The sequence below is a fragment of the Phycicoccus ginsengisoli genome, assembly GCF_054779295.1.
Genome location: NZ_BAAGYN010000002.1, coordinates 226,451 through 281,596, shown reverse-complemented (window position 1 = coordinate 281,596; position 55,146 = coordinate 226,451). Strand labels below are relative to the sequence as shown.

At 71.9% G+C, this 55,146-nt stretch carries 52 protein-coding genes, 3 tRNA genes and 2 pseudogenes (2 of these 57 only partly in view); 15 read left to right on the top strand and 42 right to left on the bottom strand.

What is annotated here, in order from left to right:
• The 4 genes in view from ACYVDO_RS03950 to ACYVDO_RS03935 are tightly spaced (at most 20 nt apart) and all read right to left on the bottom strand, a layout consistent with a single transcriptional unit that may run on beyond the window.
• Positions 1 to 675, bottom strand: the 5' portion of a protein-coding gene (locus ACYVDO_RS03950) for an ABC transporter substrate-binding protein (RefSeq protein WP_460932942.1). It extends 636 nt beyond the left edge of the window; only the first 675 of its 1,311 coding nucleotides appear in the window; it begins with the start codon at positions 673 to 675; the stop codon falls past the left edge of the window.
• Positions 672 to 2,123: a hypothetical protein gene (locus ACYVDO_RS03945; RefSeq protein ID WP_460932940.1), complete on the bottom strand. Its 1,452-nt coding sequence runs from the start codon at positions 2,121 to 2,123 to the stop codon at positions 672 to 674. Before ACYVDO_RS03945 ends, ACYVDO_RS03950 begins: the two co-directional genes overlap by 4 nt.
• On the bottom strand, positions 2,120 to 3,004 hold the full coding sequence (locus tag ACYVDO_RS03940) for an aldolase (protein ID WP_460932938.1): 885 nt from the start codon (positions 3,002 to 3,004) through the stop codon (positions 2,120 to 2,122). The genes ACYVDO_RS03945 and ACYVDO_RS03940 overlap by 4 nt, the downstream gene beginning before the upstream one ends.
• 20 nt (positions 3,005 to 3,024) lie before the next feature.
• Positions 3,025 to 3,948: a carbohydrate kinase family protein gene (locus tag ACYVDO_RS03935; RefSeq protein ID WP_460932936.1), complete on the bottom strand. Its 924-nt coding sequence runs from the start codon at positions 3,946 to 3,948 to the stop codon at positions 3,025 to 3,027.
• Positions 3,949 to 4,136: 188 nt separating this feature from the next.
• Between ACYVDO_RS03935 and ACYVDO_RS03930 the strand changes: the two genes are divergently transcribed.
• Complete coding sequence (locus ACYVDO_RS03930) at positions 4,137 to 4,925, top strand: DeoR/GlpR family DNA-binding transcription regulator (RefSeq protein ID WP_460932934.1); 789 nt, start codon at positions 4,137 to 4,139, stop codon at positions 4,923 to 4,925.
• Positions 4,926 to 5,013: 88 nt separating this feature from the next.
• Here the strand turns inward: ACYVDO_RS03930 and ACYVDO_RS03925 are convergent, their stop codons facing one another.
• Positions 5,014 to 6,975 carry a hypothetical protein gene (locus ACYVDO_RS03925; RefSeq protein ID WP_460932932.1) on the bottom strand — a complete coding sequence of 654 codons (1,962 nt, stop codon included), beginning with the start codon at positions 6,973 to 6,975 and terminating at the stop codon, positions 5,014 to 5,016.
• A gap of 183 nt (positions 6,976 to 7,158) precedes the next feature.
• Complete coding sequence (locus tag ACYVDO_RS03920) at positions 7,159 to 8,640, bottom strand: AAA family ATPase (RefSeq protein ID WP_460932930.1); 1,482 nt, start codon at positions 8,638 to 8,640, stop codon at positions 7,159 to 7,161.
• Positions 8,641 to 8,768: 128 nt separating this feature from the next.
• Here ACYVDO_RS03920 and ACYVDO_RS03915 point away from each other — a divergent pair.
• Together ACYVDO_RS03915 and ACYVDO_RS03910 are read left to right on the top strand one after the other, a co-directional pair.
• Positions 8,769 to 10,189, top strand: a pseudogene (locus ACYVDO_RS03915) (amidase).
• Between the two features lie 172 nt (positions 10,190 to 10,361).
• On the top strand, positions 10,362 to 10,613 hold the full coding sequence (locus ACYVDO_RS03910; RefSeq protein ID WP_460932928.1) for a hypothetical protein: 252 nt from the start codon (positions 10,362 to 10,364) through the stop codon (positions 10,611 to 10,613).
• Positions 10,614 to 10,708: 95 nt separating this feature from the next.
• Here the strand turns inward: ACYVDO_RS03910 and ACYVDO_RS03905 are convergent, their stop codons facing one another.
• Genes ACYVDO_RS03905 through ACYVDO_RS03895 form a run of 3 tightly spaced genes read right to left on the bottom strand, consistent with a single transcriptional unit; the run spans position 10,709 to position 13,426 of the window.
• The gene (locus ACYVDO_RS03905; protein ID WP_460932926.1) at positions 10,709 to 11,329 is read right to left on the bottom strand and encodes a GerMN domain-containing protein; all 621 of its coding nucleotides are present in this window, start codon (positions 11,327 to 11,329) and stop codon (positions 10,709 to 10,711) included.
• Positions 11,326 to 12,717, bottom strand: a complete 1,392-nt coding sequence (locus ACYVDO_RS03900; protein ID WP_460932924.1) for a sensor histidine kinase — start codon at positions 12,715 to 12,717, stop codon at positions 11,326 to 11,328. Before ACYVDO_RS03900 ends, ACYVDO_RS03905 begins: the two co-directional genes overlap by 4 nt.
• A 1-nt stretch (position 12,718) precedes the next feature.
• Entirely contained in the window at positions 12,719 to 13,426 is a 708-nt protein-coding gene (locus tag ACYVDO_RS03895; RefSeq protein WP_460932922.1) for a winged helix-turn-helix domain-containing protein, read from the bottom strand.
• 140 nt (positions 13,427 to 13,566) lie between these two features.
• Here ACYVDO_RS03895 and ACYVDO_RS03890 point away from each other — a divergent pair, with 140 nt between their 5' ends.
• Genes ACYVDO_RS03890 through ACYVDO_RS03880 form a run of 3 tightly spaced genes read left to right on the top strand, consistent with a single transcriptional unit; the run spans position 13,567 to position 14,557 of the window.
• The gene (locus tag ACYVDO_RS03890) at positions 13,567 to 13,875 is read left to right on the top strand and encodes an STAS domain-containing protein (RefSeq protein ID WP_460932920.1); all 309 of its coding nucleotides are present in this window, start codon (positions 13,567 to 13,569) and stop codon (positions 13,873 to 13,875) included.
• A complete protein-coding gene (locus tag ACYVDO_RS03885; RefSeq protein ID WP_460932918.1) occupies positions 13,872 to 14,387 on the top strand; it encodes a hypothetical protein in 516 nt (171 codons plus the stop codon). The genes ACYVDO_RS03890 and ACYVDO_RS03885 overlap by 4 nt, the downstream gene beginning before the upstream one ends.
• A complete protein-coding gene (locus tag ACYVDO_RS03880) occupies positions 14,384 to 14,557 on the top strand; it encodes a hypothetical protein (RefSeq protein WP_460932916.1) in 174 nt (57 codons plus the stop codon). The genes ACYVDO_RS03885 and ACYVDO_RS03880 overlap by 4 nt, the downstream gene beginning before the upstream one ends.
• Before the next feature lie 77 nt (positions 14,558 to 14,634).
• On the opposite strand, the gene ACYVDO_RS03875 is transcribed toward ACYVDO_RS03880, so the two are convergent.
• Positions 14,635 to 16,617, bottom strand: a complete 1,983-nt coding sequence (locus tag ACYVDO_RS03875) for an ABC1 kinase family protein (RefSeq protein WP_460932914.1) — start codon at positions 16,615 to 16,617, stop codon at positions 14,635 to 14,637.
• A 141-nt stretch (positions 16,618 to 16,758) separates the two neighbouring features.
• Here ACYVDO_RS03875 and ACYVDO_RS03870 point away from each other — a divergent pair, with 141 nt between their 5' ends.
• Positions 16,759 to 17,532: a trimeric intracellular cation channel family protein gene (locus tag ACYVDO_RS03870; RefSeq protein ID WP_460932912.1), complete on the top strand. Its 774-nt coding sequence runs from the start codon at positions 16,759 to 16,761 to the stop codon at positions 17,530 to 17,532.
• 58 nt (positions 17,533 to 17,590) lie between these two features.
• Positions 17,591 to 18,850 carry an amidohydrolase gene (locus ACYVDO_RS03865; protein ID WP_460932910.1) on the top strand — a complete coding sequence of 420 codons (1,260 nt, stop codon included), beginning with the start codon at positions 17,591 to 17,593 and terminating at the stop codon, positions 18,848 to 18,850.
• A 36-nt stretch (positions 18,851 to 18,886) separates the two neighbouring features.
• Here ACYVDO_RS03865 and ACYVDO_RS03860 read toward each other — a convergent pair whose 3' ends face one another.
• From ACYVDO_RS03860 to ACYVDO_RS03850, 3 genes are all read right to left on the bottom strand, one after another.
• The gene (locus ACYVDO_RS03860) at positions 18,887 to 20,479 is read right to left on the bottom strand and encodes a helix-turn-helix transcriptional regulator (RefSeq protein ID WP_460932908.1); all 1,593 of its coding nucleotides are present in this window, start codon (positions 20,477 to 20,479) and stop codon (positions 18,887 to 18,889) included.
• A gap of 38 nt (positions 20,480 to 20,517) precedes the next feature.
• Complete coding sequence (locus ACYVDO_RS03855) at positions 20,518 to 20,742, bottom strand: tautomerase family protein (RefSeq protein WP_460932906.1); 225 nt, start codon at positions 20,740 to 20,742, stop codon at positions 20,518 to 20,520.
• A gap of 240 nt (positions 20,743 to 20,982) precedes the next feature.
• Complete coding sequence (locus tag ACYVDO_RS03850) at positions 20,983 to 21,525, bottom strand: MarR family winged helix-turn-helix transcriptional regulator (protein WP_460932904.1); 543 nt, start codon at positions 21,523 to 21,525, stop codon at positions 20,983 to 20,985.
• A 98-nt stretch (positions 21,526 to 21,623) separates the two neighbouring features.
• Here ACYVDO_RS03850 and ACYVDO_RS03845 point away from each other — a divergent pair, with 98 nt between their 5' ends.
• The 3 genes from ACYVDO_RS03845 to ACYVDO_RS03835 are packed head-to-tail and all read left to right on the top strand — an operon-like array spanning position 21,624 to position 23,931.
• Complete coding sequence (locus ACYVDO_RS03845; RefSeq protein ID WP_460932902.1) at positions 21,624 to 22,196, top strand: NADPH-dependent F420 reductase; 573 nt, start codon at positions 21,624 to 21,626, stop codon at positions 22,194 to 22,196.
• 56 nt (positions 22,197 to 22,252) lie between these two features.
• Positions 22,253 to 22,762, top strand: a complete 510-nt coding sequence (locus ACYVDO_RS03840) for a VOC family protein (protein ID WP_460932901.1) — start codon at positions 22,253 to 22,255, stop codon at positions 22,760 to 22,762.
• Complete coding sequence (locus ACYVDO_RS03835; RefSeq protein WP_460932900.1) at positions 22,759 to 23,931, top strand: luciferase domain-containing protein; 1,173 nt, start codon at positions 22,759 to 22,761, stop codon at positions 23,929 to 23,931. Before ACYVDO_RS03840 ends, ACYVDO_RS03835 begins: the two co-directional genes overlap by 4 nt.
• Before the next feature lie 451 nt (positions 23,932 to 24,382).
• Here ACYVDO_RS03835 and ACYVDO_RS03830 read toward each other — a convergent pair whose 3' ends face one another.
• Entirely contained in the window at positions 24,383 to 25,105 is a 723-nt protein-coding gene (locus ACYVDO_RS03830; RefSeq protein ID WP_460932899.1) for a DUF72 domain-containing protein, read from the bottom strand.
• A 190-nt stretch (positions 25,106 to 25,295) separates the two neighbouring features.
• On the opposite strand from ACYVDO_RS03830, the pseudogene uvrA reads away from it, so the two are divergent.
• Positions 25,296 to 27,770: pseudogene (uvrA, locus tag ACYVDO_RS03825) on the top strand (excinuclease ABC subunit UvrA).
• A gap of 581 nt (positions 27,771 to 28,351) precedes the next feature.
• On the opposite strand, the gene ACYVDO_RS03820 reads toward uvrA, so the two are convergent.
• The 21 genes from ACYVDO_RS03820 to ACYVDO_RS03720 all read right to left on the bottom strand — a co-directional run bounded on the left by ACYVDO_RS03820 (position 28,352) and on the right by ACYVDO_RS03720 (position 45,761).
• Positions 28,352 to 28,744 (bottom strand): MBL fold metallo-hydrolase, encoded by a 393-nt coding sequence (locus tag ACYVDO_RS03820; protein ID WP_460932898.1) that lies wholly within the window; start codon positions 28,742 to 28,744, stop codon positions 28,352 to 28,354.
• On the bottom strand, positions 28,717 to 29,427 hold the full coding sequence (locus tag ACYVDO_RS03815; RefSeq protein WP_460932897.1) for a nitroreductase/quinone reductase family protein: 711 nt from the start codon (positions 29,425 to 29,427) through the stop codon (positions 28,717 to 28,719). Before ACYVDO_RS03815 ends, ACYVDO_RS03820 begins: the two co-directional genes overlap by 28 nt.
• A 75-nt stretch (positions 29,428 to 29,502) precedes the next feature.
• Entirely contained in the window at positions 29,503 to 29,988 is a 486-nt protein-coding gene (locus ACYVDO_RS03810) for an SDR family oxidoreductase (protein ID WP_460933412.1), read from the bottom strand.
• Positions 29,989 to 30,020: 32 nt separating this feature from the next.
• Positions 30,021 to 31,811, bottom strand: a complete 1,791-nt coding sequence (locus ACYVDO_RS03805) for a hypothetical protein (protein ID WP_460932896.1) — start codon at positions 31,809 to 31,811, stop codon at positions 30,021 to 30,023.
• A gap of 1,014 nt (positions 31,812 to 32,825) precedes the next feature.
• On the bottom strand, positions 32,826 to 33,536 hold the full coding sequence (locus ACYVDO_RS03800; protein ID WP_460932895.1) for a GntR family transcriptional regulator: 711 nt from the start codon (positions 33,534 to 33,536) through the stop codon (positions 32,826 to 32,828).
• Positions 33,533 to 34,345, bottom strand: a complete 813-nt coding sequence (locus ACYVDO_RS03795) for an ABC transporter permease (RefSeq protein WP_460932894.1) — start codon at positions 34,343 to 34,345, stop codon at positions 33,533 to 33,535. The genes ACYVDO_RS03800 and ACYVDO_RS03795 overlap by 4 nt, the downstream gene beginning before the upstream one ends.
• The gene (locus ACYVDO_RS03790; RefSeq protein ID WP_460932893.1) at positions 34,342 to 35,112 is read right to left on the bottom strand and encodes an ABC transporter ATP-binding protein; all 771 of its coding nucleotides are present in this window, start codon (positions 35,110 to 35,112) and stop codon (positions 34,342 to 34,344) included. The genes ACYVDO_RS03795 and ACYVDO_RS03790 overlap by 4 nt, the downstream gene beginning before the upstream one ends.
• Before the next feature lie 5 nt (positions 35,113 to 35,117).
• Positions 35,118 to 36,137 (bottom strand): ABC transporter substrate-binding protein, encoded by a 1,020-nt coding sequence (locus ACYVDO_RS03785; protein ID WP_460932892.1) that lies wholly within the window; start codon positions 36,135 to 36,137, stop codon positions 35,118 to 35,120.
• Between the two features lie 22 nt (positions 36,138 to 36,159).
• Entirely contained in the window at positions 36,160 to 37,086 is a 927-nt protein-coding gene (locus ACYVDO_RS03780) for an amidohydrolase family protein (RefSeq protein WP_460932891.1), read from the bottom strand.
• Positions 37,087 to 37,986 (bottom strand): fumarylacetoacetate hydrolase family protein, encoded by a 900-nt coding sequence (locus tag ACYVDO_RS03775; protein WP_460932890.1) that lies wholly within the window; start codon positions 37,984 to 37,986, stop codon positions 37,087 to 37,089.
• A complete protein-coding gene (locus tag ACYVDO_RS03770) occupies positions 37,983 to 38,387 on the bottom strand; it encodes a RidA family protein (RefSeq protein ID WP_460932889.1) in 405 nt (134 codons plus the stop codon). Before ACYVDO_RS03770 ends, ACYVDO_RS03775 begins: the two co-directional genes overlap by 4 nt.
• 19 nt (positions 38,388 to 38,406) lie before the next feature.
• Positions 38,407 to 38,925 (bottom strand): cupin domain-containing protein, encoded by a 519-nt coding sequence (locus tag ACYVDO_RS03765; RefSeq protein WP_460932888.1) that lies wholly within the window; start codon positions 38,923 to 38,925, stop codon positions 38,407 to 38,409.
• Entirely contained in the window at positions 38,922 to 39,278 is a 357-nt protein-coding gene (locus ACYVDO_RS03760; protein WP_460932887.1) for a cupin domain-containing protein, read from the bottom strand. The genes ACYVDO_RS03765 and ACYVDO_RS03760 overlap by 4 nt, the downstream gene beginning before the upstream one ends.
• Complete coding sequence (locus ACYVDO_RS03755) at positions 39,275 to 40,867, bottom strand: FAD-dependent monooxygenase (RefSeq protein ID WP_460932886.1); 1,593 nt, start codon at positions 40,865 to 40,867, stop codon at positions 39,275 to 39,277. The genes ACYVDO_RS03760 and ACYVDO_RS03755 overlap by 4 nt, the downstream gene beginning before the upstream one ends.
• Positions 40,868 to 40,877: 10 nt before the next feature.
• Entirely contained in the window at positions 40,878 to 41,624 is a 747-nt protein-coding gene (locus tag ACYVDO_RS03750; RefSeq protein ID WP_460932885.1) for an SDR family NAD(P)-dependent oxidoreductase, read from the bottom strand.
• Positions 41,621 to 42,679, bottom strand: coding sequence for an Ldh family oxidoreductase (locus ACYVDO_RS03745; RefSeq protein ID WP_460932884.1), 1,059 nt, complete (start codon positions 42,677 to 42,679; stop codon positions 41,621 to 41,623). The genes ACYVDO_RS03750 and ACYVDO_RS03745 overlap by 4 nt, the downstream gene beginning before the upstream one ends.
• Before the next feature lie 157 nt (positions 42,680 to 42,836).
• The gene (locus ACYVDO_RS03740; RefSeq protein WP_460932883.1) at positions 42,837 to 43,523 is read right to left on the bottom strand and encodes a GntR family transcriptional regulator; all 687 of its coding nucleotides are present in this window, start codon (positions 43,521 to 43,523) and stop codon (positions 42,837 to 42,839) included.
• Positions 43,524 to 44,047: 524 nt separating this feature from the next.
• Positions 44,048 to 44,122: transfer RNA gene (locus ACYVDO_RS03735), tRNA-Val, on the bottom strand.
• A gap of 40 nt (positions 44,123 to 44,162) precedes the next feature.
• A tRNA-Cys gene (locus ACYVDO_RS03730) sits at positions 44,163 to 44,233 on the bottom strand.
• Positions 44,234 to 44,256: 23 nt separating this feature from the next.
• A tRNA-Gly gene (locus tag ACYVDO_RS03725) sits at positions 44,257 to 44,329 on the bottom strand.
• Between the two features lie 103 nt (positions 44,330 to 44,432).
• Positions 44,433 to 45,761: a YihY/virulence factor BrkB family protein gene (locus ACYVDO_RS03720; protein ID WP_460932882.1), complete on the bottom strand. Its 1,329-nt coding sequence runs from the start codon at positions 45,759 to 45,761 to the stop codon at positions 44,433 to 44,435.
• A gap of 33 nt (positions 45,762 to 45,794) precedes the next feature.
• Here ACYVDO_RS03720 and ACYVDO_RS03715 point away from each other — a divergent pair, with 33 nt between their 5' ends.
• Entirely contained in the window at positions 45,795 to 47,441 is a 1,647-nt protein-coding gene (locus ACYVDO_RS03715; protein ID WP_460932881.1) for an acyl-CoA dehydrogenase family protein, read from the top strand.
• 16 nt (positions 47,442 to 47,457) lie between these two features.
• Here ACYVDO_RS03715 and ACYVDO_RS03710 read toward each other — a convergent pair whose 3' ends face one another.
• From ACYVDO_RS03710 to zapE, 3 genes are all read right to left on the bottom strand, one after another.
• Positions 47,458 to 47,832 carry a VOC family protein gene (locus tag ACYVDO_RS03710; RefSeq protein WP_460932880.1) on the bottom strand — a complete coding sequence of 125 codons (375 nt, stop codon included), beginning with the start codon at positions 47,830 to 47,832 and terminating at the stop codon, positions 47,458 to 47,460.
• Positions 47,833 to 47,917: 85 nt separating this feature from the next.
• Positions 47,918 to 48,880, bottom strand: coding sequence for a polyphosphate kinase 2 family protein (locus ACYVDO_RS03705; RefSeq protein ID WP_460932879.1), 963 nt, complete (start codon positions 48,878 to 48,880; stop codon positions 47,918 to 47,920).
• A gap of 12 nt (positions 48,881 to 48,892) precedes the next feature.
• Entirely contained in the window at positions 48,893 to 49,936 is a 1,044-nt protein-coding gene (gene zapE / locus ACYVDO_RS03700) for a cell division protein ZapE (protein ID WP_460932878.1), read from the bottom strand.
• On the opposite strand from zapE, the gene ACYVDO_RS03695 reads away from it, so the two are divergent.
• Positions 49,935 to 50,663 (top strand): dihydrofolate reductase family protein, encoded by a 729-nt coding sequence (locus tag ACYVDO_RS03695; protein WP_460932877.1) that lies wholly within the window; start codon positions 49,935 to 49,937, stop codon positions 50,661 to 50,663. The two genes, zapE and ACYVDO_RS03695, sit on opposite strands and share 2 nt — an antisense overlap.
• Here the strand turns inward: ACYVDO_RS03695 and ACYVDO_RS03690 are convergent.
• Complete coding sequence (locus ACYVDO_RS03690; protein WP_460932876.1) at positions 50,660 to 51,823, bottom strand: alpha/beta hydrolase family protein; 1,164 nt, start codon at positions 51,821 to 51,823, stop codon at positions 50,660 to 50,662. The genes ACYVDO_RS03695 and ACYVDO_RS03690 overlap by 4 nt on opposite strands.
• Before the next feature lie 53 nt (positions 51,824 to 51,876).
• On the bottom strand, positions 51,877 to 54,057 hold the full coding sequence (locus ACYVDO_RS03685; protein ID WP_460932875.1) for an ATP-dependent DNA ligase: 2,181 nt from the start codon (positions 54,055 to 54,057) through the stop codon (positions 51,877 to 51,879).
• Between the two features lie 130 nt (positions 54,058 to 54,187).
• Here ACYVDO_RS03685 and msrB point away from each other — a divergent pair, with 130 nt between their 5' ends.
• The gene (msrB, locus tag ACYVDO_RS03680) at positions 54,188 to 54,613 is read left to right on the top strand and encodes a peptide-methionine (R)-S-oxide reductase MsrB (protein ID WP_460932874.1); all 426 of its coding nucleotides are present in this window, start codon (positions 54,188 to 54,190) and stop codon (positions 54,611 to 54,613) included.
• A gap of 14 nt (positions 54,614 to 54,627) precedes the next feature.
• On the opposite strand, the gene ACYVDO_RS03675 is transcribed toward msrB, so the two are convergent.
• Positions 54,628 to 55,062: a DUF1810 domain-containing protein gene (locus ACYVDO_RS03675; RefSeq protein ID WP_460932873.1), complete on the bottom strand. Its 435-nt coding sequence runs from the start codon at positions 55,060 to 55,062 to the stop codon at positions 54,628 to 54,630.
• Between the two features lie 62 nt (positions 55,063 to 55,124).
• A protein-coding gene (locus tag ACYVDO_RS03670) for a cytochrome c oxidase assembly protein (protein ID WP_460932872.1) crosses the window boundary here: on the bottom strand, positions 55,125 to 55,146 show its end. Its footprint extends 977 nt past the window's final position; the window shows 22 of its 999 coding nt (coding positions 978-999); its start codon lies off the right edge, out of view; its stop codon occupies positions 55,125 to 55,127.

Here is a 55,146-nt window from a genome sequence, read left to right as displayed (position 1 = left end):
GTTCATGACCATCGAGTTGAAGAGCTGACCCGCGTTGCCGGGGTCGCCGCCGGGCCAGGCGATGGGGGTGACGCCCTGGGACTTCAGCTTGTCGCACAGCGCGAGGAAGGAGTCCCAGTCCTTGGGCGGGGTGCCACCGTCCGCCTTGGACACGAGGTCCTGGTTGGTCACCGGCATGTTGAAGACGACCTGGTAGGGGAAGCCGAGCTGGGTGCCGTTGGACGTCCCGGCCTTGATCAGGTCGGGGCTGAAGTTCTTGGCCCACGACTGCCCCGAGAGATCGGTGTAGATCCCGGCCTTGGCCATGTCGACGAACTGGGCTCCGCGGAAGGCCGTGAAGACGTCACCGACGGAACCGCCACGGATGCGCTGCAGCGCGGAGGACTGGTAGTCGTTCGACGGGGAGATGTCCTGGCGCACGGTGACTCCGGAGTGCGCGGCCTGGAAGGAGGCGATCAGCTTGTCGAAGACCTGCTTGTCCTCGGCGCGCCAGTGCGCGAACGAGATGTCGCCGGTCGCCGACGCGCCGCCCTTGGGCGCGGTCGCCGACGAGCTCGACCCAGACGTGCTGCCCGGCCCGGCGCAGGCCGCCGCCGCGAGGCCGACGCCACCCAGCCCGAGCAGCTGCAGGACGGCGCGACGGTTGAGGTGCTCTGCCTTGACGGTGTTGCTCATGACTGCTCCTTGGTGGGGGTGGCGGAGAACTCGATGACGGGGATGCCGAGTAGGTCGGCGGCGGTGCGAAGGGCCGGCCGGACGTCCGTCCAGGCCAGGACCGTGTGGTGCGGGAAGCCGTGGCCCACCAGGGCTCCCACGAACTCGTCGGCGGGGGTGTCGAGCCGGACGGCGGCCGTGTTGCCCTGGAACCGGTTGGGCTCGGGGAGCGACTCCCCTGCCGCCACGAGGAGGCGCAGGCCTCCTGCCGGGTCCTCGGTGAGCCGCGCCATCACGACCGGGCCGGTCCGCAGCGGGAAGTCGCCGGCCACGCCGAGCTTGCGGTTGCAGTGGACCGACTGCGTGGCGTTCGAGGGGTCGGCCGCCAGCGACGTCGCCGCCGCGCCGCAGTGCCACAGGCGCACGACGTTGGCGTCGGCGTCGAGGTCGACGGTGTCGACGAGGTAGGTGGTCCCCGACCCGAGGGCCTCCAGCAGGGACATGGTCACCGCGCCGTACACGTCCCGCTCGCAGGCCGTCGGAGTGCCCGCGTCGGCCAGCCTCGACAGCGACGAGCAGGGACACGCCCCGAGCTCGGTGGGGAACTCGGGCCAGCAGCGGATCGCCATCGCGGACAGGTCCGCCTCGTCCCGCCAGCCCCGCATCGCGCTCGTGACACAGGCGGCGACCCCGGCCTGCGCCCGGTCGACGGGGGCGAGCGACGGCTGGGCGGCGAGAGCCGCGGCATACTCCTCGGCGCCGTCCTGCTCCGGCACGGCGGCGACCCGCGCGAACATGTCCTCGACGGTGACCTGCTCGACCGCGATGCCGAAGAGCTTGTCGAGGAGGTCGGGGTCGTACTGGCTCGGCGTGAAGCCCGGCGGCGCGTCGCCGACGAGCCCGAGGGTGCGGCCGCGGAGCGAGTCGAGCGCCTCGCGCACCGGCTCCGGGTCGCCCGCGCGCTCCCCCACGGTCGTCGGCAGGTCCGGCACGGACGGCAGCCGGCCGGACAGGGCCGCGCGCAGCGCCTCGCGCACGCCCGGCTCGGCCGGGTCGCCGTACACGAGGCGCGGGGTCCGGCCCGCGTGGACGACGAGGGCGTGGCCGAAGAGGTTGGCGCCGCACAGGCTGTTGAGCCACAGCCGGTCCCCGACCGGGCCCGGCTCGCGGAACGACCACAGGAGGACGGGGGTGTCCAGGTCGGCGTACAGGCGCAGCGCCGGGCTCGCGTCGGAGAAGGACGCGCACACGTTCACGACCAGGTCGGCGTCCGCCAGCGGCAGGGTCGCGGCACGGTCCAGGTCGTCCGGGGTCATCACGAGGTCCGTGGGGCCGGTGACCTCGGCGCCCAGCTCCTCGAGCAGGGCGCGGGCCTCGGCGGCCCGCTGCGCGGCGACGTCGACGGCGAAGGTGGGCCGGGCCGTGGGGATCATGACGACGCGGGGTCGGTCCGCGTGTGCCTGCGTCATCGCGTCACCAGCGAGTCGACGAGCTCGCCGAGCTGCTGCAGCCGTGGGACGGACACCTCGCGCAGGTCGCGTTCGACGTCGTCGCTGCCGATCACCGATGCCCACACGGCACGCCCCGCGAGGAAGCCGGAGGCGCCGGACTCGCACGCCAGCCGGACCGCGCGCGGGAAGAACTCGGCGGGGACGCCGGACGACAGCACCACCCACGGCGACGCGACGGCGTCGGTGATCTCGGCGCAGCGCCGGCGGGTCTCCCCCTCGTCGCCCTGCCCCTTGAGCGGCACCTCCGCCTTGTAGAGGTCGGCGCCCAGGCCACCGAGCTCGCGGGCCACGTCGACGACGCACTGGTCCCAGTCCCAGTCACGGCCGTCACGAGGGGCCTTGGCGACGGGCTCGATGATGCTCACCAGACCGGCGGAACGGCAGCGCTCGACGAACCGGCGGACCATGTCGACGCGCACCTGCGGGTCGGTGTCGGGTCGATGGATCACCAGCAGCTTCATGGCGACCGCGCCCTGCTCACGCACCGCCGCAGGGTCCACGGCCTCGTCGATGACGACGTCGGTGACGTACTCGCCGTTGCCTGCGATGAACTCGTCGGCGGCGGCGATGAGGCCGCAGCCGGGGTCCACGGCCCCCTCCTCGACGACGGCGTCGAAGGCGAACTGCTTGTCGACGAGGACGGCCGACGCGTACGGCGTCAGGATGCGGGTCGCCTCGACCTTGAAGCGCCTCAGCTGGTCGTCGCCCACGGGTCCGTCCTGGTGCTCGGCGAACATCCCCCGCATCGCCTCGCGCTGGTCGACGGCGAGCATGGCGAAGGCGCCGCTGGGGCGGGCGATGGACGACAGCGTGTATGCCGTCGGGGCGGGTTGGCTCACGGGGTGCTCCTTGGGAGGGGTCAGGCGGTGCGGGCGCGCAGCCGGGCGGTGACGTCGTCGTGGGTGGGGATGGCGGACCTGCCGTCGAGACCGAGGCAGGAGAGGGCAGCGACCTGGTTGGCGTACTCCAGGGCGTCGTCGAGGGACAGGTCGCGCACGTGGGCGGCGACCAGGGCGCCGTGGAAGACGTCGCCGGCGCCCAGGGTGCTGACCACGTCGACGGGTACGCCGGGGGCGTGGGCGGACGCCCCGCCGGCGTCGGAGGCGAAGGAGCCGCGGCTGCCGTCGGTCGCCACGACCCGGCGCGCGCCGTCCCGCAGTGCTGCCTCGAGCAGTGCCTCCGTCGTCGACCCCTCGCCGTAGGTCCGGCGCAGCGCCTCGACGGTGGGGACGTACAAGTCCACCCCCGCGGGCGTGAAGTCGGGGATGGGGTTGCCCGCGTCCACCGACACCCTGGGGCGCGCGGTGGCCGTGAGGTCGAGGAGCCGCGACACGGCGGACCACCCGACGTGGTCGGTGTGCACCCACTGCGCCCCGCGCACGAGCTCGGCGCCGCGGGCGAGGTCGACCCCGGGGCCGGGGCGGTTGCAGATCGCCCGCGTCCCACAAAGGGCGTCGACGACGATGACGCTCGCGGCCGACCGCGCCCCGGGCACGCGGGTGACGCCGGTGACGTCCACCCCTTCGGCGGCGAGGTCCTCGAGGATCCGCTGGCCGTCCTCGTCGTCTCCGAGGGTCCCCACGAACGCGGCGTCGATTCCCAGTCGGGCAGCGGCGACGGCCGCCGTGGCCGCCGGGCCCCCACCGGCGAAGACGAGGTCCTCGGCGACCACCCGCTCGTCGGGTCCCGGGTACCCGTTGACGAGGACGATCGAGTCCATGGTGGCCGCCCCGACGAAGACGACCGGCGGGGCCGTGGGGCCGGGGACTGCGGTGTGCGGCATGCCATCTCCTGGAGGCGGGACGTCCACGCTGACGTCGTGCTGCGGTTGTTGCTAGACTAACAATCAATGTTGGAAAGTCAACAGACGATGTGATCTATTCTTCACTCGAGGCACCATCGGTTCGCGCTGGTCTTCACAGAGAGCCCGGCGCGGTGCAGGTCGCCTCGCACGGGGAAGGGGTGTGTGGCATGGGCCAGGAGGCGATGCGCTACGACAGCGCACCCCAGCGACGGCGCGTGATCATGGAGCGGCTGCGCGAGAGCGGCTTCGTCCCGGTGACCAGCCTGACCCAGGACCTGGGCGTCTCGGACATGACGGTGCGCCGCGACCTGCGCAAGCTCGAGCAGCAGGGGTCGGTCCGGGTCGTCCACGGTGGGGTCAGCGCGCTGCACGGACCGATGCACGACCCGGCCTTCGTCAGCCGCTCCAGGAGGGGCGCGGCCGCGAAGAAGGCCATCGCCGAGACGGCACTCGGCCTGGTCGCCGACACCGACACCATCGCCATCGATGCCGGGACCACGACGTACGCCCTCGCCCAGGCCCTCTCCCACTCCTTCGGCGGCACCGTGGTCACGCACTCCGTCCCGGTGATCCAGCTGCTGCTCAACCGGGGCCGCGGCACCGTCGTCGGCCTCGGCGGCGAGCTGCTCCACGAGAGCCAGGCCTTCACCGGGCAGATGACCGTCGACGCGGCGCACGGGCTGCGCGTGTCGACACTGTTCCTGGGCGCGGCGGCCGTGGACGAGCGCGGCGTCTACGTCGCCACCGACCGGGAGCGGCCGACCAAGCTCGCCCTCATCGACGTCGCCGACCAGGTGGTGCTCCTGGCGGACCACACCAAGTTCGCCATGACGGCGCCGGTCCTGCTCTGCCCGCACGACCGGATCACCACGCTCGTCACGGACACCGATCCGGACCGGGCGACCGCCGACCACTTGCGCAGCACCGGGACCCGGATCGTCGTCGCCGGGCGTTGAGGCCCCGGTACCTGCCGCGTCCCGACGGGCGCCAACCCGGAGGCGTTTCGCGGACAGGCGCCGCCAGCGCCTCGCCGCGCAGCAGCCGTCAGCGCACCCAGCGGGTCGCGGACCACTGGCCGGAGGCCACCCGCGTGGTGCCGGGGCGCACGGCACGCACGTACCAGGTCCCCCGCGTGGCGAAGGTCAGCCTCGCCGACGCGGCGCCGCTGCTCGACACGACCGGCCTCGCCACGGTGGTCCAGGCACCCCCGGGACGGCGCACCTGCACGATCAGCCGGACGCCGGACTCGGCGGGGTCGGCGTCCCACCGCCAGGTGGTGGGGCTGCGGTGCCACACCGTCGACGGAGCCGACACCAGGCGCACCCGCGCGCGCACCCCCACCGCGGCAGAGCTGCTGGACGAGCCCGCCCACCCCCCGGCCCGCGCCGCGGTGACCGCCCGCCAGGAGCCCGAGCCGGTGGGGGTCGTGGTCCAGGACACCGAGCCCGTGGAGCTCGTGGTGCCGGTGGCCCGGGTCGACCACGCGGACGAGCCGCTGCGGCGGAACTGCAGGCTCACGAAGGCACCGGGGAGCGGTGCCCCGTCACGGGAGACGGTCGCCGTGAGCCGGACGGAGGAGCCGTAGGTGAGCGACGACCTCGACGAGGCCAGGCGGGTCGCGGACGCGGCCACGACGGTCAGCGCCCGGCTGGTGTCGCGCACCGCACCGAAGGAGTCGGTGGCGGTGACCCGGAGGGTCCACCTGCCCGTCTGGTCGAACGACGTCGGGACCCGCACGAGGCGCGACTGCGGGCACGACTGCGGGCAGTCGGCCGAGGTCAGCACCACCCGGCGGCCGGAGGGCGCCGTCGCCTCGAGCTGCCACGACCGGACCGTCGCGCCGGTCACCGCGGCGAGCCCGACGGTGACGTCGAGCGCCTGCCCCCGCACTGCCGACGACGGGCTGACCGTGACGGTGGGACCGGCGTTCAGAGTCACGTCGGTCTCCACCACGGAGGTGGCGCCCCGGTTGTCGAGCACCACCCACCCGACCCGGTGCGGCCCGTTGGGCAGGTCCACTGGCGGCAGCACGCGGGCCCAGGACATCGGGTGCTGCCACAGCTCGGATCCCGACGCCGCGGCCACGGTCCTCGCGTCGACCCGCAGCTGGTACGACACGGGCCAGGTGGTCGGCTTGCCCTCGGCGGCCGCGGTGACGGCGAGCTCGGTAGCGCCGGCGTGCACGAGCGGTGGTGGCAGGAAGGCCAGGCGCAGCCCGCGGTCGACGACGAAGGGGACCCGCACCGCCGGGCTGGCGGTCCCGTCGGCGTCGAGCGCGACGAGCCACCCGGTGAAGTACCCCTCCGGGTAGGCGGAGGTGTCGAGCCGGCCGGTCCAGTGCCCGTCGGCCCCACGCGCCAGGGCGACGGTGCCCGGACGGCCGGCCGACGCCGCCCACGGCACGGTGAGCTGGACCGACGTGACCTCGGGGCCGCCGGTGGTCGCGGTGTCGGCCCGGAGGTCCAGGGCCTGCCCCGCGGACAGGCCCATCACGTCGTCGACGGCTCCGGAAACCGGTGGCAGGTCCAGCACGGTCACGGCGGGCCGGTCGTTGTCGAGGGTGAGGGCCCGCGTGTCGGACCAGGTCAGGGACGAGCTCGCGGTGACGGAGGCGGTGAGCAGGACGGAGCCGTCCGGGTCGTACGTGGGCGCCCCGGCGTCGTCAGGGGGCGACCAGCCACCGGGGGGGACCACCACCGTGAGGTCGCACTCGACCGCGCAGGACGGCGTCGTGCCGGCGTCCAGCGACACGCTCGTGTGCGCACTGCCGATCTGGACGTCGAGCCGCGTGAGGGTCTCGGCGTCCGGGGCGACGAGGTGCACGTGGACGGGCACGTCACCGCGCACGGTCGACCCTGCGCCCGGACCGACGATGGTCACGACGGCATCCTGGGCCCAGGCGGGCGCTGCGGGCAGCGCAGCCGTCGCCGTCGCGACGACCGTCCCGAGGAGGACCATGGCGAGCGCCCGGCGCTGCGTGGCGCTGCGCGCCGGAGACCACCCCATCGACGACGTCCCCTGTCCCTGCTGTCGTGCGGTCGGCAGCGCCCACCGGCCCCGGACGCCGGTGCCGCACAGCGTAGTGGCGAGCCACCGGCTCGGTGACCGTTTTCGGCCAGCCGGGTTTCGCTCGACCGGGGTTCGGTCAGCCCCGTTCCGGTCGGACGGGTTGCGGTCGGCCGGGGCCGGTCAGCGGGGTTCCGATCGGCCGGGTTGCGGTCGACCGGGACCGGGCGCCTGCCCGTTGCCACCTCCCCTCCGGTCCGGGCTCGCGGGACGGGCGACGCCCAGCAGGCTCCGGGTCATGCTCTCGGCGTCCGCCAGCAGCTCGGTGAGGGCCTGCGCCAGGTGCGCGTCGGCGACCGGCGTCCCCGCCAGGGTGGCCCGCAGGACGGCCCGCCGGACCAGCTCCTTCGCGAACGACGCCGTGGTCCCCTCGGCCCTGGCGGCCGCGTCGGCGAGCGCCCCGTCGGAGAAGCGGTCACCGGCATACAGCCGGAGCAGCTCGAGGCGACCCACCTCGTCCGGCAACGGGACCTCGGCCGCCAGGTCGACACGCCCCGGGCGTTGGGCGAGGGCGCTCTCGAGCGCCTCCACCCGGTTCGTCGTGAGCAGGAAGGCGACGTCGGCGTCGGGGTCCAGCCCGTCGAGGGCGTCCATCACCTCGAACAGCAGCGGGGTCGGCCCGAACGACAGGCCCCGGTCCTCCGCGACGAGGTCGCAGTCCTCGAGGACGACCAGCGCCGGCTGGTGGGCGCGGGCCACCTTGGCCGCGCTGTGGATGTGCGCGAGCGCCCCGCCGGCCAGCAGCACGACCGTGGTCCCCGGGCACTGGCTCACGAGGTAGCGCACGGTGTGGGTCTTGCCGGTGCCGGGTGGGCCGTAGAGCAGGACGCCGCGCTTGAGGTGCTGGCCGTGGCCCCGCAGCTCCTCGCCGTGCCGGCCGATGCCGAGGACGTGGTCCTCGACCTTCGCCAGGCGCCCGGCCGGCAGGATCACATCCTGTCGCGTCAGGGTGGGCCTCGGCACGAAGGTGACGCCGCCCATCCCGCGCCCGAACGGGTCGACGGCGAGGGTGACGACCTTGCCGCGCAGGACGCTGCGCAGGTCCATGAGCGCGCGCACCCGGTCCAGGACGGCTCGCGACGTCCCCGCGTCGGCGGAGAGCAGCTCCAGGGCCGCATCCTCCCTGCCGAACTGGCGGTTGGCCCCCCACACCCGCACGGCGACGGGGCGGTCGTCGTACCGGAACAGCCACACGCCCGAGGCGACCACGTCTCGGGTGTCCTCCGGGGCAGGACCCGTGTCGAGGCGGACGTAGTCGACCTGGCCCACCGGCATGCCGCGGTGCCGGCCCCACCCCGTGTGCAGGAGGTCGGTCAGGGTCATGTGGTGCCGGGCGTCACCCCCACCGATGCCGACGACCTGGGCGTCCGCGTCCTCGCCGGCGAGCTCGGCCAGCGCCAGGTCGGCGTCCACGACGCGGTGCACGGGCACCGTCTCGGTCACGACCGACAGCTCGTCCGCCGGGGCCCCGAGGTGGCCCGACAGCACCTCCGTCAGGGTCTCCCCCGGCGGTCCGTCGCCCAGCTCGTCAAGCATCCGCCGGACCAGCCCGGTGAACGTCTCCATGAACTGCCGGACGTCGCCGCCCTCCCCCTGCTCCACCATGCCGGGACCCTACGCCCGGGGCAGGGCAGGCGTCCCGGGCCGGCGGGTCCTTCGGCCCTGCCCCCGCCCCTCCTCCGCCGGTGGCGTGGTGACGTCCCGCGTCCGGCCGAGCACCGAGGAGGTATGCCGTGACCACCACCGAGAGCCTGCCCACGGACCTGTGGCGTCTGGGGGCGACGAGTCTGGCGGCGGCGATCCGCTCGCGCCAGGTCTCCGCCCGCGAGGTCGTCGAGGCCCACCTGCAGCGCATCGACGCGGTCAACCCGGCCGTGAACGCCGTCGTGGCCCGGTGGGACGAGCAGGCGCTCGCGGCGGCCGGCGCCGCCGACCGGGTCACCGCGCGCGGGGGCGAGCTCCCGCCGCTGCACGGGGTGCCCTTCACCGTGGAGGGGAACATCGACCTCGTCGGCACCCCGACGACCCAGGGGGCCCGGGCCCTCGCCGACGCCTACCCGACCCGTGACGCGCCGGTGGTCGAGCGCCTCCGGGCGGCCGGCGCGATCCCCCTCGGCCGGACCAACCTGCCCACCTACGCCCTGCGGTGGCACACCGACAGCGAGCTCTGGGGCGAGACGGTCAACCCCTGGGACCCGTCCGCACCCCGGGCGCCTCCAGCGGTGGCGAGGCCGTCGCCCTCGCCACCGGCATGAGCCCGCTCGGGCTCGGCAACGACACCCTCGGCTCGCTGCGCTGGCCGGCCCAGTGCTGTGGTGTCACGGCGCTGAAGCCCTCGCTCGGGCGGATCCCCGACGCGAGCAGCGTGGGTCCCGGCGACTGGCCCATCGGGGTCCAGCTGACCTCGGTGCAGGGGCCGCTCGCCCGGGACGTCCGCGACCTCCGGGCAGCGCTGGCCGTGCTCGCCGGGGCGTCGTGGCGCGACCCCTGGTCCGTCCCCGCGCCCCTGGAGGGCCCACTCCCCGTGGGACCCGTCCGGGTGGCGATCGTCCCCGACCCGGCGGGGCTGGGGACCGCGTCGAGCGTCAGCGAGGGGGTCCACCTCGCGGGGTCCGTCCTCGCGGACCGGGGGTATGCCGTGGACGTCCTGGAGCCGCCGGACGTGGACCGCGCGGGGATGCTCCTGCTCGACCTGCTCGACCTCGGCGCAGCCCCACCCGGGGCGGTGGAGGCCCAGTTCCCCGCCCTCCCCGACAAGGCCCGGCGGTTCCTCGAGCAGTTCGCCCTGGTGGCTGCGCAGCACGCGAGCCTGCCCGGCGCGGCATACCTCACGCGCTCGTCGCTGGCCCGGTCGTGGGGCGAGTTCCAGGAGCACCACCCGCTCGTGGTCGCGCCGATCTGCACGCAGCCGCCGTTCCTCGCCGGGAGCGACCTCGACGCCGGAGCCGTCGCCCGCACCGTGCGCGACATGCGCATGGCGATGGCCGTCAACGCGCTGGGGCTGCCGGCCGTCGCGGTCCCGGTCGGCGTGGTCGGCGGCCTGCCGCAGGTCGTGCAGGTCATCGGACGACGGTTCCGGGAGGACCTCTGCCTCGAGGCGGCCGAGCAGCTGCAGGACGCGGTGGGCGCCCTCACCCCGATCGACCCTCGGTGAGCTCGCCCGGGAGCAGGAGGTCCGACGACCCACCCAGTCGGTCGACACACAACTGCAAAGTGCTCGACCACCGGGTCGTCATGTGGGGCGGCCAAGGTGGAGACGAGGGCCGAGCCCAGTGTCGTGCTCCGCCCTCACCACCCGTTGTCGATCGCGACAGGAGGCTGACCCGATGTCGCACGGAACCGTCGTCCAGCTCAAGCCCAACCACCGCCTGGGGTCCGACACCGCTCACGCGGTGGTCGCCGCCCAGCTCCGAGGCGAGTCGCGGACCCCCGACGCCGAGCCCGAGGCCGTGGTGGCCGCCGTGGCCAGCGAGATCGAGGACCTCGGGCTCCAGCCGGACCGCGAGGAGCTGGCTCAGCGGTACGGGCAGCCGACCGGCCTGCCGGAGGTCCTCGCGACCCGGCCCGCGGCGGGGTGATCGGGCTCCGGGGACCGCAGGGGGTCCTCGGAGCCCGACGACCCGACGACCCGGCGCCCGTGGCGCCGGGTCGTCGGCGTCACGGCGTCATCGCGTCATGGCGTCGAGGACCGGGCGGCGCCCACGAGCGAGGCGTAGTCCTGGGCGGTCACGGGTGAGGCGGTGAGGGCGCCCCCCGGGAGGGGCAGCTCGACCGCCTCACCGTCGCGGGTCACCAGCACCGAGTCGACACCCGGCACGGAGGTGACGCTGAGCACGACCTGGGCCACGGCCAGCGGGACCCGCGACGCGGCCGGCACCTGGTCGCCCGCGGCGACGTCGACCTTCGCGACACCCCCCTCGAGCGCGGTCAGCCGGATCGCGGTGCCCGGACCGAGGGCGGTGGACAGGCCGGCCTGCCGCTCCTGTTCGGACGGCCCCTCGGTCAGCTGGCCCAGCACCTCCGCGACGGCGGCGGCCGGGTCGGTGGGCTGCCGGCTCCGCGCCCGCACGGGCACCAGCACCTGGCCGCGGACGAGGTAGACGGACGGCCGGGCAGCGCCCCCGGGTTCCGGAGCAGCGGTCGCCGGCGTCGTGGGACGGGTGAGGTCGTACGGCACCTTCGTGATCGTCACCGGCGCGCCGTGCACGGGCGCCCCACAGGCGCCGAGCAGGCCGGCCCAGAACGGGACCGTGACCACCGCGAGGACAGCCGCCGCCCGGCGCCGCCGGCTCACCGTGCCACCCCGTCCCCGGGGTCCTGCGCCGCATGGACGTCGAGGGGCAGCCGGAGGACGAAGCGGGCGCCACCTTCCGGGGACTCCTCGCAGTGGATGTCGCCCCCGTGCGACCTGGCGGTCTCGGCCACCAGGCTCAGCCCCAGCCCGGTCCCGGGCCGGGAGGCCCGCGAGCCCGACCGGGCGAACCTCTCGAAGATGCGCCGGCGCTCCCCCGTCGGGACACCCGGCCCGGCGTCGTCGACGGCCAGGACGGCCCACGGACCTTCTCGACCGGCCACCACCGCCGTCGCGCCGGCCCCGTGGATGTCGGCGTTGTCGAGGAGGTTCACGAGGGTGCGGTGCAAGCCCGCCTTGTCCCCGTCCACCACGAGGCCGGTGTCACCGGCCCTCAGCAGGTCGGCCGGGCGCCGGGTCTGCAGGAGGGTGTTGGTGGCCAGCTCCACGAGGTCGAGCGGCTCCCGGTGGCCCACGTCGACGCCCGCCTCGAGGCGGCCCAGGGCGAGCAGCTGTTCGAGCGCGCGGCTGAGGCGGTCCACCTCCCGCCGGAGGAGCTGCACCGACCGGCCCCGGTGGACGGCGCCCGTCCCCGCCTGCTCGAGGACGTCGACGGTCGTCATCATCGCCGTGACCGGTGACCTCAGCTCGTGGGCCACGTCGGCGGCGAACCGGGCATCGCGCTCCAACCGCTCCTGGAGCGCCTCCACCATGGCGTTGAACGACCCGACGATGACGCTGAGGTCCGGGTCCCTGGTGCTCGCCAGCCGGGCACCGGTGTCGCCGCCGGCGATCCGCGCGGACGCGGTGGCGATGCCGTCGAGCGGGGCGACCACCCGACGGGCGGCCGCGCGTCCGATGAGCGCCCCGCCGACCGTGGTCAGCACGGCGAAGGCGGCCAGCGCCAGGCGCAGGGTGTCGAGGGTGGAGGAGAGCTCCCGTGCCGGCGCGACCTCGAAGAACTCCGCGTCGACGGCGGTGAGTGGGGTCCCGACCGCCACGGCCGGACCGCCGTCGTCCGCGCGGGACCAGCTGCTCGCGGCAGCACCGGCCGCGACGGCTCGGCGCAGGTCGGCGGGGACGACCTCCCGCCCGGCGCCGAGGGACGAGGAGTACCACTCCCCGCCCCGGTGCAGCACCAGGACGGCACCGGCCGGCGGTGAGGTGGACCCGAGGACGTCGTCCACCCGGGCCCCGGCCGTGAGGAGCCCTTCGCGGACGAAGGAGGCATCGACGAAGGCCTGCCTGGCTGCCGCGTGCTCGCGCTGGGCGACGAGGTAGTGGCGCGCCGTGAGGTAGGTGCCCAACGCGAGGGTCACCGACACAGCCAGAGCCAGGCCGCCGAAGGCCAGGGTGATCCGGGTGCGCAGCCCCGGGGGTTGGCGACCCACGTCACCGCGGGTCGAACCGGTAGCCCAGGCCGCGGACGGTGACCAGCAGCGCGGGACGACCGGGATCGCGCTCGATCTTGGTGCGCAGCCGGCGGATGTGGACGTCCACGATCCGCTCGTCGCCGAAGTAGTCGCGCTCCCACACCCGCTCCAGCAGGACCTGCCGGCTCAGCACGCGGCCGGTCGGCTGGGTGAGCTCGCAGAGGAGCCGGAACTCGGTCGAGGTCAGGTGGATGTCCTCGCGGCCGCGCCGGACCACCCCGGCGCCCCAGTCCAGGACGAGCGGACCGTCGGTGGCGTCGAGGACCACCGCCTCGGGCTCCGCGTCCGCCGAGCGCGCCAGCGCGGGCGGGCGCCGGCGCAGGGCGCGCAGCCGCGCGGAGACCTCCTTGACCTGGAACGGCTTGGTCACGTAGTCGTCGGCCCCCGACTCGAGCGCCGCCACGATGTCGTGGGTGTCGGCGCGCGCGCTGACCACGATGATCGGTACGTCACTGCGCTGGCGCACCTCCCGGACGAAGGTGAACCCGTCCATCTCGCCGAGCATGAGGTCGACCAGCATGAGGTCGACGGACAGGCGCGGCAGCTCGGCGAGCGCCTCCTCGGCGAGGCCGAAGCCCACCGTCTCGTACCCTTCGGCCTCCAGGGCCAGGCACAGGGAGCTGCGGATCCCCTCGTCGTCCTCGAGCACGAGCAACGTGGCGGCCATTGCCCACATTCTGCCAGCGCGTCGGCTGCGCCGGCCCACCGGCGGCGCCGAGGACTGCATTCGTCATCCAACCGCAAAGAACTCGCACCGGTGGTCGTCACACCCGCCCGGCACGCTCGGAGCATGCGCAAGGACTGGCCATGACGACGATCGGCGACTCCGCGGCCCAGGCGCGGCGTGCCGCGCTGCGGGAGGCCTCGCTGGCCCACGACCTGCTCGGGCTGCGATCGACCGTGGCCGAGGTGCTGCTCACGCGGACCCATCGAGTCGTCGTCGACGTGTCCGCGCTGAGCCGTCCGTCCTCGAGCGCGGTCGCCGCCCTGCTGTGGGCCAAGCGCAGCTGCACCCGGGCCGGCGTCGAGTTCACCGTGCACGGGGCCAGGCCGGCGAACCGCGACGTCCTGCGTCGCTGCGGGCTGCTCGGCGCGGACGACCGGGGCGCGTCGTGACCCTGCGGCTGGTCGGCTCGACCATGGTGCGCACGACCCGGGGGGTCGGCGACTGGACCGTGTGGGCGGTCGAGCAGCCCGGCGGCGTGGCGGGCACGGCCCGGCGCCGCGGCCTTGCGGAGGTGGTGGTGGCCGACGCGCCGAGCTCGGTCGAGAACAGCCCCGGCTTCACTGCCGTGGCCTGCACCAGGGACGGGAACGTCATGGTCGTCACCCGTGACGCCCCGCCGGCCCTGCTCGTGGCACGGTCCGGCTGTCGGACCGCCCCCGGCGAGCCCGGGGGGCGCGAGCTCGTCGCCCTGGAGCGGGACGAGCTCCTCCTGCTGGTCTCCTCCTCCGTGCTCGAGGCCCAGCCTGCGGCCCTGTCCCACGCCCTGCAGTCCCCTGCCGAGCTGGTCGACCGCGATCCCGACCAGGTGCTCGCAGAGCTGTTCGCCGAGGTCCCGTACGGAGCGGGCGCCATCATCCGTCGCACCGGAACCCCCACCGAGACAGAGGAGTCCCCCGAGTGAGCGCCTTCACCACCGCCCTGGCCGACGAGGTCGCCCAGGCCTGGGCAACCCTCCTGCGGGCGCGCGAGCGCCAGGACGAGGCTGCCGTCACCGAGGCGGTCGAGCGGCTGCGCGACCTCGACGAGATCAGCGAGCGGGTCCGCGACGGCCTCGAGCTGGCCTCGCCCTGATCCACCGGCGGCACCGACACGGCCGGCCACAGCGTCGGGCACCGTGCTCCGCCCGCGGCCGTGGTGAGAGCGGGTGACTAGTCCGGCGGGTGACGGAACACCACGACCAGCACCCGGAGCGCCAGGACGCTCGCGACGATGAGCAGGCCGTAGCCGAGGACGTCGTAGAGCTCTGTCGTCCCGGTGAGGCGCGGGCCACCGGTGACGCCCAGCAGACGCGTGGCCATCAGCCCCGCGATCCCGGTGAGCGCCGTGAGCAGGCCCTGGTGCACGAGCCGGGTGACCCAGCGGCGGTCCGCCGGGTCGGCGAACAGGCGCACGTTGGTGGTCAGGCGCCCGTGCTCCAGGGAGTCGGCGATGCGTTCGGCCCGCCGGGGCAGTCGTCGCAGCACCGGCAGCGCGGCGAGCAGGTCGTCCTCCACGGTCCGCCGCAGCTGCCCGGGATGGACTGCGGCGCCCACCCGGTCCTGGCCGCTGCGCCGCGTCTCGGCGACCAGGTCGAAGTCGGGGTCGATGAGGGTCAGCGTGCCCTCGACCGTGGCGACCGCGCGGAACACGGCGGCGACCTCGGGCGGGATGCGCAACCGGTGGGCCATGACGAGCCGGAACAGCCCGGTGAAGGCGTCCGCGCCCTTGCCCGCCCCCGGCGCGGCATACCGCACGAGGAGCTGCCCGAGGGACCGCTCGAGCTCCCGGTGGTCCACCTGTTCCGGCGCGTCGACCAGCTCGAGCAGGGCGTCCGTGGCCGTGCGGGAGTCACCACGGCCCAACGCGAGCAGGAGCCCCGCGACTGCGGTGCGCGTGCTGGCGTCGAGACGGCCCACCGAGCCGAAGTCCAGCAGCTCCAACGTCCCCCGGTCGTCCACCAGGACGTTGCCCGGGTGCAGGTCGACGTGGAAGATGCCGTGGACCAGCACCTGGTCCAGCACCGCCTCGAGCAGCCGACCGGCCGAGCGCCGGCGCACCCGGTCGCCGAGACCCTGAAGGACCGGTTGGGCAGCGGGCAGTGGCGTGCCCCGCATCCGCTCCATGACGAGGGCCCGGCGACCGCTGAGGTCGACCCTCGGGACCGGCACGCGGATGCCGTCGCGCCCACCGGCGGGCAGGGCGGCCGTGACCGTGCGCATGTTGTCGACCTCGGTGGTGAAGTCGAGCTCCTCGCGCAGCGACGAGGCGAAGCCCGAGGACAGGTCCCGGAGCCCGAGGCTTCGTCCCCACTCGGTGCGCGACTCCAACGTCCGCGCCAGGCGGCCGAGGATGTCGAGGTCCCGCTCCACCGTCTCCGTGATCCCCGGGCGCTGCAGCTTGACCACGACCTCGCTGCCGTCCACCAGCCGGGCCGCGTGCACCTGCCCCACCGACGCCGAAGCCATCGGTTCGGGGTCCACGGTGGCGAACACCTGCGCCACCGGACGCCCCAGGTAGCCGGCCAGGGAAGGCTCCAGGACCGGCCAGGGAACGGGGGCGGCCGAGTCCTGGAGGCGGGCGAGCTCCTCGACGAACTCCTCCGGGAGGAGGTCGCGACGCGTCGACAGCTGCTGGCCGAGCTTGACGAAGGTGACACCGCCGTCCTCGAGGGCCATCCGCAGCGAGCGCGCGAGCTGGCGGCGCGAGCTGGAGCTGTCGACGCCCGCGTGCCACCGGCCGCGCAGGAACCTCCCGAGGCCGTGCCGGGTGGCGATGCGGGTGATCTGCCCGTAGCGCCGGGCACGCTCGACCCGGCCACGCCATCCCCGCCACAGCTCCACCGGCCCCGGCAGCGAGCCCTCCGGGACCAGGACCTCGGCGAGGACCAGGAGCACCATCGCCACCAGGCTGCCGGCTCCTGCGGACAGGAGCAGGGCGAGGAACGCGGACGCGGAGTCGGTGCCCTCCGCCGCCGGGACGCCCACGGTGGCCGACAGGACGCTGCCGGCCACCCACAGGGCCACGATGCCGGCCAGCACCATGCGGACCAGGCCGACCCGGACCCCGAGCAGGCGCCGGATGAGGACACCGACCACGAGCACCGTGATGAGCTGGACCGGCAACAGCAGCACGTTGAGCAGCGCGGTCCCCATCGGGGCATCATGCCAGTCCCATGCCCCACAGATCGGACCATTTCGGGCGCGCCGACCTGTCCAGCGCGGGCGACCACCTGGCGTCGTCGCGGACGCACCCGTGAGGTCGCGCCGTCCGGTCGGGAAGGGGATGCTGGGTGCGTGCAGAGCCAGGGCGTGGGTGAGGTCTTCCGCGTGCTCGACCTCACCGGCGTGCTCGGAAACGCCCTGCTGGGTGGCGTGATCGCCCGACGGGAGCGGCTCGACCTGGTCGGCTTCGCCACCCTCGCGGTCCTGTCCGGGCTGGGCGGCGGCATCCTGCGCGACGTCCTGCTCCAGCACGGCCCACCGATCGCCCTCACCGACTACGCCTATCTGCTCACGGCCTTCCTGGGCGCGGCGGTGAGCTACCTGCTGCGGGTCCAGGGGCAGACCTGGGACCGGGTGTGGCCCGTGGTCGACGCGGTGGCCCTCGGCTGCTGGGCCACCGCCGGCGCCCAGAAGACCCTGGACGCGGGCCTCGGCTGGCTCCCGGCGATCCTGCTGGGCACCATCACCGCCGTCGGTGGCGGCGCCGTCCGTGACGTGGTGCTGCGCCGCGTTCCCGGCGTCCTGGGGGGCAACACGCTGTACGCCACGGCCGCCCTGCTCGGAGCCGGCGCGCTCGTGGCGCTCAGCAGGGCCGGCCACCCCACCGCCGGATCCGTGGTCGGGCTCCTCGCCGGCGCCGGGCTGTGCCTGGCGGCCCGCTGGCGGGGCTGGATCCTTCCGGCTGCAGACGCCTGGTCCCCGACACAGGTCGTCCGCCGGCGCCCGAGGCTCCGGTCCCCCGGCGCCCTGCGCCGGCGAGCCGAGCGACACCACACGACTCACGCGACCGACCCAGCAGGGGGCGACCCGCCCGAGACCGGCCCCTCCTCGGCAATGCCCTCCTGACCGGTGGTCCTGTCCTGACGCCGGCCCCACTCGACCGTCCCACCCCTTGGAGGTACTCGTGGCCCACAACGATTCGGCAACCGTCGTCCTCACCGACCTGCCCACCGTCCGTGCCTGGCAGGAGGACTTCTACCGGGAGCTCCACAGCCACCCGGAGCTGTCCCACCAGGAGCACCGGACCGCGGACGCGGTGGCGGGACGCCTTCGCGACGCAGGCTTCGAGGTGACCGAGCACGTCGGCGGCACCGGGGTCGTCGGGGTGCTGCGCAACGGTGACGGCGCGAGCGTCCTGCTCCGCGCCGACATGGACGCGCTCCCCGTGCGCGAGGCGACCGGCCTGCCATACGCCAGCACGGTGACCGGCACGGACGCCACGGGAGCCGAGGTGCCGGTCATGCACGCGTGCGGGCACGACGTCCACGTCACGTGCCTCCTCGGCGCAGCCACGCTCATGGCCTCCCACCGTGACGCGTGGTCCGGGACGTTGGTCACCGTCTTCCAGCCGGCCGAGGAGCTCGGCGACGGCGCCCGGCGGATGGTCGAGGACTCCCTCGTCGAGGTCGTCGGGACCGTTGACGTCGCCCTCGCGCAGCACGTCCTGCCGGGCGTCGCCGGGAGCGTCGGTACGCGCTCCGGCCCGGTGCTGTCCGCAGCCGACAGCATGCGGATCACCGTGCACGGACGCGGCGCCCACGGCTCGATGCCGCAGGCATCGGTGGACCCGGTCGTGCTCGCGGCGATGATCGTGATCCGGCTCCAGACCGTCGTGTCCCGCGAGGTCGCCCCGACCCAGACCGCGGTCCTGACCGTGGGCAGCATCCACGCCGGCACCAAGAGCAACGTCATCGGGGACAGCGCGGTGCTCGAGCTCAACGTGCGGACCTACGACGACGCGACCCGCACCACGGTGCTGGACGCGGTCCGACGCATCGTCGTCGCCGAGTGCCAGGCGTCCGGCAGCCCGAAGGATCCGGAGTTCGAGCTCTTCGACCGCTTCCCGGCCACCACCAACGACGCCGCGGTGACCCGGCGCGTGAACGACGCCTTCGTCGCCCACTTCGGGTCCCGCGCCGGAGAGCTGGCGCTGCAGAGCGCCAGCGAGGACTTCAGCGACATCCCGACGGCCCTCGGCGTCCCGTACGCCTACTGGGGCATCGGCGGGACCGACCCGGCGGCCTACCGAGCCGCCGAGCAGGCGGGTCGCGTCTCCCAGGACATCCCGGTCAACCACTCCCCCGCGTTCGCGCCCGTGGTGCAGCCGACCCTGGACACCGGGACGGAGGCGCTCGTCGTCGCTGCACTCGCCTGGCTGAGGTGAGATGCAGCCTCGAGATGCATCCACTGAGCGAGTGCCTCAGCTCAGACCGTGGCTGACCGCATAGGCGGCAGCGGCGGCGCGCGAGCCCAGGTCGAGGGTGGCGTAGATGTTGGCGACGTGGCGGTGCACGGTGTGCTCGCTCAGGTGCAGCCGCGTTGCGATGTCGGCGTTGCTCAGCCCGTGCGCGATGAGCCGCAGCACCTCGGACTGTCGTTCGGTGAGCCCCGGACCCCCGGGTCCCTTCCCGGTGGCGCCGCGCAGTGGCGAGAGCACCGTCCGGGCCGCCGCCTCCTGCTCACGCGCCGCCACCTCCTGGCCGCGTACGCGCAACGCGGCGGCGAGCTCGAGCCGGGAGTCCGCCTCGTCGAAGGCCAACCCGGCGAGGTGGAAGCCGCGCACGGCGTCCTGCCACAGCTCGACGGCAACGTCCTCACCGGCCAACCGGGCCGCAGCCGCATCGGCATACGCCAGGAATGCCGGGGTCCGCACGCGTGCCGCGATGCTGCGCAGCTCCTCGGCGGCCGCGCGCGCACCGTCCAGCTCCCCCGCGGCTGCGCCGGCCACGACCGCCACCGCAAGGGCACCGACCCGCTCGAGCAGCTGCTCGGGAGCGACCGACCGGAGCAGCTCGGCGATGGTGGACCACGCGCGCGTGGCGTCGCCGTCGTCGAGCCGGAGCTGGGCCAGGCTGGTCACGGCGGCCGGTCGGTAGCCCGCCTGCCGGAGCAGCTCCTCCGCCTCGCCCAGCCGACCCTGCCGGCGGCGCAGCTCGCCCAGCTGGGCCACCGCGTCGAGCCGGCTCATCCGGCGCGATCCCTGGAGCCGCGCCAACACGTCCACCAGGGTGGACTCGGCCTCCTGCGAGTTGCCTGCCGCGAGCAGGATCGAGGCGTACTGCGTGCGGCAGACGGCGAACAGCGGCGCCAGCTCCCTCTGCACGCAGATGTCCTCGACCCGGGCGCACCAGTCGGCGGCGCGACCGAGGTCGTGGGTCTCCTGGCAGGCGTTGATCAACCAGCAGCAGATCTTGCCCATCCACATCAGGTCCTCGACATCGTCCGCGGTGGCTGCCGCGACCGCAGCGTCGAGCAGGGACATCCCTCCCTCCACGTCACCGAGCCGCACGCGAGCGAGGCCTGCCAGGGCCCTCCCGACGATCACGAGCTCACCGTCCGCGACGGCGTGCCCGACCTCCTGTGCCCGGGTCGCGGACCCCAGCGCGGCAACGGCGTCGTGGTCGACGTTCAGCGCGACCTCTGCCTGGCGGACGGCGAGCCAGCCGGCCTCGGGTACATCCACCCGGTCGCCGAGCAGGTCGGCCGCACGCGAGAGCCAACCGCGCCCGACAGCAACTCCCCTGCCGAAGAGCATCGAGTCGTAGCCGAGCGCGGCAGCCGCACGTGCGGCACCACGGTCGTCCCCCGAGGCCCGGAAGCCCCGGTATGCAGCCTCGCGGGCCCCGAGGGCGGTCTCCGCGTCATCGCGCCACCAGCCCACCTGGGCAAGGCCCTCCTGGGCCCGCGGATCGGCGCTCTCGGCAGCCAGCGCGGCGTATGACTCCTCCGCCTGCGCCCAGCGGCCCGCCCGCAGGGCTGCCTGCGCCGCGCCCCAGTCGTCGGTGGTCGCCACCCGGTCAGCCTCCCGGCTGAGGGGGCTCAGGACAAGGGTCAGACTCCTGCTCCCGCCGCGAGCGCGTGCACGTCGGCCGTGGTCAGGGGGTTGCCTGCGATCCCCCAGTCGCCGCTGGCCACCTCGCGGATGACGCACCACGTGACGGGCCGCATGTTCTCGCCCTCGACCTCGACCATCGCGGCCGTGAGCCTGGCGATGATCGCACGCTTCTGCTCGGGGGTGAACACGTCCTTGATGACGTTGACTTCGATGAGAGGCATGGTGACTCCTTCTGCGGTCTACCGATCCGGGTTGAACCGGTGCACCTGAGCCTCCTACCCGGACGTGCCGAGCACATCGACAGCACGGGCCATCCTGGCCTCGGGGGTCGCATGGCCCGAACAGGCCACCACCGCCGGGCTCCCCGCAACCAGCTCCCGCGAAGCCAACCCCGTCGCGGGCCAACTCCTGCGCACGGGGGGGTGGCGCGGCCCCGGCCAGCTCCTGACGAACGAGACCTGTCACCCCCCGAGGTGTCGAGCCCCCGCGGCAGCTCGGTCGTCATTCGCCGGCGCGGGTGACCCCTGGTCGAGCAGCGCCTGAAGACGACCGTCCGGGTCGAGCCGACTCAGCAGCGCCTGGCTGACCTGGCCGAGCTGCCGCACCTGCGTGGAGGTCAAGGGGTCGAAGACAAGCGCGCGCACCGTGTCAACATGCCCGGGCGCCGTCTCCAGGACGAGGTCCCAGCCGGCCTGCGTCAGCCGCGCATTGGTCGCGCGACCGTCCTCCGGGCAGGGAAACCGCTCGAGGAGGTTCCGAGCCTCGAGCTTGCTGACCACGTGCGAGAGGCGGGGCAGGCTCGCACTCGTGCGCTGGGCAAGCGACGTCATCCGCAGGGTGTGGTCCGGGGCCTCCGACAGCATCGCGAGGACGAAGTAGTCGAAGTGGCTCACACCCGCATCCCGTCGCAGCTGGGCGTCCAGGGCGGCCGGGAGCAGCTCCAGCACGGCTGCGAGCCGCAGCCAAGCGGCCCGCTCCTGCGGGTCAAGCCATCGGGTCGTCATGCCCTCCAGCGTAGCCGCTTCAGTTGAAGGAACAACTTTCAATCGTCTACCGTTACTTGTAGTGACAACCACTCACCACCAACTACTGGAGGCACCCGATGGCTCACATCTCGATTCTCGGCACCGGCAACATGGGCCAGGCGATCGCCGCGGTCGCCGGTCGTGGCGGCCACTCCGTCACGACCGTCGGCAAGGACGAGACCGACGTCCGGTTCGGTGACGTCGTCGTTCTCGCCGTCCCGCACTCCGCGCTGGCCGACGTCGTGGCCCGGCACGGTGGCGAGCTCGCCGGACGCATCGTCGTCGACATCACCAACCCGGTGGACTTCGAGACCTTCGACTCGCTCACCGTCCCCGCCGACGGCTCCGCGGCCGCCGAGCTCGCCGCTGCCCTCCCGCAGTCCCGGGTCCTCAAGGCGTTCAACACCAACTTCGCGAGCACCCTGGCCGCTGGGACCGTCGGCGACCTCACGACGACCGTCCTCATCGCCGGTGACGACGCCGACGCCAAGGCGACCCTCGCCGGGATCGTCACGGGCGGCGGCCTCAGGGCGATCGACGCGGGCACCCTGCGCCGCGCCCGCGAGCTGGAGGCCCTCGGCTTCCTCCAGATCACCCTAGCCGCCGCCGAGAAGATCTCGTGGACCGGCGGATTCGGCGTGGTCGCCTGACCCCCGGACCCAGCACACCACCACCACCGCACCACCCGGAAGGAAGCCCCCGCACCATGACCGCCAACGCCGTCCGGCTCAACCACGCCGTCCTGTTCGTCAGTGACCTCGAGCGCAGCCTCGACTTCTACCAGCAGGCCTTCGGGATGGAGGTCGTCGCGCAGGAGCCCCGCGCGAACGCCGCGTTCCTGCGGCTCCCCCGCTCGGGCAACCACCACGACCTCGGTCTCTTCGGGGTGGGCCCGCAGCCGCCGCGCCCGCGGGGCGCCCTCGGGCTGTACCACCTCGCCTGGCAGGTCGACACGATCGACGAGCTCGTCGAGGCCCGCAGCACCCTGCTGCGCCTCGGCGCGCTCGGCGGCGAGTCCAGCCACGGCGCCACCAAGAGCGTGTACGGCCAGGACCCCGACGGCAACGAGTTCGAGGTCATGTGGATGCTGCCCCGCGCCTCGTGGGGCGAGTTCGAGCACGCGGCCCCGGTCGAGCGCCTCGACCTCGCCGGCGAGGTGGCCCGCTGGTCGGGTGTGCGCACCGCGGCCGAGCTCGTCCCGCAGGAAACCCGATGAGCACCCCGACGGCCCTCCCGGCACCGGTCGTCGCGACCCACGGAGCAGGCGACCCGTCGGCGCCTCTGGTCGTCCTGCTGCACGGCCGCGGGTCGCACGAGCAGGAGATCATCGCCCTCGCGTCCCACCTACCCGCGGGCGTGGAGTATGCCGCCGTGCGAGCCCCGATCGCCGAGGGCGGCGGGTTCGCGTGGTTCGCCAACCGCGGCATCGGCCGGCCGGTGGCCTCGTCCCTCGCTGAGACCATGGCGTGGTTCCGGGCGTGGCTCGACGGCGTCGCGCCGGCCGGACGGCCCGTCGTGCTCGTCGGCTTCAGCGGTGGCGCCGCCTTCGCCGGCGGTCTCGCGCTGGCCGACCCCGAGCGGTACGTCGGGGCCGCAATCCTCTACGGGACGCTCCCGTTCGACGCGGGTGTGCCCCTCGACCGCGGTCGCCTGGCGAACCTCCCGGTGTTCGTGGCGCAGGGCGAGGCGGACCACGTCATCCCTCGTGAGCTGCTCGACCGCACCTGGTCGTGGCTGCACACCGAGTCCGGCGCCCCGACCGTCGGGCGTCGCGACCCGGGCGGCCACGGCCTGACCGTGGGGACCGTCCGGCGGCTCGCTGCGTGGCTCGGCGAGCGGTTCGTCCACCTCACCACCGAGGGCCGGGCGCCTGTCGGCGTCCCCGCGAAGGTCCAGTGGGACCTGCTCGACTCGGGTCGGCTCCCGCGACGCGAGGGCACGGCCCCCGAGGTCTCGTGGGACATCCCGCAGCAGCAGAAGTCGCAGAACTCACCACCCGAGCTGCAGGAGCGGCTCTTCGCGCGCGTGAGCGCCCTCGACGGGGTGCACGGCGGCCCCTCACTGATTTCCGTGCCGGGTGCCCGCGCGTTCACCCTCCCCGGCGGCGCCGGGCCCGACGCGGCATACCTCGTGCCCGAAGCACGCGAGTTCGCCCACCTGCACCCCGCCTACGACGGCTCCATGCACCTCGCCCTACCGGCCACCCACGCGGCGGACCTCGTCGCGCACGGCTGGGGTGTCCCCCACCCGTGGGCCGGCACCCGCCTGTCCGCCGGCTTCGTCATGCTGTTCGGACCACGCACCGAGGAGGAGCTGACGACGGTCGCAGGAGTGGTCGCCACGGCCCACTCACACGCGACGGGCCCCACCCACGCGGGGGCGTGAAGGCCGGCCGGCGAGAGTCAGTCCGTGTGAGGTCGAACAGGCATGCCCGTCGCCGCCGACTCGTCCATGGCCAGCACCACCGCCAGGGCGCTGCGAGCCTCCCTCGTCCCCATCAGCGGGCGGGCCGTCCGGTACCCAGGACCCGAGCTCGAGGCGGGACAACTGGACGGACAACGACCTGGCCCTTGTGCAGCGCCTGGGTCTCCCTCTGGACTCGGTCCACGTCCGACGTGCCTTCCGAAGCGTCCGAAGGCATGCGCTCGAGACCTGTCTGAGCAGGCACCGCTCCCCCACCGTCCCCCGACGTGCGCTCGTACCCGCACTCGCTGTCACTCACTTCTTCACTCACTCCGATTCCTGGTCCCGGCGTGCGTGCCGGCGCACGGCGCGCACTGGCCACCGACCTATCGGGGCAGGGTCAGGTGTCGAGCGCACCCACTTCGCCGCCAGCTCACCCACCTCGTTCGGACAGCAGGGCGAGGAACCGCTCTGCGTCGCCTGCGCGGGGCAGGTTGTTGAACATGACGTACGGCGACGGCCGGCCATCGACGAGGTCCCGCAGCCGGAGCAGCTCGTCATCGGTATGGACGTGCCGCGAGCCCCCAGTGCCGTGCAGCCGGTAGTAGGTCCTCTCCGGCGTGACCGTCTCGCTCTGCATCGGGTCGACGACGTGGACAAGGTCCAGCTCGCCGCAGAGCTCCCTGAGCAGCTGGGTGGGCCACTCACCCCGGGGCTCCCACAGCAGCGACCCGGCCGGCCGCTCCACCTGCAGCATGAAGCGACGCAGCCGTTCGACGTTGTCCGCCGTCGGGCGGAAGCTTCTCGGGCACTGGAGCAGCACCGCGGTGGCCCGCAACACCCGGGCGCACTCGAGGGTCCGCTGCCAGCCCTCGAGGACCGGGGGCGTCGTTCGGAACGCTCCGACCTGACCCCGCGCGCTGTCGGGCAGAGGTCGCGTCATGCGCCGGTAGGTGGGGCTGCCGGACTCGTGGGTGACGACCTGCCACGCCTTGATCGTGAACTCGAAGCTGGGTGGCACCTGGGCCCGCCACCGCGCCAGCACGGCGTCGGCTGGCGGTTCGTAGAAGGTGTGCTGAACCTCGACGACGGGGAAGCGACGGACATACGACGACTGGGAGACCGTCCAACCACACAGCCCTACGCGAACGCCCACCTCCCTATCGGTCCCAGGCGTAGCGAGCTTGGTCCACAACCCCGGGCATGCTCCTGTCGGCCATGCAGCCGAGTATCCCGAAGCGAGGGCCGACCTGCAGGCCGGCGTACCGAACGTGGTTGCGGAGCGACCTCCTTGGAGGACGTGGGTCAGACCGGTTGTGCGCAGCGGCCACGGAGCGGCTAGACAGGTGGCGTGCCCCCCCGACCCCACCGACCACTTCGTCCATGTCCGCGGAGCCAGCGAGCACAACCTCAAGAATGTCGATGTCGACCTGCCCCGTGCCGCGATGGTGGCCTTCACCGGGGTGTCGGGGTCGGGCAAGTCATCGCTGGCGTTCGGCACGCTCTACGCGGAAGCCCAGCGTCGCTACTTCGAGTCGGTCGCGCCATACGCCCGCCGGCTGGTGCAGCAGATGGGCGGTCCTCACGTGCAGGAGATCACCGGGCTGCCGCCTGCGGTGGCGTTGCAGCAGCGCCGCGGCGCCCCGAGCTCACGCTCCACCGTGGGCACTCTGACGACCTTGTCCAACCTGCTGCGGATGCTCTACTCACGCGCCGGCACCTAGCCCGCCGGCGCGCCTCACCTTCCGGCGGAGGCGTTCTCGCCGAACACGGTGGCCGGCGCCTGTCCGAAGTGCCACGGACTCGGGGAGGAGCACGACGTCAGCGAGGAGCTGATGGTGCCGGACACCTCCCTGAGCATCCGCGAGGGCGCGATCGCTGCGTGGCCCGGCGCGTGGCAGGGTGCCAACCTGCGCAGCATCGTGTCCGGCCTCGGCATCGACGTCGGGGCCCCCTGGCGGACCCTCAAGGCGAAGGACCGACGGTGGCTGCTGTTCACCGACGAGCAGCCGAAGGTGCTGGTCAAGCCGGAGCGCGACCGCGTCGACCACGGCTACCACGGCAAGTTCTGGAGCGCCCGCGCGCACGTCCATCACGTCCTGGCCACCTCGAAGAGCCCGATGATGCGGGACAGGGCGATGCGCTTCATGCGCAGCGTCCGTGTCCGGACTGCGCTGGGACCGGACTGCGCCCCGACTCCCTGAAGGTGACGTTCCGCGGCCTCAGCATCGCCGAGCTGAACGCGCTCTCGTTCACCGAGCTGGTTGCCCTCCTCAGGCCGGCGGCCGAGCTGCCCGAGGCTGCCGCGGCGACGTCGTCGGCCGACTCGGGTGAGGCGACCGAGGTGGCGGTCCGGCTGTGCACCGACCTCGTCGGGCGGGTCCGGGTCCTGCTCGACCTCGGGCTGGGCTACCTCTCGCTGGGCCGGAGCTCCACGACGCTGTCGCCGGGCGAGGCGCAGCGCCTGCGCGTCGCCACGCAGCTGCGTTCGGGGCTGTTCGGGGTCGTGTACGTCCTCGACGAGCCGTCAGCAGGGCTGCACCCGGCCGACGCGGCGCCGTTGCTCGAGGTTCTCGAGGCACTCAAGGGTTCGGGCAACTCGCTGTTCGTCGTCGAGCACGATCTCGACATCGTGCGTCGGGCCGACTGGGTCGTCGACATCGGCCCGGGTGCCGGCGAGGGCGGTGGCCGGGTCCTGTACTCCGGACCGGTCGAGGGCCTCGAGCAGGTGACGGACTCCGCGACGAGCGCACACCTCCTCGGGCGGGTGGAGGCCCCCCTTCGCCCCCAGCGCGCCCCCCAGAGGTGGCTGCACCTGCGCGGGATCAGCCGGCACAACCTCGAGAACCTCTCGGTGGACATGCCGCTGCGCGTCAAGACTGCGGTGACTGGGGTTTCGGGCTCGGGCAAGTCCACCTTGGTCACCGAGGTGCTGGCCGAGCTGGTGCGCCGTCACCTCGGGCAGGCCCCCGATGACGCCGAGGACACCGAGCTCGAGATCGACGTCGACGACGCCACCGGGCTGGAGTCCTTCGACCGGCTCGTGCGCGTGGACCAGCGCCCCATCGGGCGCACTCCGCGCTCAAACCTGGCTACCTATACGGAGCTGTTCGACGCCGTGCGCAAGGTGTATGCCGCGACGCCGGCAGCTCGTGAGCGCGGTTACGGCGCGGGTCGCTTCTCGTTCAAGGTGGCCGACGGGCGGTGCGAGACGTGCCAGGGCGAGGGCTTCGTCACGGTCGAGCTGCTCTTCCTGCCGGGCACCTATGCACCGTGCCCGACCTGTCACGGGGCCCGCTACAACCCAGAGACGCTGGAGATCGAGTACCGCGGCAAGAACATCGCCGACGTGCTGGCCCTGTCCGTCGAGGAGGCATCCGACTTCCTGGCCGACGTCCCCGCGGCCGCGCGCAGCCTGACCACGCTGAATGAGGTCGGGCTGGGTTACCTGCGCCTGGGCCAGCCTGCCACCGAGGTCAGCGGTGGGGAGGCACAACGGATCAAGCTGGCGACCGAGCTTCAACGGGCACGTCGAGGGCACGCTCTCTACCTGCTCGACGAGCCGACGGGCAGGACTGCACCCCGCCGACATAGCCCTGCTGTTGCGTCAGCTGCACCTCCTGGTGGACGCCGGCAACACCGTGGTGCTGGTCGAGCACGATCTCGACACCATCACCAGCGCCGACTGGGTCATCGACCTGGGCCCGCGCGGCGGGGACGAGGGCGGTCGGGTGGTCGCCACCGGCACACCCGAAGACGTTGCCCGGACCGAGGACAGCGCCACGAGGACCTACGTGGCCGCTCGCCTCGCGTCTCAATGACAAGGTCCCGGGGTTGAGCCGCATCGGGTGTGCTCAAAGCATCCCGGCTAGGGACACGAACCGTCTGCCCGGCGGCCCCAGCCGGAGGGGACTACCTGCGTGTCTTTCGCACCTTGCGATCCTCGGCAGCTACCAGGCGCAGCTACTTTGGCGTGTGGGCTACCCGAGGGTCACGAACGGCGTCAAGACCGCCAAGGGATTGCCGACCGACGCTCAGGAGGTGATGTGGCACGGCATCGGCGTCAGGCCCCGACCGGACTCCTCCTTCCGCTGAACCGGACACCGGCTGCCTGCCCCCGACCGGGATCCTCCGCGGGATCACGATCCTGAAATGATGGGGGTCCTGGGCCAGGCCCGGGCAGTCGGCGCCGCGTGCGCTCGGCGAAGTGAGCCACGGCTGAAAGGGTGCCGGGGCCCGTCATCGGCGACCCATGGCCACTGCCCACGACACGAGGGCTGAGGTCCGCGAGCTGGAGAATCGACCGGTAGGCGGCGGGGGCATCCCAGGTGGTGTACCACGGCGGGGAGGACAGCCCGGGCCGACGGCTGATGAGGTGTCGGAGGGGTGTCGATCTGCACCATCACCATCGCGTCACCGTTGAGCAGCACTCCATCACTGGGGCGGAAGAAGGAGACGTGTGCCCGATCGTATGTCCGGGAGTCGACGCGGCACGCCACTCGTGCAGGCCAGGGACACCTGCCGCAGGGTCGAAAGGGCGGACCACGGGTGCCAACGTGGCAGCGGCGAAGATACGCTGCCGTCGCTTCCTGCCGATGAGCTGCATGGCGGGCAGGACAATCCACCGATCCAGCGGCATGGCAGCCACGCGCATCTGCTCGAACTCCCGCAGGGCGATGGGCCGCTCCGCCAAGGAGACCCAGACGGGGCAGCGCCAGCGCTCGGCCAGTGTGCGGGCATCTCCTTCGTGGTCGGGGTGGACGTGGGTCAGAACGATGCCCTGTGGCTTCTGCATCCCCATGATGGTGGCGACGGCGGCCTCCACTCTTGGCCCGTCTCCGGCCAACCCGCGTCGACCAGGGTCCAGCCGGGCCCGGCGTGCACGAGATAGACGACGGTGCGCGGGTGACCCCACGGCCCGATGGCCCACACTCCCTCCGCGATCTGGCTCGTCTGAAGCGGGACATCCCCACACCGCAGCGACACGCGGTTCCTCTTCGTTTCAGCCCCCTCACCACGTCCGGAGAGTGACTGCTCCGGAACCAGCCGGATGATCGGCGGGATCCTGCCCGACCTTCGCTCGTACTTGGCATAGGCGGGGGCGACGACCAGTACGCTCTGAGTCCACACCCGTTTGGCCTCGGTGTCACTGAGCTGTTCAGCGCGCAACCGCAGGCGTCGGCCATCGAGGTCGCCCACGACGCAGGGGTCGGCGCGGAGGTTGACGTACCAGCCGGGAGGGGTTGGGAGCCCGCCGTTGGCTGCCACGACGAACACGTCGGATCCTTCGGGCAACGCTTGGACCAGCACGGTGCGGGGTCGCCTGGTGCGGCGCCCCGTGGTTGTCAGCACGATGGTCCGCCGGTGCCACAACCGCGCGATCCTCCCGCCCCTACGTCGGTGGAGCCAGACGCCGAGGCGGACGGAATGGGTGTCCACCCGATGTTCGATGCTGATCGTCAGCCGGTCCGACTGCATGCGCCCCTACCCGCGCGTCGCCCTTTGCTCCCACCGGTGCACCTGCTGTTACCTGGGCACCCACAGGCTCCAAGGTCACGCGGCTCGCGTGTCGGCGACTTCCCTTGACACCGGTCCGTCGGCGTCCGCGGCGTGACGGACCGCGACTCGAGGAGGGGTCGGGTCCAAGAGGCCCGTGGCAACGCGGTGAACGGCAAGACCCAGCAGCCGGACGCGAACCGCGACCTCATGAGGGCGATCCGCCGATTCGAGCAGTCCGCTCGCGCGGAACATCGTCGTCGCCTCGTCGAGGTTCGCCTCGAGCAGAGGGATGCGGATGAAACCCGGGCCGACCGCGTTGACCCGGATGCCTTCGGCGGCATGCTCCCAGGCGGCCGTCTGGGTGAGCCCGACAACGCCGTGATTGGCCGAGCTGTAGGCACTTGCGGTGGCGAAGCCGACGGCCCGGAGGATCGACGCCATCGTGATGATCGAACCGCCGCGGCGCTGGCCGTCATCGCAAGGATCGCCGCGCGCCGCGTAGAGAAAATGCCGTCTGGACGGACCCCCGGCCCCGCCTATCGCGACGGCGCCGAGCCCTGCGCGGCGGTCTTCTAGGGCTTCGGCGCGCTGTTCCTCGTCACGGCGCCAGTGCCCGCCCCGGCACCCGCCATGGGGGCCTCGTACTGGGCGTAGAGGTTGCGGCAGACCAGCGGACCGGTCACGTGGGAGACCGAGGGCTTCAGGACCGGCGGCGTGGCGCACGTGCCCATGTCGGCGTAGGTGGGGCAGGTGCCGTCGGGGGTGCGGAGGTTGTGGGCCTCCCAGGCCACGTAGCCGGCGGTGTGCAGGGCGGGGCTGGCAGGTAGGAAGCGGTCGGTGAGGAAGGAGCCGCCCATGCCGCCGACCAGCAGGAGGGCGAGCAGGGCGCCCAACTCGCCGAAGCGGACACCGGCGCCCCTGGGCAGGGTGATGCCGTTCTGCCGTGCGCTGCGGGCCAGCACCTGGGCCCAGTCGCGGAGCCGCTCGCTCGCGAGGGCGCAGGCGAGAACGGTGAGCACGATGAGGGTGTACTGGATCTCGAAGGTGGTGTGCGGGAAGAGCTGGACCGTGCCCGTCTTCTCCATGTTGTGCGCGAGGTAGAAGCGCAGCAGCCAGCAGCTGGCGAAGCAGGCGAGGGCGGTCGCGACCGCCGGTGTCCGCAGACCGAGGGCGACCGCGACGCCGAGTCCGGCGACCAGCGCGAGCGCGAAGAGGCCGAGGCCGGCGATCTCGCCGGGCGGTGGCCAACTGCCCGGAAACTGCCACTGGGCCATCGTGATGGAGCGCTGGCCGATCCAGGCCGGGTCGGTCTGGGTGATCTGCGAGCACCAGGTGTCCTTGACGCCGGTGGATCCGAGCACCTGGACCAGGTAAGGAACGCCCACCGGTGCGAAGCCGACCACGCATCCGAGCAGCAGCGCTCCACCGCACAGCCGGCCCGCGCCGCCCGCACGTCGCCAGGGGAAGATCAGCAGCAGCATGACGACGGTGCCGGGCGCAGACCACACGTGCCAGCCGGAGTAGAAGGAGAAGATCGCGCCGGCCATGACGCCCAGCCAGACGCCGCGCAGAGCCGCGCCCGGGAGGGTGAACCCGGGGCTGGCCTTCAGCCACTGGGCGAGCTTGGCGATGACGGGGACGAGCACCAGCATCGCCAGCAGGTCGTAGGGCTTGTAGGGGAGGAAGGCGGACAGCGCGGAGAAGACGGCGACGGCCAGGGCAGGGAGCGGCCGCAGCACCATCCGCCAGGTGACGTAGACGAGTCCGGGGGTCAGCGCCATCAGGGGGATGAACAGCGGCTTGAAGGCCATGGCGGCGTTGCCGTGCTCGAAGTGCCGGGCGATGAACGCGGCGGCGTGCGGGATGCCCGGGGGGTAGAGACTGTTGCTGTCGAAGGTGCCGGTGCGCAGGACCTCCTGGGTCCATTCGATGAGCCGGCCGTTGTCGCCGAGCTCCCCCGCCAGGGCCCACGGGGTGCCGCGGAGGGTGAAGACCTGGCCCCCGCCGAGGAACCCGCCGAAGAGTCCGGCGGCGGCTGCGGCGGCGAGCCGCACGGTGAGCGCGCGCGCCTCCCTGTCGTAGCGGAGCGAGGCCCAGGCCACGACACCGGCCAGCGGCAGGGCGCACACTGCGAGTCGGTACTGCAGCGCGGCCAAACCGCTGACCTGTCCGACCCGGTTGATCGGGTTGTCGTGGATCGTCCGCGCCCACCAGGTGAACAGCAATGCGGCACCCAAAGCCAGGGCGAGCTCGGACGCCGCTGGCCACCACCTCGTCGCCAGCCGGATCGGGAGGGCCGCTCCGACTCTGCGGCGAGCACCGTCGCGGCCCGGCACCAGCGGCGGCGCGGTGGTGGGGGTCATGGGTTCCGTCCAGGGATGGTCACCCCTGCCTGCCGGAGTCGGCCGCGGCGGGGTTCGACGAATATTTTCGCCGAGCCTAGCAACCGGTATCCGCAGCTGCTTCGCGCGGTGGCGGGCCCCCCGTCCCCGCTCGACACTTCACCCCAGACCCCCATCCGCGGGCCTCAGTTCTTGAGCCCGTCACGTCAGGCTCCATGCGCCGCGTCCAGTCTTGTCGCTCGCGGACTCGGTCGATCTCCGGCGACGATGCGGCACCCACACATGCTCCTGGCCATTGAGCCAGATGCCCAGTTTCCGGTGAAGTCGCATGAGGACTGGGTAGCTGGCGCTCCCCGGCCGCGTGAACGTCTGGAGCGCGCTCTAGGCGGGGAGTCCGAGCGGCTCAACGCGCTGCAGGCCAGGAAGCCCTTGGGTCTGGCGAGGTGCACCGTGCATAGGCGGTCCATTGCAGGCAGCTCAGTCCTGTGCTGACCGAGGGCGCGGAGGCCATGGACCGCATCTCGTGCCCGAGGACGTCCGCGCACGTCCGGACGCGGTTGCTGGCCCGGATGCAGGCTCAACAGTTGATCCTTGGTCAAGCAGTGAGTCAAGCAGCGCCCGATCTGCGACCCCGAAGCCGCCGAACGAGTTAGGCCCTGACCCGCGTTTCCGCAGGTCAGGGCCTATTTATCGATGGTGGGCGATAGGGGTTTTAACCAGTGACCTCTTCCGTGTCAAGCATCCAAAGGCCATCCGTGGAGGTACGTCAGCGTTCTTCTGAGCACAAACCGTTCCCTTGACGTCCCCTGACATCCGCCCAGACACGCCGCGGTTGTCAAGCAGTTAGTCAAGCAGTTGCTGGGTGGGGCTTCCCGCCACAGGCGAACGGTTGAGGGAATGGCCATCGCTCCTGCGAGTACTGGAGCATGCCGTCGGCACACCAATCAGCATGCGGCCCGGTGCGTGGCACTGGCAACCCGCGACGTCTGCGCCGATCTCGCACATCTCGGTGCTACTCAATAACCGGTTGCGCGGCTACATCCGCTGCTGGTCGCCGTCCAGACTTCTAAGGATGCGGCTGGCGGCACCCTCGAGGTGGCACCTCAGCGCAGCAGCTGCCGTGTGGGCGTCGTGTTGCCTACACGCGTCAAGCATCCGCTGGTGCTCCTCATGCGACTCGGCCCGGCGCGCCGGGTCCGAGGGAGTGGCGAACCGGTAGCGCTCGCTGTTCTGCCACACGGGCTCAATGGCGCGTGGCAGCCATCTGGAACCGGATGCCTGGTACAGGGTGAAGTGGAACCGGGTGTGTGCCGCACGAGCCTCGATCATGTCGCCACGTTCCAGACGCTGCTCATGCAGGGCGAGAGCCGCATCGGCGATGGCCAGGTCGTCGTCGGTGCACCGATTGGCTGCCTGCCGGATCGCCAGCGACTCCAGCGCCAATCTGGTGCTGTAGGTGTCGAGGAAGTCCTCGTGGGACAACGGTCGCACGCGGGTCCCCTTGTGCGGTGTCATCTCCACGAGGCCAAGCGCGTCCAGCCTTCGCAGCGCCTCCCGGATGGGCATGTGGCTCATCTGAAGGCGATCGGCCAGGTCCGCCAGGCGGAGCGGCTCCCCCGCCTGGAGCTCCCCGCTCAAGATGAGGCGGTGCAGCTCAACGGCAGCCGTCTCGGCCAGCGTTCGGCGGCCGGGTGGCACGCCGTCGGGCACGAGTTCGAGAGCGCCCGAGCGGCCACGTTGGGTCACCGGTATTCCTCGGCCCAGGGCAAGGCCCTTCGTTCGATGCCCGCGAGCGCGTAGAAGAGCCCGATGCTCATGAGCGCGAGGAGTGCCATGGACGCGAACGCAAGGGCGGTGTCCGCGCTGGACCCGGACTGCACGATCAGGTAACCCAGGCCAGCGTCTGCCCCCACAAATTCGGCGATGACGGCGCCGATGACGGCCAGGGAGATCGCGGTCTTGAGACCGACGAAGATCTGGGGCAAGGCGAAGGGGAAGCGGAACTTGGCGAACGTCTTCAGCGCGCCGGTGTCAAGCGAGTCGGCGAGCTCGACGAGCTCGGCCGGCGTGGAGCGCAGGCCTGCGGCCGTCGAGAGCACGATCGGGAAGATACACAACAGGACCACCATGACCACCTTGGGAAGCTGGCCGAAGCCCATCCAGACGACGAGGATGGGGGCGATCGCCACCTTGGGGACAGCGTTGACGGCCAGGAGCAGCGGGTAGACGGTGCGTTCGAGCAGCCTGGAGGCGGTGATGGCCATGGCGATCGGGATGCCGAGGGCGACTGCGAGGGCGAAGCCCTCGAGCGTTTCCAGCAAGGTCACCAGTGACTGTTCGAGCATGTAGCTCGGATTGCGCAGGAAGGCGTCGATGACGTCGGGGGGTGAGGGCACCAGGAAACTGTCGATCTTGAAGATCCAGGTCGCTGCCCACCACAGGGCTATCGCCCCGAGGAGTGCAGCACCGGGCAGCGCGACGGCACCGATGCCGTCCGGCATACGCCAACGCTGACGAGCGGTCGCGGCCCGGGTGACGCTGCTCGCGGCGGTCATGCGGCACGCTCCGCGTTTGGGCCCATGAGCAGGTCATGGAGCTCGGCGCTGACTTCAGTCACTTGGGTGGCGTGCGCGTTGTGCCCGAGCGTGCGCGGACGGGCGATGTCGACCGGCACGATCCGGTTCAGCCGTCCTGGTCGGGGGCTCAGCACCACGCAGCGGTCCGCGAGCAGGACTGCCTCCTCGATCGAGTGGGTGACGAACACGATGGTGGTGGCCTGCTCCATCTGGACGCGTTGGAGCTCCACGGAGAGTTCCTCTCGTGTCAGGGCGTCCAGAGCAGAGAACGGCTCGTCCATCAGCAGGACCTTGGGGTCCTGCACGAGGGAGCGGCACAGCGACACCCGCTGCTGCATTCCGCCCGAGAGCTCGTGGGGCAGCTTCTTCTCGAACCCACTGAGCCCCACGAGCTGGAGCAGGTCGCCAGCGCGATCTCGGTACTGCGCCGGGCCGAGGCCGAGGATCTCGATGGGGAGCATCACGTTCTGCATCACCGTGCGCCATGGCAGCAGCGCCGGGCGTTGGAACATCATGCTGACGTCACGGCGGGGCCGGGAAACGGCCTCGTCAGCGACGCTGACAAACCCCGAGGTGGGCTGGACGAGACCTGCGATGATCCGTAGGAGAGTGGACTTGCCGCAGCCAGATCGGCCGACGAGGGTGACGAACTCGCGCTCGTGCACCGTCAGGCTGACGTCCTCGAGGGCGTGTACCGGTCCGCTCTTGGTGTGGAACGTCTGTGAGACGTGGTCGAGGGTGATCATCGGGATCAGCGGCCTGATGCCGTGAAGTCGGCGACCTGGTCGGCGGTGAACCCCGAGGGGACCGCGCCCGCCTGGCTGAGGATGTTGATGGTCTTGGTCACCCGGTCCTTCTCTAGGGCACCGACTGCCGAACCGGTTCCGGTGACGTACGGGGCCATAGCCGTGACCTCGCCGGCGGCGACCTTCGGGTTCTGGGTCGGCTGGTACTTGGCGAGGATGGTGCCCGTCTCATCCGGGTGGGCGATGGAGTACTCCAAGCCCTTCAGCAGCGCCTTGCGGAAGGAACTGACCGCCTCGGGGTTGCTCTTGAGGAAGTCCTTGCTGGTGACCAGGGCATTGCCGTAGAGGTCGGGCAGCACGTCGCCGAAGGGAAGGAAGACCGCCTTCTCCCCCTTGGCGGCCGACTCGATCAGGCCCTTGGCCACGACGAACTGGCCGATGGCGTCGACCCGGCCGCTGGCAAGGAGCTGCGGCAGCGCGGGGGGCGCCGAGGGGACGAACTTGACCTTGCTGGCATCGATGCCGGCGGCCTTGGCGTACACCGGGAAGATGACCTGGTTGGTCGAGCCCGGCTGGTCGCCGATGGTCTTGTTCTCCAGGTCCTTCGGCGCCGCGATCCCGTTCTTCTCGAGGGTGACGATCGCGGCCAGCGACTTCTGCTGAATGGCTGCCACCGCAGTCACGGGCAGCTTCTCCTTGGCCACCGTCACCACCGTTGTGGTGAAGTCACCGATTCCGAAGTCGGATCGGCCACTCGCGACAAGCTTGAGGACGTCCACGGTCCCGGTTCCCGGTTTGATGTCGACCTTGAGCCCTTCGGCCGCGAAGAAGCCCTTCTCTTGGGCGACGTAGACGTAGGCGTCACGGCCGAAGGTGTTGAACGACGTCAGGTAGCTGACCTGCTTGGCCTGCTTTTCCTGCTTGGCGCTGGCGGGCTGCGCACCGTCGTTTGCGGAGCCGCAGGCAGCCAGCAGCAGCGTGGCCGTGGCGGCGGAGGCGATGAGGAAGTGCGATGAGCGGCGCATGAGCGTCTCCTTTAGGGAAGGATCAAGGGGTGCTGGTTTCGGGACGCCAAGGGCACCTGGCGCCCAGAAGCGTTGTGGCATTGGTGATACCGATGTCGGTCAGCAAGTCACCGGCGAGATGCTGTAGCGGCTCCCGGGGGTCCTGTAGGCCCATCGGGAAAGGCCAGTCGCTGCCCAGCACGGTGCGGTCGGCACCGAATTGGCGCAGGGCGAGGTCGACCACTTGGGGCTCGTGGTTGAGCGCGTCGACCCAGATGCCCCGGAGTGCTTCGCTCAAGGGTCGAGTCAGCGGTTGAAGGCCCGGTCGGGTCGTGTCGATGCCGCGCTGCCAGCGTGAGAGCACGCTCGGGAGGACTCCGCCGCAGTGCACCAACATCACCCGCAGCTCAGAGTGGCGTCCGAGGACGTCACCGAGGAGCAGTTGGGCGGCTGCGACTCCGGTCTCGTAGGGATTGCCGAGCAGGTTCGCAAGGTAGTGCTGGTTCAACCGATCGTCGGGGCTCTGGCCCGGGTGGAGGAGGATGGCGGCATCATGTTCCTCGAGCAGCGCCCACAGCGGTTCAAGGCAGGGGTCGTCCAACGGCACGGACCCGCCGCCGGCGCTGCCCGTGAAGGCCGCGAACTGCTCTCGCTCGAGCGCGCGGTGGGCCTCCTGGAGGGCGACCTGGGGGTGCTCGAGGGGCAGGTATGTCGCCGGCGCCAGCCGTGGTCGTCCGTCCAGCATGCGGTCCAGGCCGTCGTTGAGTCGACGCACCCAGTCGGCCGACTCGACCTCGGGCAGGTCCTGCCGGTAGTAGGGCGGTGGTGGTGAGACCAGTGCCGCGTCCAGATCCACCTCGTCCAGCCACTGCTCGAGGGCGCCCGGGTCGGCAAGCTTTGCCGGCCCCGGTGCAAGCTCGTCTGGCCACACCGGTGGGGCCAGGTGGGTGTGCAGGTCGATGCCGCCCATTTACCGCGCCATCGTGAGCGAGTGAAGGGCGACCCGGTTGCGCAGGACGCCCAGGCCGTCGACGCCGGTGACGAGCTCGTCGCCATCGGCGAGGAAGACTTGGGGTTCGCGGGCGTTCCCGATCCCGCTGGGCGTGCCGGTCAGCAGCACATCGCCGGGCCGCAGCGTCATGCCCCAGCTGACTTCGGCGATGAGCCGGGCGATGGGGAACGCCATCTGCCGGGTGGAGGCCTCCTGCATTCTGGTGCCGTTCAGCTCACACCACACCTGAAGCTCGTGGGGGTCGCCGACCTCGTCGGCGGTGGTCACCCAGGGCCCGAGGGGCATGCTCTGATCGATGCTCTTGCCCTTGAGCCACTGGCCGCCGTGGGCCCGCTGTAGGTCACGCTGCGAGACGTCGTTGGCCACCAGGTACCCAAAGACGTGCGAGAGCGCTTCATCCTCGCGGATGGAGCGGCCGCCCTTGCCGATGACGAGGGCGAGCTCGGCCTCGTAGTCCCACTTGGTGGACACGTCGAGGTCAAAGGCGATGTCCTCGTAGGGGCCGATGACCGTGTCGGGCCCCTTGGTGAAGAACGTCGGGTGCTTCGGGGTCTCGACCGGGTCCTGACCTTCCCGCTTCCCGCGTGACTCCTCGAAGTGGTCCCAATAGTTCCAACCGGTGCACAGGATGTCGCGGTTGAACCGCTGCAGGGGCGCCTCGAATGTCACCTGGTCTGCGGCATACCGGGGCGCGTTGTCCGCCAGCTCCTGCAGGATGGCGCGGACGGCAGGGTCACGGACTGCGTCGTCGACACTTGGTGAACCGGCCGGGAGGACCACGACCGACAGGTCGGGGTCGGTGCCCTCGACAAGTCCGGTGCGTGGCTCGCCACCGACGCGGAGCCGAGCGAGCCTCATGCCGCGGCCTGAGGCAGCATGGCGATCGCGTTGATCTCGATGAGGTAGTCCTTGTTCACGAACTTGGAGACCTCGACCATGGTGGAGGCCGGCGGGGTGGAGAAGTACTGGCGGCGCACCTCGTGGATCGCGTTGAAGTCCTCCATGTTGCGCACGTAGACATCGACGCGAGCGATGTCGTCCAGCGTGCCGCCGGCGGCCTCCACGGCAGCCTTCAGGTTCTGGCACACCTGGTGGGTCTGGGCGCTGACATCGCCGATCCCGGTGACGCCGCCGTCCTTGTTGCGGGCGGTCATTCCAGAGATGAAGAGCATCCGGCCGGTAGCCTCGGCGACGGTGGCTTGGGCGAAGTGACCGTTGGGAGTAGCGAGTTCGGAGCTGGTGACGAGCTGCTTGGGCATGGGTGTTCCTTTTCGATGGTCAGTGCGCGTCGGCGGGGTCGGAGTACCACTCGGGCTGGGTCGGGTAGTGCGGACCGTCGTATACCTCGAGGAGGACGGTGTCCTCCTGGGCGAGCGTGGGGCCGTGCAAGCTACCGCTGGGGTTCCAGTAGAAGGAGCCCGGAATGAGGGTCAAGCCGGTGGGCACGTACGTGTACCGGCCGGAGAGACAGAACATGAACTGGTTCGAGGCGTGGCTGTGCCGACTCGGGATGCCGGTGCCCTTGCGGAACCTCACCAGGGAGATCGAGGCTCCGGTGTCGTCGTTGCGCCACAGCGGTTTGTGGCTCAGTCCGTCGAGGGTCTTGTCGAGCCACTCCTCGTCGCGGGAGTGGATGAGGATCTCGCGGAACCTGGCCAGTGCCTCCCCGTCGGGGCCGACGACGTCTTCTTCTCGTGAACGGTCCGGGGCCAGGCCTGAGTAGGCGGCCGGCTCGCTGAGGTTGTTCGCCCACTCCTCATCGGTGACTCCTGCGGGCCGCGTCGCGGGCGGGTTCATGCGCGGGTCTCCGCGAGGTTCTCGCCGAGGTCCTTCAGCTCAACCAGACGCGAGGTGTAGCGAGTGGTGCCGTGGTTGGTGAGCATGTGGATCTCACCGGGGTCGCGGTACACCACGCCGCCGGCCTCTTCGCGCACTAGGCGCGGGTCTCCGCCTGCGAGAGCGTCGATGCGGTTGTCCGCGGCCTCGATGGCGATGACCAGGTAGGGGTTCTCGTGATGGTGCCATGGCTGGTTCGCGCCGGGGTCCAAGGTGATATCCCACACGCGGACGTGGTCGTTCTCGAACACGACCGTCTGGCCAACGGGCCCGAGCTGCACGGTGTTGCCGTCGGGGTCGGTGTGCTGCGTCATCGCGTCTCCTGAGTTCCGCTGGGGTGAGTGATGTTTCGGTAGAGGTCCACGACCTGGTGGGCCGAGGCTGGGCCGTAGGGCAGGATCGCCGCGACATGGCCGTCCGGACGGAGGAGCACAACGCTGTCCGAGGCGAAGCCGAACCGGCGACGGACCCGGTCCGCCGGGTCGAACAGGGCGCGGTCCCGCAGACCGGAGTCCATGGGCGCGTCCCAGCGGTTGACCACGCGGCTCCGCAGGCCGGGGATGTCCTCGGGGATGACGGGGCCCCGGCGGGTGTCGGTGAAGAAGAGCGCGACGAAGGAGTTGGCCACCAGGTCGTGCAGGTGGACCACGCCCTCTGCGCCGTGGAGGGGAAGGTCGGGGGCGCGGTCCCCCACCAGCACCCGGGCGGGTCGGTCGCCGGTCTTGACCATCGACCAGTTTCCGGTGTTCTCCACGTCCAGGCGCACTCCGAGCAGGGCGCGGGTGAAAGCGTTGCCCCAGCCCCCCTCGGTCATCGCGACCATCTGGTCGGAGCGGCCGTCCATGAAGGCCCGGGCCGCTTCGGCCATCTCGCCGGAACCCTTGACTGCCAACGGCGCCTGCTCGCGCTCGTAGCCGTCGAGGAGCGCCTGGTCCGCCCAGCGGCGGTTGACCCAGGCGAGGCGCCAAGGCAGGTTCGAGGCGTCCAGCACCCCCGTGTTCAGGCCGAGTGCCCACATCGGCGTGATCAGGTGGGCAGCGTCACCCATGAGGAAGATGCGGCCCTGCCGCCACATCTCGGCGACCCGGTGGTGGACGGTGTAGACGTTGGTGCCGATCACGTCTATGTCGTCGACCTCGCCAATGAACCGCAGCGCCTTGTCCTTTAGCGCCTGGTGGCTGGGCTCCTCCTGACCCGCCGGCAGCGGGAACAGGAACCGCCAGCAGTGCGGCTGCCGGACTAGGATCATCCACTCCGACGCGTCAGCGAAGTAGGCGAGGTAGGGGTAGTCCCGTGGGTTGCCGGTGTCGAGGTCGACATTGAGGTCGACGAGCATGTACCGCTCGGCAAGTGTGTGGCCCTCCACCTTGACGCCGAGCTGCTCGCGGACGGTGGAGCGACCGCCATCGCAGGCCAGCAGGTAGGCAGCCTTGACGGTGCGCTCCCCCGCCGGGGTGTCCAGGACCAGCTCGACGTGGTCGTCATGCTGGATGAACGTGGTCAGGCGGTGCTGCAGATGCAGTGCTCCAGGGGCCCGCTTCTCCAGTTCCTCCTTGAGGACCGGTTCGAGGTGGTGCTGGGGGATGTTGATGACGAACGGGAAGCGGGTGTCCTCGGTGAGCTCGCCGGTGCGCACGGACAGGGTGCGCTGGTTGGTGGCGCGGTCGAGCTCACCGATCTCGTCGACGCGCAAAGAATGTCGAAGCACTTGGTCCAGGACGCCGTACCGGTGCATCACCTCAAGGGTCCGGGTCAGGATCGTGCCAGCCTTGGTGTCCAGGGAGAGCTCGGAGTCCTCCTCGAACAGCACAAAAGGCACGCCGTAGTGGTGCAGGCCAAGTGCGGTCATCAAGCCAATCGGGCCTGAGCCCACGATGGCGACCGGCAGGTTCTCCTCAGCCATGACTCTCCTTTCAGGACGTCTTCGGGTGCGGTGCGACATGGAAGGCTCGGTCGCGAGTGAGGGTGGAGCCGGTCATGGTGGCCGCGTCGGAGAGCAAGAACAGGAGCGGTCCGACGACGTCGTCCGGCGATCCGATGCCGGTGGTCCTGGCCCAGTGCTCACGTTCGCCGCCCCCGGGGTTGGCGGCCTGGAACTGCGCTGTGTCGATGACGCCGGGAGCCACGACGTTGACGCGCACGCCCTTGTCGACGACTTCGGCTGCGAGGGACTTCACGAAGGGGATGAGTGCGCCCTTGCTGGCCGCGTAGGCCGAGGCCTCGGCGCGCCCCATGTGGGCGAGCCCGGAGGTGAAGGTGATGATGGCACCACGGTTCTGGCGCATCATGGTCGGCAGCACCGCCTGGCAGGCCCAGACCACACCGTCGAGGTTGACGCCCAGGACCCTTTGCCACTCCGCAGGATCCATCTCGGCCACCGGCGTTCGTGGCTGGATCGCTGCACCGGCCACGAGGGCGTCGATCCGCCCGTGGCGGTCGACGGTGGCGTCGACGACCGCCTGCACGGCTTGGCGGTCAGCGACGTCGACGCGATGCTGCTCCACCCGTTCGAGTTGTTCGAGCCGCCTCGAGTGGCCCACGTCCAGCACCACTGATGTGCCACCGGCCAGCGCATAGGCCTCGGCCAGGGCTTCCCCGATCCCCCCGGCCCCGCCGGTGACCAGGAGCACTTCCCCCGTGGCGTCGAAGATGGTCTTCATCGGACCTCCTGCTCGTTGCTGTCGCATGGGTCAAGGGATGGGAGGACGGCGCCAACCTGCTCGGCGCTGCGTCGGAGCCCGTCGAGGACTGATGGCTGCAGAACGATTCCCTCGGTCATGGCTCGCGCCTGCCGCTCCTGCTCGATCTGGCCGGGCAGCAGGACCCGTTCGGTCCCCGGCGCCACTCGAGATCGCAGGACCTCCTGGGCAAGGGCTGCTGCGCGGTGGGCGAACTCGCCAGAGGGATCGAAAGCCGAGGCGTCGAGTGCCAGGAAGAAGTGCGCGCAGTTGTTCGGAGCCGCCACGTCCGCGTAGAGGCCTTGGACGGCGCTTCCCGAGGCGCCGCCGGAGAGGACGCCGGTCAGCATGTCGATGATGAGGGCAAGCCCGAAACCCTTGTGGCCACCGGCCGGGAGCAGCATCCCGGTCAGGGCTGCGGCCGGATCTGCGGTGGGTCGCCCCTCGGAGTCCGTCGCCCAGTTGAGGGGAATCTCGCGGCCGTCTGCGGCGGCGAGGCGGACCTTGCCCAGAGCCGCCTCTGAGAGCGCCATGTCGAGCACGATCGGGTCACGACCAGCAACCGGGATCCCGAAGGCGATCGGGTTGTTCCCGACAACCGGCTCTGCTCCCCCGGGCGCCGGCATGAGCGGCCGGGTGTTCGACGCCGCGACGCCGAGGCAGCCTTGCTCGGCGGCGGCCATGACGTAGCGGAAGGCGCCCCCAAAGTGGAAGGCCCGGCGGACCACCACCGCACCGACGCCGTGGCGGTGGGCCTTGTCGACCGCGAGGTTCATGGCTTGGTCTGACGTGAGCTGCCCCAAGGCGTTACCGGCGTCAAGGACGGCGATGGCGCCAGTGTCCACGATGGCGGAGGCGCGCTCCTCCTTTGACACTGACCCGGCTTCGAGCCGGTCGATGTACATCGGCACGAGCAGGCAGCCGTGTGAGGACACGCCCCGCAGGTCAGCCGCCACCAAACTCTCGGCGACAGCCCTGGCCGCTGATGCACCAAGACCCGCAGCCTGGAAGATCGCCGCGACGGCCTTCTCCAACACATCCGGAGAGAGGACGCGGTCCGCCGATGGCGTCAATGCGGGCGCGGAACCCGCTTTTTTGCGAGGCATGGCATGAGCAAACTTGATGTTTGATCAAATGTCAACGAACCGCGCACGACATCCCGCGAGATGGACAGCCCTGGGCCCGGCCCGCCCGCTAGGGCAGCTGCGCGAGGATTCGCGTTGCCGAATTCTCCAGATGCACGCGAAGGGACGCCTGTGCGCCCGCCTCATCCCCCCGGGCGCACGCCTCCAGAAGGGAGAGGTGTTCGGCATAGGCTTGCGAGTTACGGCTTGCGGCGCCGGGGTTGACGAAGCGGTAGCGCTCGGCGTTCTCCCACACCGGTTGGATCGCCCGCGACAGCCACACCGATCCCGACGCTTTGTAGAGAATGAAGTGGAAGTCGGTGTGCGCCTCCCTGGCGCCGTCCAGGTCTCCTTGCGCCAGCGCCTGTTCATGGCGCTCCAAGGCACCTCGAGCCTGGGTGACCTGGTCAGCGGTGATGCGGGAGGCTGCCTGGCCAATGGCGATGGCTTCGAGGTCCAGACGCGTCTGATGCGTGTCCTCGAAGTCGGCCCGGCTGAGCTCACGCACACGTGCGCCCTTGTGGGGCACGATCTCGACCAGGCCAAGGCTCTCCAACCGACGCAACGCCTCGCGCACGGGCATGTGGCTCATCTCCAGAGCGTCAGCCAACTCAGCAAGTCGCAGCGTGGACCCCGCCGGCAATTGACCAGAAAGGATCATGCGGTGCAGTTCTTCGGTTGCCGCCTCGGCCAGCGTCCTCGGCTGGTGGACGGACGTCGCTGATGAGGAAGCGATCTTTGGGTCGCGTACGGTCACAGTGACCACTCCATTCCGACGTTGCGCTGTGTCCAAGGACCTGTGCCCCGGTAGAGGGCGGGACCGGGCCGAGATGTCCGCGGTCGAGCGCCATGGCGAATGGCAGCACCTCGGGTCTCTCACCGGAAATCTACGTCCCGTCGCGCCCTGGACATTCCTCCGTTCGCCGAGGAGACATCGCCTTCGAACCCTTCCACCCTCAGTCCTGCGCCCTGCCTCGGCAGTTCCGCGTTTCGCGGAGCTTCCAGCCCAGCGTCGTTTGCGTCGGCTGTCCAGGGGTCCTGCTGGCCGAGAGCCCTGGACCCCGCCCGCGCAACCATGGTGACTTCTTCCGTGCGTGGGAAGAGGTCAGGGGTGCTTCGGATGTCCACGCACGTCGACGGACGCGAAGAGGCCGCGATTCCGAGCGAAGTCGGCACGCCTAGTCAATCTCTTAGTCAAGCATCGCCCGAAATCACGTCCTCAATCCGCCGCACGAAGTAGCCCCCGACCTGCGTTTCCGCTGGTCAGGGGCTATTCATCGATGGTGGGCGATACTGGGTTTGAACCAGTGACCTCTTCCGTGTCAAGGAAGCGCGCTACCACTGCGCCAATCGCCCGGGTCGTGCTGGGTTCGACTCCCCCTTGGGGAGCCGTCCGAGGTGGAGACGGGATTTGAACCCGTGTACGCGGCTTTGCAGGCCGCTGCCTCGCCTCTCGGCCACTCCACCATGAAGGCGGTCCAACCCTTCCGAGCGGATGACCGGGCTCGAACCGGCGACCTCAACCTTGGCAAGGTTGCGCTCTACCAACTGAGCTACATCCGCACTGCACGCGCTATTGGTGTCGTTCACGGGCTCTCACCCGCTGCGCGTGCGGTCAGACATTATCCGATGGTCGGACCGGGGTCCAAATCGGGTGCCACGGATGTCATTTGGAGCGGCTGCGCACCGGCTCCCCCACCTCCCGGCGGCTCTCGGGCTGCGCGCCGCGTCCCCTCGCGTGGCTGGCGGCATCCGCGGCAGCGTCCCCGGGGGCGCCCCCTGCCCCGTCCCCGGGGGCGCCTCGTGCCCCGTCTCCCGCGACGCCTCGTGCCGCGTCACCCGCCGCGCCGGCGGCCCCATCGCCCGCCGCGTCCCCCCTCGCGTCCTTGGCACGGCCGACCGCATCGTCGTGGTGCAAGGGCGTCAGCGGCTCACGCGCGGCCGCCCGCAGGCCGGCCACCGAGTCCCCGAGCGACTCCTGCGCGGCGCCGCGCCCCTCGTCGCGACGAGGACGCTCCACCGACGCCGCTCCCGGCGTCGTCGCGCCGCCGCGGGTGTCGGCCACCCGGTCGCGCACCCACTCCACCGTCTGGGCCCGCAGCGAGGGCCGCTCCTCGACCGGCCACAGCTTGCGCACGGCGGCGTTGAGGGCGGCCCCGATGAGGATCGCGATCGCCAGGGCGTACAGGAAGATCAGCAACACGATCGGGGCCGACAACGGGCCGTAGATCGACGTTCCGCCGCGCAGGGACGCCGAGACCGTCTCGCGCACCACGAACGACGCCACCACCCAGATCACCAGCGTGAGGGCGGCTCCCGGCACGTCCCGGAGCCACGGGGTACGGCGCGGAGTCGAGATGTGGAACAACGTCGCGATGCTGGCCACCGCCCCCACGATCACGACGGGCCAGTACAGCCAGGTGAGGAAGCGCACCTGCTCGGGCAGCAGGTCGCCGACCAGGGCCGGCCCGATGATGACGAGCGGGACGATGACGATGCCCACGAGCAGCGACAGGAAGTACAGCGTCAGCGAGAGCACCCGCGTGCGCACGATGCCGCGGACGCCCGACTGCCCGTACATGATCGAGATCGTGTCGACGAAGACGTTCAGCGCGCGCGACCCCGACCAGATCGACAGCAGGAAACCGATGGAGATGAGGTCTCCCCGGCCGTTCTTCAGGACGTCGCGGACCGTCGGGAGGATGGTGTCGTTGACCACCGAGGCGACGAGGAACTGCCGCGAGAAGTCCTGGATCCCGAGGATGACCTTCTGCACGATGTCCTGGCCGAGCCAGTCGCCGATGTAGCCCACGCCACCGATCAGCCCGATGAGCAGCGGCGGCAGCGACAGCAGCATGAAGAAGCCCGCCTCGGACGCCAGACCGGTCACCCGGTACTTCATGCAGACCCGCACCGTCTCGACGGTGAGGCGCGCCACGTGCAGCCCCCCGGGCACCCGGACGAGCGTCCGTCGCAGCCGTGCCCTGACACTCACCCCGCCACGGTATCCCGGCATAGGGTGCCTGACGTGTCCACCCACGCCGTCACCAACCAGGTGCCACCGCTCCCCGAGGCCAACACGCTGACCACCCAGCCCGCGCTCGTCGAGGGCCTGCGCCGGTGGGCCGGCTCCGCGGCATACGCGCAGGTCGAGGCCCTCGGGGCGCGTGCGGGGAGCGACGAGGCACGCACCTGGGCCGTGCAGGCCAACGAGTCCGAGCCGCGGCTGCGCACCCACTCCCCTCGTGGCGAGCGGGTCGACGAGGTCGACTTCCACCCCGCCTGGCACGAGCTCATGCGGGTCGCCGTGGGGGCCGACCTCACCGCCGAGCCGTGGACGGCGCCCGCCGGCTCGGGCGCCCACGTCCGGCGCGCCGCCGGCTTCATCGCGTGGTCCGAGAACGAGCAGGGCCACCTGTGCCCCGTGTCGATGACGTATGCCGCGGCGCCGGCGCTCGCGGCCAACCCCGACCTCGCGGTGGGCTGGGTCCCCCAGCTCGCCTCGCGCGACTACGACTTCGGCCTGCGCCCGGTGGCCACCAAGCGCGGGGCCCTCGCCGGCATGGGCATGACCGAGAAGCAGGGCGGGTCGGACGTCCGCGCCAACACCACCCGGGCCGTCGCCACCCCCGGTGGGCCGCTGGGCGGTGGCGAGACCTACCGGCTCACCGGGCACAAGTGGTTCTGCTCCGCCCCGATGAGCGACGCCTTCCTCGTGCTGGCGCAGACCGACGCCGGGGTGGGCTGCTTCCTCGTCCCCCGCGTGCTCCACGACGGTGAGCGGAACCCCTTTGCGCTGCAGCGGCTCAAGGACAAGCTGGGCAACCGTTCCAACGCGTCCTCCGAGGTCGAGCTCGACGGCACCTGGGGGGTCCGGGTCGGTGACGAGGGCCGCGGCATCCGCACGATCCTCGACATGGTCGCGGCCACCCGCCTGGACTGCATCCTCGGCTCCGCGTCGACGATGCGGGCGGCCCTCGTCCGCGCGATCCACCACGCCCGGCACCGCTCGGCGTTCGGCGCGCTCCTCGTCGACCAGCCGCTCATGCAGAACGTCCTCGCCGACCTCGCCCTCGAGGTGGAGGCGGCGACCACGCTCGCCCTGCGGCTGGCGCACGCGGTCGACGAGGGCGACACGGCCCTCTCGCGGCTCGGCGTCGCGGTGGGCAAGTACTGGGTCTGCAAGCGCACCTCCCCCATGGTCGCCGAGGCGCTGGAGTGCCTGGGCGGCAACGGCTACGTCGAGGAGAACGGCCTCGCCCGGCTCTACCGCGAGGCCCCGCTCAACTCGATCTGGGAGGGCTCGGGCAACGTCAACGCCCTCGACGTCCTGCGCGCCGTCGCCCGGGAGCCGATGGCCGTCGAGGCGTTCCGCAAGGAGGTGCAGCTCGGCGCCGGGCACAGCGCCGTGCTCGACGCCGCCATCGACCGCGTCGACGACGTGGTCCGGTATGCCGCCGAGCCGGGTGCCGCGGTCGGGGCCCGGACCGTGGTCGAGCACCTCGCGGTCACGTTGCAGGCGTCGCTGCTCGTGCGGTTCGCGCCGACGGAGATCTCCGAGGCGTTCGTCGCCTCCCGCCTCGGTGGCGCCCACGGAGCCACCTTCGGCACCCTCGAGGCCGGGCTCGCGGCGTCCAGCGCCCGCGCTGTGGTCGACCGCGCCTGGGCCGGCTGACCCGTGCCGAGCGCCGTCAGTCCTGGATGACCGACATGACGTTGCCCGCGGGGTCCGTGAACCAGGCGATGAGCGGCCCGCCGCCGCGGAACACGCCCTTGGCGTCGGTCTCCATCGGCGTGCCCTCGTAGCGCTCGAACCGGACCCCCCGGGCCGTCAGCTCGTCCACGGCCTGCTCCACGTCGGGCACCGGGAAGTTCAGGACGGTGAAGCCGGCCGGCTCGTGGTCGGCCTTGGGGTAGGCGATGGCGCGGTGCCCACCGCCGAGGTGCAGGGTCAGGATCCCGCCCTGCTCGGTGACCTCGAGCCCGAGGGCCTCGGTGTAGAACCTGCGGGCCGCCTCGGTGTCCGGCACCGAGAACCCGCTGAACGCCTGGGACTCGCGCAGCATGCGCCTCTCCTCTCCTGAGGTACCAGTACGGACCCGGGTCGGCGTCCGAACTCATCGGTGCCGGACGTGGACCCCGGCGCGCGGCTCAGGTCCGCGCCAGCCGCTCCTGCTGCTCGGCGACGTCGAAGTCCGCCGGCGGCCACTGCGGGTCCATCCGCTCGAGGTGCTCGAGGACGAGGTTCTGGACGGCCAGCCGGGCGTACCACTTGCGGTCGGCCGGGACGACGAACCACGGTGCGAGGTCGGTGGACGTGCGCTCCAGCACGGCCTGGTACGCCTCCTGGTAGTGCGGCCACAGCATCCGCTCGTCGATGTCGCCCGGGTTGAACTTCCAGTACTTGTCCGGCCGCTCGAGCCGCTGCCCCAGCCGCGACTTCTGCTCGTCGGCCGAGATGTGCAGCATGACCTTGACGATGGTCGTCCCCGCGGCCGCCACCTTGGCCTCGAAGGCGTTGATCTGGGCGTACCGGCGCGACCAGACCGCCCGCGGCACGAGCTCGCGGACGCGCACAATGAGGACGTCCTCGTACTGCGACCGGTCGAACACCCCGATCATCCCCGGCTCCGGGAGCGCGTTGCGGATCCGCCACAGGAACGGGTGCCGCCTCTCCTCGGCCGTGGGCGCCTTGAACGCCGTGTAGCTCACGCCCTGCGGGTCCATCTGGCCGACGACGTGGCGCATGATGCCGCCCTTGCCCGAGGTGTCCATGCCCTGCACCACGAGCAGCAGCGACCGCCCCCCGTCGCCCTTGGACTCGGCGTAGAGCCGCTCCTGGAAGCCGCTGATCTCCCCCGCCCGGGCGGCGAGGGCGACCTCGCCGTCCGCCTTGTCGCCGTCGAAGCCGGGAGTGGAGCGCGGGTCGAGGTCGGTCAGCGAGAATCCGGGGCCGGCGCGCAGCGCCTCGGTGAACGACACGGGGGCGGGGGCCACGTCCTCGACGTCGGGGACGTCGATCCCGGCGACCTTGGACTTCTTCGTCCTGCCCGCCGTCCCGTTCCTGCCCTTGCCGTTCCTGCCCTTGGCGCCCTTGCCGCTCCCCTTGCCCATTGCGGCATCAAATCACTGGGCGCCCGGACGCGCGAGCGAGGTGAGCCGGGAGAGGGCCCGGAAGTACTTCTTGCGGTAGCCGCCGCGGAGCATCTCGCTGCCGAAGACCTCGCCCAGGGGCAGGCCGCTGGCGTAGACGGGGATCCTGGCGTCGTAGAGCCGGTCGACGAGGACGACCAGGCGCAGGGCGACGGCCTGGTCGGTCACCTGACGCACGTGCGTCCAGCCCATGGCGGTGACGCCTTCGAGCATGGCGCGGTACCGGCTGGGGTGGACCGTCGACAGGTGCCGCGTGACGTCGACGAAGTGGTCGAGCACCGCCTCGTCCTCCGCCGTGGCCGCACGCACCTCGTCCTCGGGGAGCGGCGGCGGGCTGTCGACCGCGTCGCGGTGGCGGTAGTCGGGCCCGTCGACGGTGAGCACGTCGAAGCGCGCCGACAGGGCCTGGATCTCCCGCAGGAAGTCCTCGGCCGCGAACCGGCCCTCGCCAAGCGCGTCGGGCAGCGTGTTCGACGTGGCGGCCAGGGCCACCCCGGCCTCCGCGAGCCGGGCCAGCAGGGTCGCCATCAGCACCGTGTCGCCGGGGTCGTCGAGCTCGAACTCGTCGATGCACACGAGCCGGTGGCCGCTCAGCGCGTCGACCGTCTGCTGGAACCCCAGCGCCCCGACCAGGTTGGTGTACTCGACGAACGTCCCGAAGGCCTTCGGCCCCGGAGCGGCGTGCCACAGCGAGGCGAGCAGGTGCGTCTTGCCCACGCCGAACCCGCCGTCGAGGTAGACGCCACGGCCGTCACCGGTCCCGTTGCCGCGGCGCAGGCGGGTGAGCAGCCCGCCGGCCCGCTTCTCCCCCAGCCCGGCGGCATACGTCTCGAGGCGGCGCACCGCCTCCGCCTGGCTGGGCTGCGCTGGGTCCGGCAGGTACGTCGAGAACCGCTCGCGGTCGAACCGCGGGGGCGGCACCAGCTCGCGCACCAGGCGGTCGCGGTCGAGCTTCGGCGATCGTTCGGTCAGGGAGCCAGGCACGGGGTGCAGCGTAATCAGGCACACTGCGCCCATGCGCATCCTCCTCGGCGGTGCGGGCTCCCCCGCCCCCGGCACGGTCCTCGACGACCGGGCCCTCGAGCAGGTGTATGCGCCGCCCTCCGGTCGCAGCTGGCTGCGCGTCAACTTCGTGTCGAGCCTCGACGGCGCGGGCACCGGCGCCGACGGCCGGTCGGGCAGCATCAACACCCCGGCGGACCACCGCGTCTTCGGGCTGCTGCGCCGGCTGGCGGACGTCGTCGTCGTCGGGGCGGGCACGGTCCGCGCGGAGGGCTACCCGGCGCTGCGCGACGAGGACCCGTCGGCGCCGGTCCTGGCCGTGGTCAGCAACCGCGGCACCCTCCCGGAGACGGTCGCCGCCATGACCTCGCCGCCGGGGTCGGCCCTCCTGGTGACCCGGCACGGCGCCGACCCCGGCGCCGTCGCCGAGGCGCGCCGGGTGCTCGGCAAGGACAACGTCGTCCTCGCCGGCGAGGACGAGGTGGACCTCGTCCAGGCGCGGAAGGCGTTGGAGGACAGGGGGCTGCGGCAGATCCTCAGCGAGGGAGGGCCCGGGCTGTTCGGGTCGATGCTCGCGGCCGGTGTCGTCGACGAGGTCGACCTCACGTGGGCACCCGCGCTCGTCGGTGGCGAGCACCACCGCATCGTCCGGGCCGGCGACCTCGACGTCGCGCTGCGGCCGATGACGCTCCTCGAGGAGGACGGCACCGTGATCGGTCGCTGGGAAGTGCTGCGCGGCTAGCTCGCCGTGAACTCGGCGACCGAGCGCTCCCACCGCTCGGGGTCGGTGTTCCACTCCTTGGTGTGCCGGGCCGTGTCCCAGTGCTCCATCGTCACGAGGTCGGGCCGCGCCCGGGCCAGCTCCAGCGAGGGCCCGACCGGCACGAACTCGTCGTCGACGGAGTGGATCAGCAGCACGGGGTGCCGCAGCTCCGAGGCGCGTGCGACCCAGTTGGTCTGGGCGACGTCCAGCGGGTCGTGCACCCCGACCAGCCGACGGGCCGCGCGACGGCCCATCAGGGCCCGGCTCAGCTCGCCGATGGCGTGCGGCACGCCGTTGAGGGCAGCGTGGTGGGCGAGCACGTCCGCCCAGTCGATGACGGGGGCGTCGAGCACCACGCGGGCCACGTGGTCCGCGAGCCACGACCGGGCCAGCGTCTGCAGCACGATGGCACCGCCCATGGACCAGCCGACGAGGGTGAGCTCGCGCGCCCCGCGCCGCACGGCATACGTCCCGGCGTCCTCGATGTCACGCCACTCGGACAGGCCGAGGTTGTACCGGCCGTCGGGGCCCCGACGCGCGCCGACGTCGTTGCGGTAGCTGGGGACGATGACGTTGATCCCGTTGTCGTGCAACGGGCGGATGGCACGCAGGCACTCGTGCCGTCGCGCGCCGCGCCCGTGGACCAGGACCGCCCAGCGGTCGCTCTGCGCCGCCGCGGGCACCACCCACGCGGGCATCGTCCCCAGCTCGGTCTCGACGTCGACGTACTCGGTGCGCAGGCCGAGCGAGCGGTCCGGCGGCCCCGAGAAGTAGTACTGGTTCCACCGTCCGTAGCCGGCCGCGAGGTGGCCGAAGTCCGTGCCGAGGACGCGACGGCGGACCCGCCCCCTCGCCTCGTCGAGGTCGACGACGTCGCCGAGCCGGACGTGACCGCTCTCGTGGTCGAGCCACAGCCCGTAGCGTCCGGGGACGACCGTCTCCGGCGTGACGCCGAGGGTGACGGTGCCGTCGTCGACCGTGAGCAGGTGGGTGTCGTCGGGGCGGCGCGGGTCCGGGGTCAGGGCCCGGCGGGCGACGTACGCCGCGGCCCCCAGCGAGCCGGCCAGCCCGGTCGCGACCACGGCGCCTCCGGCGAGGGCAGCAGCCGCGCCCGCCCGGCGGGCCGCCGTGCGCTCCACGGCGCTCCCCCCGCCGGCCGCGGCCTGCGTGGTGGGCGGCCTGCCCGGCCCCATCAGGCGTCCGTCCCGCCGAGCACCTCGGCGAGGTCGAAGCTCACCGGCTCCTCGAGCTGCTCGTAGGTGCAGGAGCGGGGCTCGCGGTCCGGTCGCCAGCGGGAGAGCTGCGCGGTGTGCCGGAACCGGCTGCCCTCCATGTGGTCGTAGCGCACCTCCACGACCCGCTCGGGCCGCAAGGGGGTGAACGACAGGTCCTTGCCCGCGTTCCACCGGCTGCCGGCCCCGCTGGTGGGGGTGCGGCTGCCCATGTCCTCCTGCGCCCACGCCCAGGGGTGGTCCTCGAAGTCGGTGACGAGGGGCTGGAGCTCCTCGAAGAGCTCCCTGCGCCGCGCCATGGGGAACGCCCCGATCACGCCCACGCTGTGCAGGGTGCCGTCGTCGGAGTAGAGCCCGAGCAGCAGGGAGCCGACGACGTCGTCGCCGCTCTTGTGCGTGCGGTAGCCGGCGACCACGCAGTCGGCGGTGCGCTCGTGCTTGACCTTGAGCATCACCCGCTTGTCGGGGACGTAGGCGAGGTCGAGCGGCTTGGCGATGACCCCGTCGAGGCCGGCCCCCTCGAACTGGTGGAACCACTCCTGCGCCACGTCGGGGTCGTCGGTGGCCCGGGTGAGGTGGATCGGCGGCTGGGCGCCGGCGAGCGCCTTCTCGAGGGCCTCTCGCCGCTCGGCGAAGGGGCGACCCGTCCAGTCCTCGTCCCCCAGCGCCAGCAGGTCGAACGCCACGAAGCTGGCCGGCGTCTCCCCCGCCAGCCGCTTGACCCGGCTGGCCGCCGGATGGATCCGCTGCTGCAGGGCCTCGAAGTCCAGCCGGTCGCCGCTGTCCGGGCTCACGAGCACGATCTCGCCGTCGATGACGGCCTTCTCGGGGAAGCTCGCGAGGACCGCCTCGACGACCTCGGGGAAGTAGCGCGTCATGGGCTTCTCGTTGCGGCTGCCGATCTCGACCGTGTCACCCGAGCGGAAGATGATCGACCGGAAGCCGTCCCACTTCGGCTCGAAGAGGTAGCCGCCGTCGCGCGGGATGGCCTTGACCGGCTTGGCCAGCATCGGCGCGACCGGGGGGACGACCGGCCCCCACAGCGCCGTGAGGTCGGCGTCGCGGTCGGCCTTGGGGCCCATGTACTCCTCGTCCGCCTTGTCCTTGCGCCGCTTGCTCGGCTGCACCCGTGGGGGCTCGCCGGGCATCTTCGGGTAGTCCGGCGGGAAGTTGAGCTCACCGAGGCCCCGCACGTGCACGTCCTCGTCCCACAGGGCGATGGCGGCATCGACGTCGCCCACTGCCTCGTCGACCCCGGCCCACGCGTCGCCGTCCGCGGCGAGGATGCCGGGGACGGTCCGCACGGTGAAGTCACCGGGCTGCACGTCGCGCAGCGACTCCCAGGTGACCGGCATGCTCACCGGCGCACCGGCCAGCGGCCGGGGGCTGTAGGCCGAGGCGATGGTGCGGTCACGACAGGCCTGGTTGAAGTCGACGAAGACCCGCTCGCCCCGCTCCTCCTTCCACCACGAGGTGGTGACCAGGTCGGGCAGGCGGCGCTCGAGCTCACGGGCGATGCCGATGACACCGTGGCGGACGTCGAGGAACTCACGGGTCGGCGCGACCCGGACGAAGACGTGGACCCCCCGGTTGCCGGAGGTCTTGGGCCAGCCGGTGAGCCCGATCCCGGCGAGCACCTCGCGCAGGGCGTACGCGGCCTCGACCGCGTCGGCGAAGTCACGACCGGGCTGGGGGTCGAGGTCGATCCGCAGCTCGTCGGGCCGGTCGACGTCGTTCGTGCGGACCGGCCAGGGGTGGAAGGTCACGGTGTTCATCTGCATGGCCCAGACGGCCGCGGCAGGCTCGTCGACGACGACCTGGAGGTGCCTGCGCCCGCTGGGGTACGTGCACATCACCGGGTCGATGAAGTCGGGCATGCCCTTGGGCGGGTTCTTGGTCCAGAACTCTTCGCCAACGATGCCGTCGGGGAACCGCTGCAGGGTCACGGGGCGGTGGACGAGGGCGCGCATCAGGCCGTCCGAGACGTCGACGGCATACTGCGCCAGCGCGAGCTTGGTGATCCCCCCGGGCGTCGCGTCGTCGTCGGGCCAGATCAGCCGGTCAGGACTCGAGATCCGCACCGTCCGTCCGCCGTCCGGCCCCCCGGGCACCTCGATCTCGGTCGCCTTCGCCGCCGCCATGGCCCGAGCCTAGTCCGCGGGGTGCGCGGGTCCCGGACCATTTCCGTGCCCCCGGGACCATTTCGGGGGCCCGTGGCGTTGCACCCAGTGCCCACCCATCCGAGACACGAGAGGGCCACGAACCGTGAGCATGAAGAGCACCGACCGCACGTATGCCGTGAGCAAGAGCGACGAGCAGTGGCGGGCCGAGCTCAGCCCCGCCGAGTACGACGTCCTGCGCCGCGCCGGCACCGAGCGTCCCTTCGTCGGCGAGTACACCGACACGACCACCGAGGGCGTCTACGCCTGCCGCGCCTGTGGCGCCGAGCTGTTCACCTCGGACACCAAGTTCGAGAGCCACTGCGGCTGGCCGTCGTTCTACACCCCGCTCGCCGGTGAGACGGTCGAGTACATCGAGGACAGGTCCCTCGGCATGAAGCGGGTCGAGGTCCGCTGCGCCAGCTGCGGCAGCCACCTCGGGCACGTCTTCGAGGGCGAGGGCTACGACACCCCGACCGACCAGCGCTTCTGCATCAACTCGATCAGCCTGACGCTGCGCCCGAAGGCCGACGCCTGAGGTGACGGTCCCGGTCAGAGCCGGATGATGGTGGCGGGGTCCTCCTCGCCGCCGTAGTACTGCGACAGGACCGCGCGGAACACCGCGCGGTCCTCGTCGTGCTCGGCTGCGTGCGCGAAGAGGGTCATGGACGAGCGGAGCTTCACCGCGTCGATCCCGCCGAGGACGGCCTTGGGGTCGGAGCCGCCGAGGTCGCTGAGCACCTGCGCGCACTCCACCAGCCGCGGGCCCAGGACCGGGTGGGCGAGGTAGGCGCGGGCCTCGTCGACACCCGAGACGGCGTACTCGCGGGCCATCGGGCTCGAGCCCAGCCCGGCCACCTGGGGGAAGACGAACCACATCCAGTGGCTGCGCTTGCGGCCGGCGCGCAGCTCGCCGAGCGCAGTGGCGTACACGCCTGCGTCGTCCTGGGCGCGCACGAAGCGCGTCAGGTCGTGGGTGGGTGTCATCCCCCCATCGTGCCCGTGGGCCCGTCGCCGCGCAGTCGCAGGGCCCGGGCCAGTGGCAGGGCTCAGGGCCGCGGCCGCCGGTGC

Excerpts from the sequence above, each read along its gene's own strand:
- ACYVDO_RS03945 (WP_460932940.1), bottom strand. The coding sequence starts at position 2,123 with ATGACGCAGGCACACGCGGACCGACCCCGCGTCGTCATGATCCCCACG.
- ACYVDO_RS03935 (WP_460932936.1), bottom strand. The coding sequence starts at position 3,948 with ATGCCGCACACCGCAGTCCCCGGCCCCACGGCCCCGCCGGTCGTCTTC.
- ACYVDO_RS03930 (WP_460932934.1), top strand. The coding sequence starts at position 4,137 with ATGGGCCAGGAGGCGATGCGCTACGACAGCGCACCCCAGCGACGGCGC.
- ACYVDO_RS03925 (WP_460932932.1), bottom strand. The coding sequence starts at position 6,975 with ATGGGGTGGTCTCCGGCGCGCAGCGCCACGCAGCGCCGGGCGCTCGCC.
- ACYVDO_RS03920 (WP_460932930.1), bottom strand. The coding sequence starts at position 8,640 with ATGGTGGAGCAGGGGGAGGGCGGCGACGTCCGGCAGTTCATGGAGACG.
- ACYVDO_RS03910 (WP_460932928.1), top strand. The coding sequence starts at position 10,362 with ATGTCGCACGGAACCGTCGTCCAGCTCAAGCCCAACCACCGCCTGGGG.
- ACYVDO_RS03895 (WP_460932922.1), bottom strand. The coding sequence starts at position 13,426 with ATGGCCGCCACGTTGCTCGTGCTCGAGGACGACGAGGGGATCCGCAGC.
- ACYVDO_RS03890 (WP_460932920.1), top strand. The coding sequence starts at position 13,567 with ATGACGACGATCGGCGACTCCGCGGCCCAGGCGCGGCGTGCCGCGCTG.
- ACYVDO_RS03875 (WP_460932914.1), bottom strand. The coding sequence starts at position 16,617 with ATGGGGACCGCGCTGCTCAACGTGCTGCTGTTGCCGGTCCAGCTCATC.
- ACYVDO_RS03855 (WP_460932906.1), bottom strand. The coding sequence starts at position 20,742 with ATGCCTCTCATCGAAGTCAACGTCATCAAGGACGTGTTCACCCCCGAG.
- ACYVDO_RS03850 (WP_460932904.1), bottom strand. The coding sequence starts at position 21,525 with ATGACGACCCGATGGCTTGACCCGCAGGAGCGGGCCGCTTGGCTGCGG.
- ACYVDO_RS03845 (WP_460932902.1), top strand. The coding sequence starts at position 21,624 with ATGGCTCACATCTCGATTCTCGGCACCGGCAACATGGGCCAGGCGATC.
- ACYVDO_RS03840 (WP_460932901.1), top strand. The coding sequence starts at position 22,253 with ATGACCGCCAACGCCGTCCGGCTCAACCACGCCGTCCTGTTCGTCAGT.
- ACYVDO_RS03835 (WP_460932900.1), top strand. The coding sequence starts at position 22,759 with ATGAGCACCCCGACGGCCCTCCCGGCACCGGTCGTCGCGACCCACGGA.
- ACYVDO_RS03820 (WP_460932898.1), bottom strand. The coding sequence starts at position 28,744 with ATGCAGAAGCCACAGGGCATCGTTCTGACCCACGTCCACCCCGACCAC.
- ACYVDO_RS03815 (WP_460932897.1), bottom strand. The coding sequence starts at position 29,427 with ATGCAGTCGGACCGGCTGACGATCAGCATCGAACATCGGGTGGACACC.
- ACYVDO_RS03805 (WP_460932896.1), bottom strand. The coding sequence starts at position 31,811 with ATGACCCCCACCACCGCGCCGCCGCTGGTGCCGGGCCGCGACGGTGCT.
- ACYVDO_RS03795 (WP_460932894.1), bottom strand. The coding sequence starts at position 34,345 with ATGACCGCCGCGAGCAGCGTCACCCGGGCCGCGACCGCTCGTCAGCGT.
- ACYVDO_RS03790 (WP_460932893.1), bottom strand. The coding sequence starts at position 35,112 with ATGATCACCCTCGACCACGTCTCACAGACGTTCCACACCAAGAGCGGA.
- ACYVDO_RS03785 (WP_460932892.1), bottom strand. The coding sequence starts at position 36,137 with ATGCGCCGCTCATCGCACTTCCTCATCGCCTCCGCCGCCACGGCCACG.
- ACYVDO_RS03780 (WP_460932891.1), bottom strand. The coding sequence starts at position 37,086 with ATGGGCGGCATCGACCTGCACACCCACCTGGCCCCACCGGTGTGGCCA.
- ACYVDO_RS03775 (WP_460932890.1), bottom strand. The coding sequence starts at position 37,986 with ATGAGGCTCGCTCGGCTCCGCGTCGGTGGCGAGCCACGCACCGGACTT.
- ACYVDO_RS03770 (WP_460932889.1), bottom strand. The coding sequence starts at position 38,387 with ATGCCCAAGCAGCTCGTCACCAGCTCCGAACTCGCTACTCCCAACGGT.
- ACYVDO_RS03765 (WP_460932888.1), bottom strand. The coding sequence starts at position 38,925 with ATGAACCCGCCCGCGACGCGGCCCGCAGGAGTCACCGATGAGGAGTGG.
- ACYVDO_RS03760 (WP_460932887.1), bottom strand. The coding sequence starts at position 39,278 with ATGACGCAGCACACCGACCCCGACGGCAACACCGTGCAGCTCGGGCCC.
- ACYVDO_RS03755 (WP_460932886.1), bottom strand. The coding sequence starts at position 40,867 with ATGGCTGAGGAGAACCTGCCGGTCGCCATCGTGGGCTCAGGCCCGATT.
- ACYVDO_RS03750 (WP_460932885.1), bottom strand. The coding sequence starts at position 41,624 with ATGAAGACCATCTTCGACGCCACGGGGGAAGTGCTCCTGGTCACCGGC.
- ACYVDO_RS03710 (WP_460932880.1), bottom strand. The coding sequence starts at position 47,832 with ATGCTGCGCGAGTCCCAGGCGTTCAGCGGGTTCTCGGTGCCGGACACC.
- ACYVDO_RS03705 (WP_460932879.1), bottom strand. The coding sequence starts at position 48,880 with ATGGGCAAGGGGAGCGGCAAGGGCGCCAAGGGCAGGAACGGCAAGGGC.
- ACYVDO_RS03695 (WP_460932877.1), top strand. The coding sequence starts at position 49,935 with ATGCGCATCCTCCTCGGCGGTGCGGGCTCCCCCGCCCCCGGCACGGTC.
- zapE (WP_460932878.1), bottom strand. The coding sequence starts at position 49,936 with ATGGGCGCAGTGTGCCTGATTACGCTGCACCCCGTGCCTGGCTCCCTG.
- ACYVDO_RS03685 (WP_460932875.1), bottom strand. The coding sequence starts at position 54,057 with ATGGCGGCGGCGAAGGCGACCGAGATCGAGGTGCCCGGGGGGCCGGAC.
- msrB (WP_460932874.1), top strand. The coding sequence starts at position 54,188 with ATGAAGAGCACCGACCGCACGTATGCCGTGAGCAAGAGCGACGAGCAG.
- ACYVDO_RS03675 (WP_460932873.1), bottom strand. The coding sequence starts at position 55,062 with ATGACACCCACCCACGACCTGACGCGCTTCGTGCGCGCCCAGGACGAC.